The sequence below is a fragment of the Larkinella terrae genome, assembly GCF_009668025.1.
Lineage (GTDB): Bacteria > Bacteroidota > Bacteroidia > Cytophagales > Spirosomataceae > Larkinella > Larkinella terrae.
Genome location: NZ_WJXZ01000011.1, coordinates 173,014 through 230,684, shown reverse-complemented (window position 1 = coordinate 230,684; position 57,671 = coordinate 173,014). Strand labels below are relative to the sequence as shown.

51 protein-coding genes (2 of these 51 only partly in view) are annotated in these 57,671 nt (G+C 52.1%); 16 read left to right on the top strand and 35 right to left on the bottom strand.

The window, feature by feature from the left end:
* Together GJJ30_RS18460 and GJJ30_RS18455 are read left to right on the top strand one after the other, a co-directional pair.
* On the top strand, positions 1–596 hold the 3' portion of the coding sequence (locus GJJ30_RS18460) for a sensor histidine kinase (RefSeq protein WP_229313230.1). Its footprint begins 2,572 nt before the window's first position; only the last 596 of its 3,168 coding nucleotides appear in the window; its start codon lies off the left edge, out of view; it ends in the stop codon at positions 594–596.
* Positions 597–674: 78 nt separating this feature from the next.
* Positions 675–2,990 (top strand): glycoside hydrolase family 20 protein, encoded by a 2,316-nt coding sequence (locus GJJ30_RS18455; RefSeq protein ID WP_154176657.1) that lies wholly within the window; start codon positions 675–677, stop codon positions 2,988–2,990.
* Positions 2,991–2,995: 5 nt separating this feature from the next.
* Here GJJ30_RS18455 and GJJ30_RS18450 read toward each other — a convergent pair whose 3' ends face one another.
* Positions 2,996–3,406 carry a putative toxin-antitoxin system toxin component, PIN family gene (locus tag GJJ30_RS18450; RefSeq protein ID WP_154176656.1) on the bottom strand — a complete coding sequence of 137 codons (411 nt, stop codon included), beginning with the start codon at positions 3,404–3,406 and terminating at the stop codon, positions 2,996–2,998.
* The gene (locus GJJ30_RS18445; RefSeq protein ID WP_498071978.1) at positions 3,403–3,678 is read right to left on the bottom strand and encodes a DUF8507 family protein; all 276 of its coding nucleotides are present in this window, start codon (positions 3,676–3,678) and stop codon (positions 3,403–3,405) included. Before GJJ30_RS18445 ends, GJJ30_RS18450 begins: the two co-directional genes overlap by 4 nt.
* A gap of 132 nt (positions 3,679–3,810) precedes the next feature.
* On the opposite strand from GJJ30_RS18445, the gene GJJ30_RS18440 reads away from it, so the two are divergent.
* A complete protein-coding gene (locus GJJ30_RS18440) occupies positions 3,811–4,719 on the top strand; it encodes a DUF1338 domain-containing protein (RefSeq protein ID WP_154176654.1) in 909 nt (302 codons plus the stop codon).
* 42 nt (positions 4,720–4,761) lie between these two features.
* On the opposite strand, the gene GJJ30_RS18435 is transcribed toward GJJ30_RS18440, so the two are convergent.
* Complete coding sequence (locus GJJ30_RS18435) at positions 4,762–5,100, bottom strand: cupin domain-containing protein (RefSeq protein WP_154176653.1); 339 nt, start codon at positions 5,098–5,100, stop codon at positions 4,762–4,764.
* A 177-nt stretch (positions 5,101–5,277) separates the two neighbouring features.
* Here GJJ30_RS18435 and GJJ30_RS18430 point away from each other — a divergent pair, with 177 nt between their 5' ends.
* Positions 5,278–6,453 carry a PAS domain-containing sensor histidine kinase gene (locus GJJ30_RS18430; protein ID WP_154176652.1) on the top strand — a complete coding sequence of 392 codons (1,176 nt, stop codon included), beginning with the start codon at positions 5,278–5,280 and terminating at the stop codon, positions 6,451–6,453.
* Here the strand turns inward: GJJ30_RS18430 and GJJ30_RS18425 are convergent.
* From GJJ30_RS18425 to GJJ30_RS18410, 4 genes are all read right to left on the bottom strand, one after another.
* Positions 6,450–7,037: a biliverdin-producing heme oxygenase gene (locus GJJ30_RS18425; protein ID WP_154176651.1), complete on the bottom strand. Its 588-nt coding sequence runs from the start codon at positions 7,035–7,037 to the stop codon at positions 6,450–6,452. The two genes, GJJ30_RS18430 and GJJ30_RS18425, sit on opposite strands and share 4 nt — an antisense overlap.
* Positions 7,038–7,039: 2 nt before the next feature.
* On the bottom strand, positions 7,040–7,465 hold the full coding sequence (locus GJJ30_RS18420; RefSeq protein WP_154176650.1) for a response regulator: 426 nt from the start codon (positions 7,463–7,465) through the stop codon (positions 7,040–7,042).
* Positions 7,466–7,477: 12 nt separating this feature from the next.
* On the bottom strand, positions 7,478–9,745 hold the full coding sequence (locus GJJ30_RS18415) for an ATP-binding protein (protein WP_154176649.1): 2,268 nt from the start codon (positions 9,743–9,745) through the stop codon (positions 7,478–7,480).
* Between the two features lie 237 nt (positions 9,746–9,982).
* Positions 9,983–11,119, bottom strand: a complete 1,137-nt coding sequence (locus GJJ30_RS18410) for a DUF4421 family protein (protein WP_154176648.1) — start codon at positions 11,117–11,119, stop codon at positions 9,983–9,985.
* A gap of 169 nt (positions 11,120–11,288) precedes the next feature.
* Between GJJ30_RS18410 and GJJ30_RS18405 the strand changes: the two genes are divergently transcribed.
* A complete protein-coding gene (locus tag GJJ30_RS18405; protein ID WP_154176647.1) occupies positions 11,289–12,107 on the top strand; it encodes a glycoside hydrolase family 16 protein in 819 nt (272 codons plus the stop codon).
* Between the two features lie 108 nt (positions 12,108–12,215).
* Here the strand turns inward: GJJ30_RS18405 and GJJ30_RS18400 are convergent, their stop codons facing one another.
* From GJJ30_RS18400 to GJJ30_RS18385, 4 genes are read right to left on the bottom strand one after another with little or no spacing between them, the layout of a single operon-like run.
* Positions 12,216–12,899, bottom strand: coding sequence for a LytR/AlgR family response regulator transcription factor (locus GJJ30_RS18400; RefSeq protein WP_154176646.1), 684 nt, complete (start codon positions 12,897–12,899; stop codon positions 12,216–12,218).
* Positions 12,900–12,904: 5 nt separating this feature from the next.
* Entirely contained in the window at positions 12,905–13,921 is a 1,017-nt protein-coding gene (locus GJJ30_RS18395; protein WP_154176645.1) for a sensor histidine kinase, read from the bottom strand.
* Positions 13,922–13,950: 29 nt separating this feature from the next.
* Entirely contained in the window at positions 13,951–14,358 is a 408-nt protein-coding gene (locus tag GJJ30_RS18390) for a DUF2846 domain-containing protein (RefSeq protein ID WP_154176644.1), read from the bottom strand.
* Entirely contained in the window at positions 14,355–15,110 is a 756-nt protein-coding gene (locus GJJ30_RS18385) for a hypothetical protein (RefSeq protein WP_154176643.1), read from the bottom strand. Before GJJ30_RS18385 ends, GJJ30_RS18390 begins: the two co-directional genes overlap by 4 nt.
* Before the next feature lie 233 nt (positions 15,111–15,343).
* On the opposite strand from GJJ30_RS18385, the gene GJJ30_RS18380 reads away from it, so the two are divergent.
* On the top strand, positions 15,344–16,603 hold the full coding sequence (locus tag GJJ30_RS18380) for a ComEC/Rec2 family competence protein (protein WP_154176642.1): 1,260 nt from the start codon (positions 15,344–15,346) through the stop codon (positions 16,601–16,603).
* A 42-nt stretch (positions 16,604–16,645) separates the two neighbouring features.
* The gene (locus GJJ30_RS18375) at positions 16,646–17,371 is read left to right on the top strand and encodes a DUF72 domain-containing protein (RefSeq protein WP_154176641.1); all 726 of its coding nucleotides are present in this window, start codon (positions 16,646–16,648) and stop codon (positions 17,369–17,371) included.
* 88 nt (positions 17,372–17,459) lie between these two features.
* Here the strand turns inward: GJJ30_RS18375 and GJJ30_RS18370 are convergent, their stop codons facing one another.
* The 5 genes from GJJ30_RS18370 to GJJ30_RS18350 form a co-directional block, all read right to left on the bottom strand.
* Positions 17,460–17,894 carry an ester cyclase gene (locus GJJ30_RS18370; RefSeq protein WP_154176640.1) on the bottom strand — a complete coding sequence of 145 codons (435 nt, stop codon included), beginning with the start codon at positions 17,892–17,894 and terminating at the stop codon, positions 17,460–17,462.
* A 91-nt stretch (positions 17,895–17,985) separates the two neighbouring features.
* Positions 17,986–18,567, bottom strand: a complete 582-nt coding sequence (locus tag GJJ30_RS18365; protein ID WP_310588329.1) for a Crp/Fnr family transcriptional regulator — start codon at positions 18,565–18,567, stop codon at positions 17,986–17,988.
* 167 nt (positions 18,568–18,734) lie between these two features.
* On the bottom strand, positions 18,735–20,210 hold the full coding sequence (locus GJJ30_RS18360) for a RagB/SusD family nutrient uptake outer membrane protein (protein WP_154176639.1): 1,476 nt from the start codon (positions 20,208–20,210) through the stop codon (positions 18,735–18,737).
* 16 nt (positions 20,211–20,226) lie between these two features.
* On the bottom strand, positions 20,227–23,217 hold the full coding sequence (locus tag GJJ30_RS18355) for a SusC/RagA family TonB-linked outer membrane protein (protein ID WP_154176638.1): 2,991 nt from the start codon (positions 23,215–23,217) through the stop codon (positions 20,227–20,229).
* A gap of 574 nt (positions 23,218–23,791) precedes the next feature.
* Positions 23,792–24,289 (bottom strand): anthrone oxygenase family protein, encoded by a 498-nt coding sequence (locus tag GJJ30_RS18350; protein WP_154176637.1) that lies wholly within the window; start codon positions 24,287–24,289, stop codon positions 23,792–23,794.
* A 213-nt stretch (positions 24,290–24,502) separates the two neighbouring features.
* On the opposite strand from GJJ30_RS18350, the gene GJJ30_RS18345 reads away from it, so the two are divergent.
* A complete protein-coding gene (locus GJJ30_RS18345; protein WP_154176636.1) occupies positions 24,503–27,010 on the top strand; it encodes a bifunctional YncE family protein/alkaline phosphatase family protein in 2,508 nt (835 codons plus the stop codon).
* A 56-nt stretch (positions 27,011–27,066) separates the two neighbouring features.
* On the opposite strand, the gene GJJ30_RS18340 is transcribed toward GJJ30_RS18345, so the two are convergent.
* The 3 genes from GJJ30_RS18340 to GJJ30_RS18330 form a co-directional block, all read right to left on the bottom strand.
* Positions 27,067–27,402 carry a hypothetical protein gene (locus GJJ30_RS18340; protein ID WP_154176635.1) on the bottom strand — a complete coding sequence of 112 codons (336 nt, stop codon included), beginning with the start codon at positions 27,400–27,402 and terminating at the stop codon, positions 27,067–27,069.
* A 111-nt stretch (positions 27,403–27,513) separates the two neighbouring features.
* Positions 27,514–28,986, bottom strand: coding sequence for an IMP dehydrogenase (guaB, locus tag GJJ30_RS18335; RefSeq protein ID WP_154176634.1), 1,473 nt, complete (start codon positions 28,984–28,986; stop codon positions 27,514–27,516).
* 57 nt (positions 28,987–29,043) lie between these two features.
* On the bottom strand, positions 29,044–29,427 hold the full coding sequence (locus tag GJJ30_RS18330; protein ID WP_229313228.1) for a DUF2141 domain-containing protein: 384 nt from the start codon (positions 29,425–29,427) through the stop codon (positions 29,044–29,046).
* 264 nt (positions 29,428–29,691) lie between these two features.
* On the opposite strand from GJJ30_RS18330, the gene GJJ30_RS18325 reads away from it, so the two are divergent.
* Positions 29,692–30,291, top strand: coding sequence for a Crp/Fnr family transcriptional regulator (locus tag GJJ30_RS18325; protein ID WP_154176632.1), 600 nt, complete (start codon positions 29,692–29,694; stop codon positions 30,289–30,291).
* A 444-nt stretch (positions 30,292–30,735) separates the two neighbouring features.
* Here the strand turns inward: GJJ30_RS18325 and GJJ30_RS18320 are convergent, their stop codons facing one another.
* The 9 genes from GJJ30_RS18320 to GJJ30_RS18280 all read right to left on the bottom strand — a co-directional run bounded on the left by GJJ30_RS18320 (position 30,736) and on the right by GJJ30_RS18280 (position 41,255).
* The gene (locus GJJ30_RS18320) at positions 30,736–33,813 is read right to left on the bottom strand and encodes an efflux RND transporter permease subunit (RefSeq protein ID WP_154176631.1); all 3,078 of its coding nucleotides are present in this window, start codon (positions 33,811–33,813) and stop codon (positions 30,736–30,738) included.
* 52 nt (positions 33,814–33,865) lie between these two features.
* The gene (locus GJJ30_RS18315) at positions 33,866–34,273 is read right to left on the bottom strand and encodes a four helix bundle protein (RefSeq protein ID WP_229313226.1); all 408 of its coding nucleotides are present in this window, start codon (positions 34,271–34,273) and stop codon (positions 33,866–33,868) included.
* Between the two features lie 21 nt (positions 34,274–34,294).
* Positions 34,295–35,362, bottom strand: a complete 1,068-nt coding sequence (locus GJJ30_RS18310) for an efflux RND transporter periplasmic adaptor subunit (protein WP_154176629.1) — start codon at positions 35,360–35,362, stop codon at positions 34,295–34,297.
* Positions 35,363–35,413: 51 nt separating this feature from the next.
* The gene (locus GJJ30_RS18305; protein WP_154176628.1) at positions 35,414–36,799 is read right to left on the bottom strand and encodes a TolC family protein; all 1,386 of its coding nucleotides are present in this window, start codon (positions 36,797–36,799) and stop codon (positions 35,414–35,416) included.
* Positions 36,800–36,840: 41 nt separating this feature from the next.
* Positions 36,841–37,458 carry a TetR/AcrR family transcriptional regulator gene (locus GJJ30_RS18300; RefSeq protein ID WP_154176627.1) on the bottom strand — a complete coding sequence of 206 codons (618 nt, stop codon included), beginning with the start codon at positions 37,456–37,458 and terminating at the stop codon, positions 36,841–36,843.
* 152 nt (positions 37,459–37,610) lie between these two features.
* Positions 37,611–38,657: an adenylate/guanylate cyclase domain-containing protein gene (locus GJJ30_RS18295; RefSeq protein ID WP_154176626.1), complete on the bottom strand. Its 1,047-nt coding sequence runs from the start codon at positions 38,655–38,657 to the stop codon at positions 37,611–37,613.
* Entirely contained in the window at positions 38,654–39,028 is a 375-nt protein-coding gene (locus GJJ30_RS18290; RefSeq protein WP_154176625.1) for a response regulator, read from the bottom strand. Before GJJ30_RS18290 ends, GJJ30_RS18295 begins: the two co-directional genes overlap by 4 nt.
* 60 nt (positions 39,029–39,088) lie before the next feature.
* Positions 39,089–40,441 (bottom strand): ATP-binding protein, encoded by a 1,353-nt coding sequence (locus tag GJJ30_RS18285; RefSeq protein WP_154176624.1) that lies wholly within the window; start codon positions 40,439–40,441, stop codon positions 39,089–39,091.
* Positions 40,442–40,520: 79 nt separating this feature from the next.
* Complete coding sequence (locus GJJ30_RS18280; protein WP_154176623.1) at positions 40,521–41,255, bottom strand: DUF6683 family protein; 735 nt, start codon at positions 41,253–41,255, stop codon at positions 40,521–40,523.
* 233 nt (positions 41,256–41,488) lie between these two features.
* Here GJJ30_RS18280 and GJJ30_RS18275 point away from each other — a divergent pair, with 233 nt between their 5' ends.
* On the top strand, positions 41,489–42,514 hold the full coding sequence (locus tag GJJ30_RS18275; RefSeq protein ID WP_154176622.1) for an aldo/keto reductase: 1,026 nt from the start codon (positions 41,489–41,491) through the stop codon (positions 42,512–42,514).
* 126 nt (positions 42,515–42,640) lie between these two features.
* Here GJJ30_RS18275 and GJJ30_RS18270 read toward each other — a convergent pair whose 3' ends face one another.
* Positions 42,641–43,087 (bottom strand): PaaI family thioesterase, encoded by a 447-nt coding sequence (locus GJJ30_RS18270; protein ID WP_229313224.1) that lies wholly within the window; start codon positions 43,085–43,087, stop codon positions 42,641–42,643.
* A 140-nt stretch (positions 43,088–43,227) separates the two neighbouring features.
* On the opposite strand from GJJ30_RS18270, the gene GJJ30_RS18265 reads away from it, so the two are divergent.
* Both GJJ30_RS18265 and GJJ30_RS18260 read left to right on the top strand, forming a co-directional pair.
* Entirely contained in the window at positions 43,228–44,004 is a 777-nt protein-coding gene (locus GJJ30_RS18265; protein WP_154176621.1) for a phosphosulfolactate synthase, read from the top strand.
* Between the two features lie 21 nt (positions 44,005–44,025).
* Positions 44,026–44,676 (top strand): DedA family protein, encoded by a 651-nt coding sequence (locus tag GJJ30_RS18260; protein ID WP_154176620.1) that lies wholly within the window; start codon positions 44,026–44,028, stop codon positions 44,674–44,676.
* 241 nt (positions 44,677–44,917) lie between these two features.
* Here GJJ30_RS18260 and GJJ30_RS18255 read toward each other — a convergent pair whose 3' ends face one another.
* Positions 44,918–45,604: an outer membrane beta-barrel protein gene (locus tag GJJ30_RS18255; protein WP_154176619.1), complete on the bottom strand. Its 687-nt coding sequence runs from the start codon at positions 45,602–45,604 to the stop codon at positions 44,918–44,920.
* A 177-nt stretch (positions 45,605–45,781) separates the two neighbouring features.
* On the opposite strand from GJJ30_RS18255, the gene GJJ30_RS18250 reads away from it, so the two are divergent.
* On the top strand, positions 45,782–46,360 hold the full coding sequence (locus tag GJJ30_RS18250; RefSeq protein WP_154176618.1) for a peptidylprolyl isomerase: 579 nt from the start codon (positions 45,782–45,784) through the stop codon (positions 46,358–46,360).
* Positions 46,361–46,561: 201 nt separating this feature from the next.
* Here GJJ30_RS18250 and GJJ30_RS18245 read toward each other — a convergent pair whose 3' ends face one another.
* The 4 genes from GJJ30_RS18245 to GJJ30_RS18230 all read right to left on the bottom strand — a co-directional run bounded on the left by GJJ30_RS18245 (position 46,562) and on the right by GJJ30_RS18230 (position 51,273).
* Positions 46,562–46,756, bottom strand: coding sequence for a cold-shock protein (locus GJJ30_RS18245; RefSeq protein ID WP_124878847.1), 195 nt, complete (start codon positions 46,754–46,756; stop codon positions 46,562–46,564).
* Between the two features lie 160 nt (positions 46,757–46,916).
* Positions 46,917–48,185 (bottom strand): NAD-dependent dihydropyrimidine dehydrogenase subunit PreA, encoded by a 1,269-nt coding sequence (gene preA / locus GJJ30_RS18240; protein WP_154176617.1) that lies wholly within the window; start codon positions 48,183–48,185, stop codon positions 46,917–46,919.
* A 154-nt stretch (positions 48,186–48,339) separates the two neighbouring features.
* The gene (locus GJJ30_RS18235) at positions 48,340–49,689 is read right to left on the bottom strand and encodes an NAD(P)-dependent oxidoreductase (RefSeq protein WP_154176616.1); all 1,350 of its coding nucleotides are present in this window, start codon (positions 49,687–49,689) and stop codon (positions 48,340–48,342) included.
* A gap of 75 nt (positions 49,690–49,764) precedes the next feature.
* Positions 49,765–51,273: an NCS1 family nucleobase:cation symporter-1 gene (locus tag GJJ30_RS18230; protein ID WP_154176615.1), complete on the bottom strand. Its 1,509-nt coding sequence runs from the start codon at positions 51,271–51,273 to the stop codon at positions 49,765–49,767.
* A gap of 225 nt (positions 51,274–51,498) precedes the next feature.
* Between GJJ30_RS18230 and GJJ30_RS18225 the strand changes: the two genes are divergently transcribed.
* Positions 51,499–52,092, top strand: a complete 594-nt coding sequence (locus GJJ30_RS18225; RefSeq protein WP_170299225.1) for an RNA polymerase sigma factor — start codon at positions 51,499–51,501, stop codon at positions 52,090–52,092.
* Positions 52,093–52,126: 34 nt separating this feature from the next.
* Here the strand turns inward: GJJ30_RS18225 and GJJ30_RS18220 are convergent, their stop codons facing one another.
* A complete protein-coding gene (locus GJJ30_RS18220; protein WP_154176613.1) occupies positions 52,127–52,897 on the bottom strand; it encodes a metallophosphoesterase family protein in 771 nt (256 codons plus the stop codon).
* Positions 52,898–53,226: 329 nt separating this feature from the next.
* Between GJJ30_RS18220 and GJJ30_RS18215 the strand changes: the two genes are divergently transcribed.
* Positions 53,227–54,234 carry a FecR family protein gene (locus tag GJJ30_RS18215; RefSeq protein ID WP_154176612.1) on the top strand — a complete coding sequence of 336 codons (1,008 nt, stop codon included), beginning with the start codon at positions 53,227–53,229 and terminating at the stop codon, positions 54,232–54,234.
* Positions 54,235–54,284: 50 nt separating this feature from the next.
* A protein-coding gene (locus GJJ30_RS18210) for a SusC/RagA family TonB-linked outer membrane protein (protein WP_229313222.1) crosses the window boundary here: on the top strand, positions 54,285–57,671 show its 5' portion. 57 nt of this gene lie beyond the right edge of the window; 3,387 of the gene's 3,444 nt are visible here — the first part of the coding sequence; the start codon lies at positions 54,285–54,287; its stop codon lies off the right edge, out of view.

The window sequence follows — 57,671 nt, the reverse complement described above, 5'->3', positions numbered from 1 at the left end:
ATTCGCTGAACGCCGTGCGGCTTTTTGTGTTGCAGAACGACAGCGACAATGCGGATAAATACCTCGTCAAGTTTGCGCGGCTGATGCGGCTCATTCTCGGCAATTCGCGGCAGGAATGGGTGCCGCTGGGCAGCGAAACCGAGCAGCTTCAACTGTATCTGGAACTGGAGCAATTGCGGTTTAACCACAAATTCGACTTTTCGATTGAAGCCGATCCGTCGCTTGATCAGGAGCGGGTTTCCATTCCGCCGATGATCATTCAGCCCTATATCGAAAACGCGATTCTGCACGGAATTGCCCACAAAAAAAGCCGGGGCTTTATTCGGGTCTGCATCAAACCCGTCGGCGAACAGCTCGAATGCATGGTCGACGACGACGGTGTGGGTCGGCAAAAAGCCGCTGCGCTCAAACGGAGTTCGGCTACCTCGCACCAGAGCGTGGGGCTGAAAGTAACCGAAGAGCGGCTGTTACTGATTCAACAGCGAAGCGGAAAGGAAGCCGGCGTAACGATGATCGACAAAATGGACGATGACCACGAACCCGCCGGAACGCGGGTGGTCATTCGGGTTCCGTTGACGCTTCAGGAGCCGGTTTAAGCCGTTTGCTATGAATCTGGAAGCGTTCCGTGCATTTTTGCCTACCTTTGATTTTTGCCAACCACCGTACTTTTTTGCATGAAACGACTCGTTGCCTTCCTGTTGTGCCTGACTGTTTCTTTTTCCCTGAGTGCCCAATCCGATAACGCCTACAATTTGCTCCCCTTTCCCGCCCAGTTTGCGGGGAAAGACGGCCATTTTACCGTTTCGGCGGCAACGCGAATCGTTATTAACGCCAAAGATGCAGGGCAGCGGGCAACTGCCCAAACGCTGGCCAGTCAACTAAAAACCGCCAGCGGCTATCCGTTGGCCGTAGCTCCGGCATCGCCCGCGCTGGTGAAAGGCAAACATATTGTTTTTCAGGCGCATAAAGCCGGGAAATGCGGCCCGGAAGGCTATATCCTGAACGTTTCGCCCGACCGGGTTGTGGTGGAGGCCGAAACGCCGAAGGGTTATTTTTACGCCGTCCAGACCTTGCTCCAGCTCCTGCCGACGGCGGTTTTCAGTCCCACGAAGGTTGATATTGTGGTTTGGAAAATCCCGGCCTGCCAGATTCTCGACCGGCCGCGCTACGGCTATCGGGGTCTGATGCTCGATGTGGGACGGAATTTCATGCCGGTTTCGTTCGTCAAGCGGTTTATCGATCTGATGGCGATGCATAAATTCAACACCTTTCATTGGCATTTAACCGACGATCAGGGCTGGCGGATTGAGATCAGGAAATACCCCAAACTGACGCAAATTGGCTCGAAACGGAAGGAAACCGTCGTCGGTCACAACGCTGAAAATTATCCGTTCAAATACGACGGAAAAGAATACGGCGGTTTTTATACGCAGGCCCAGATCACGGAGGTGGTTCGGTATGCGGCCGCCCGGCACATCACTATTATTCCGGAAATTGAAATGCCGGGCCACGCGCTGGCGGCTCTGGCGTCCTATCCCGAATTTTCGTGCGACCCATCGAAAAAATACGAGGTGGCTACGCGTTGGGGTATTTTCAAGGATGTGTATTGTCCGAGTGAGCTGACGTTCACGTTTTTACAGAACGTTCTGACGGAAGTGATGGCGTTATTTCCCGGAAAATACATTCATATTGGCGGGGACGAATGCCCGAAAGACGCCTGGAAAGCCAGCGCGTTTTGTCAGGATCTGATCAAAAAACTGAAGCTCAAGGACGAGCACGAATTGCAGAGTTACTTTATTCAGCGCATCGAAAAGTTTGTCAATTCGAAAGGCCGGGCCATTATTGGCTGGGACGAAATTCTGGAAGGCGGTTTAGCACCCAACGCGACGGTGATGAGCTGGCGCGGCACCGAGGGCGGTATTGAAGCCGCCAAGCAAAAGCACAACGTCGTGATGACGCCCGGCGATTTCTGCTACCTGGATCAGTATCAGGGCAATCCGGCGCAGGAACCGCTGGCCGGGGGCGGTTTTCTGCCGATCGAAAAAGTATACAGCTACGAGCCTACGCCAACCGAACTATCGCCCGAACAGCAGAAATACATTCTGGGCGTGCAGGGAAACGTCTGGACGGAATACATTCCGACGACCCAGCATGTCGAATACATGGTGTATCCGCGGGCGTCGGCGCTGGCCGAAATCGGCTGGATTCCGCAGGGACCGCGCAACTTTGAGGATTTTGCGGTTCGGCTGAAAGAACACCTGAAGCGGCTTTCGTACCTGAACGTCAATTATTCCAAACGGCTGCTCGACATCCGGGCCGTTACGCAGTTTACCGACGCCGACCAGTTGCAGGTTCGGCTGGAAAAACTCGATTCCGACAGCAAGATTTATTACACCACCAACGGTAAGCAGCCCACCACATCCTCGACGGAATACTTCACGCCGATTGCGCTGAAAAAAACGACGACCGTCAAGGCCATCACCACTGCGGGGGCCAAATTTGAGGAAACGTTTTACATCCACCGGGCGAAAGGTAAATCGTATACCTACGCGAACGCAGCCGCCGAAAAGTCCGATCCGAACAGGAAAAAACTGACCGACGGGCAGGTGGCGCAAAGTCCGCGCAACAAATCGGAATGGGTGAGCGTTTCGGGCGAAGACCTGGAAGTAACGATCGATCTGGGCGAAGTCCGGCCCGTTACGAAGGTTTCTGCCAACTTCCTGAAGCGGATTTCCTACAACGATTTTCCGCCGACTTCCGTCGAAATCGGCCTGTCGCAGGACGGAAATACCTACAAAGATGCGGTGAGTCAGCCCGTCAACTATGCGCTGGAAGGCTCGTGGGGCATGTTGCCGGTGGTCGCCGATTTCAAAACCGCCCGGGCGCGGTACGTGCGGATCAAGGCCAAAAACGCCGGGCCAGCGCCAGCCGGTTCTCCCCGCGAAGGCCTGCCAACGTCGGTATCCGTGGATGAGGTAGTGGTGGAATAAGCCCTTTATTGTTGATAAAGGATAGCAAAGAACTCCTTTGGGGTAATCGGACTGATTCGGGGAAACGGGATCTTTTTCAGGATGTCAAAATGATGATCAAACGTTATGATGTAATCCGCCTGACAAGCTACTGCGCAATCCACAAACTTGTTGTCGTCCTGATCCGCTTCAATCAAATTCCAGAAATAAGTAGGGGTTACCAGAATTGCATTTTGGCTGTTTAATAACCCTTCCGTGACGTTATGAGCGAGATTTATGTTGAAGTACGACTGGAGATGTTCCTCATATTCAGCCAGAATATCGGTAGTGATGCCAAACTCAAATTCACGGTTTCGTAATGCATCGAAAAGCCAGCGATAGGGCGACTTTTTACTGATGGATGCCGACAAACAATTTGAGTCGATAATGACAATCATTTCTCCGTTTGCCGATAAGGAGTCCGGCGGTGTTTGTGGGCCATCTTCTCAAAATCGTCGGGGGTATATTTTTTTTGAGTTTCAATTTCGTCCGCTTCCTGATCAACGAGCCGGAAAAAATAATCAGCAATCAACTGCTTGATTTCCCGTTCCTGTTCCTCACTTAACTCCCGATCAAAGGTCCTCAGCATATGAAGCTGTAACGGACTTAGTTTCCCAGTCGATAAAGCGGACTGTTCCAAAGGAGCGTTTTTAGAATCGACAGTAGCCATAATCCTTTATTTATAGTTAAAGATACGATTATTGCCGGTTATCGACAAAACCTGTTATAATTGACAAATCCGAAACTTTACTGTCAAAAATGACAGATAATCGACAATAGTATAGTTTTTCGACAGACTGATATGGGAGCTTCATCCAAACTTCAAACCCTCGACGCCGTTCTGAACGGGTTAATGACGCGGTATAGTGAGCGCGTTCCCGATGTTTTGGGCATCATCGACGCGCTGATCGACGAAAAGGTCATTCAGAAACCGGACGACATTGAAAATGACCACATTGCATTCCGGACGATGGGACTGCCGAGTCTCGGGATTCAGTCGTTCGAGAAGATTTTTCTGCATTACGGTTACGAAAAACGGGAACCGTACGATTTCAGGGAGAAAAAACTGAACGCGTATTGGTACAGTCCGCCGAAACCGCATTATCCGCGCATCTTCGTCAGCGAGCTACGGGTTCGGGATTTGTCGGACGAAGCCCAGCACATCATTTACAAGTATACGGATAGCGTCGTTTTCGATCCGGTCGATACGCTGGATCTGGACGATGCCCAGGCCGTCGACCGGTTTTTGCACCAGCCGCTCTGGCAGATTCCCTCGCTCGATGATTACCTGACGCTGCTGAAAGAGAGCGAATATGCCGCCTGGGTGATCTATAACCGCTATTACCTGAACCATTTCACGATTAGCGTGCACAACCTGAAACCGGGTTACAACACCATTCAGGAGTTTGTCGCTTTTCTGGAACGACGCGGTTTTAAGCTCAACAGCGCGGGCGGTACCATCAAAATCAGCCCGGATAAGGGTTTGCTGCAGGCTTCGACGGTGGCGCAACTCATCGACGCCGAATTTGCCGACGGACAGACTCACCGCATTGCCGGTTCCTACGTCGAGTTTGCCGAACGGCGCGTGTTACCGGAATTCCAGCATCTCCCCGCCGATCAGATCCGGCGCGAACACCGACGCGACGGTTTTGAAGCCGGAAATGCCGACAAGATTTTCGAAAGCACATTTACCTCGCAGACGGGGAAATAGCTTAACATGCAGGTAAAGCGGTAAAAACAAGCCGTATCGTGCCTATAAAAAATCCTCCCGCATGGGCGTGAATACGTCCACCAGAACGCCCGCTTCCAGCGCTACGGCGCCGTGGGGCACATTCGGCGGCAGGTGGTAAACGTCACCGGTTTTCAGTTCCCGGGTTTCGTCGGCAATCGTGATGGCAAACCGCCCGCTCTCGACGTAGCTCATCTGAGTGTGGTAATGGTGGTGAATGGCCCCCACTCCGCCCGCTTCAAATGCCACTTTCACCAGCATCAGATTGGCGTCGTACGCCATGATTTTGCGCCGGACGCCGGGGCCGACTTCCTCCCAGGGAATCGTTGCGTCGTTGATAAAGAGGGAATGAGTTGTCGACATCCGGAAATGGGTTTAAAGAGGTTTCTGGCGCAAAAATACCAGAATGCCGCAGACGATACCTATAGCCCAATCATGCCGGACAATCATTTTTAGTTATTCGGACAGAAAATCAACAATTGACTGCTTATCTTAGTTGATTAAATAGCGACACTGTCCGCCTGATTTGATTGATTTGCAATGAATAATCCACCCCTGGATTCAACACCGGATTCGTTACTGACTGAAATCGCTCGATTACGGGCGCTGCTGGACAGCTCACAGTCAGCCTTGTACCTGTTGAAACCGGTGCGTAAGAAAGGGGAGATAACGGATTTTGTCATCACCGTTGCGAATCAGACGCTGGCATCTTTTGTCCATCAGGAACCCAACGCCATGATTGGGGAACTGCACAGCCGTTGGTTTCCGAAGTATAAAACCAACGGTATATTCGATCACTACTGCCGGGCTTTCGCCCAGAATGAACCGCTCGAACTCGAACATCATTACAACACCGACGGTGCGGATCGCTGGCTGACCGTGGTAGCCAGCCGGTTTGGTGACGAGTTGCGCGTGACGTTTCTGGATGTTACTGATAACAAGCGAACGCAGCATCAGCTCGAAGCCACGATTCACCAGATCCGGAATTCTAACGAAAACCTGGAGCAGTTTGCCTACATCGCGTCCCACGATTTGCAGGAACCGCTGCGAAAACTACAGGCGTTCGGCGACGTTTTGCAAAGCCAGTTTGCGGATAGTCTGGTGGACGGCGAAATTGACCTCGTTCGCCGGATTCAGAATTCGGCCAAACGGATGCAGGTACTGGTGCGCGATTTATTGACGTACTCGCGGTTGTCGACCCAGACCGAGCCGTTTGAAAATATTTCCCTGTCGAAACTGATCAAGGAGGTTCTGAGCGATCTGGAATTGTCCATTTCGGAGAAAAAAGCCACGGTTCGCGTGTCGGCCCTGCCCAATTTGCTCGGCAACCCGCTGCGTTTGCGGCAGTTGTTTCAGAACCTGGTTGCAAACGCCATCAAATTTCAGAAAGGCGATCAAAAACCGCTGATCCAGATCAACGCCAGTTATCCCGACCTCGGCGAACTTCCCGAAGAACTGCGGAATCAATCCCAGCGGCTGTTTCTGCTGATTGAGGTCGCCGACAACGGTATTGGATTTGACGAAAAATACAAGTCGCGGATTTTCCAGCCGTTTCAGCGGCTGGAAAGCCGGTCGGCCTACAGCGGCACCGGTATTGGGTTGGCGATCTGCAAGAAAGTGGCCGAAATTCACGGCGGAGCCATCGACGTTTCCAGCGAGGTGGGACAAGGCTCCACCTTTAAGATTTTCCTGCCCGTTTACGGACAGACCGGCTAAACCACAGCCGGTTTTTCAACTTTTGTCTGTCTGAAAATAGTGTGATACGTCCGGAATGCCTCGCGGGCCGCTTCGATGATTGTCGCGTGATCAGCTTCTTTTTGCGCGGCTAAAATAGCTCCGAAAGCTTTCCATTTTTCGAGTGCTTCTGCGCCGTATCCCCGGTAAAACCGGGCATTCTGAAGAAGTGGCTGTAAATCCGGGCTTTTCTGTAAATGGTGAAAAACCACTTTTCCGCCCAGCATCGAACCTTCACCTACATAAGCCGCGCCCAGCAGCTCGACGGGCGACCAATTCGCAAACAGGTCTGACTGTTTGTCTGGTAATGCGATTGCTAATTCGGCCAGATCCGCTTTCAGCCAGGGTGATTTCCGGCGGTCGGTCTGGTTGTACTCCTGAAAAAAAACCGAATTTCGCTCAATAGCCACTTCCAGGTCCCGGTGAAAAACCGCATGTACCTGCAACAGATGACGGTATTGATCGGACGTCAGCACTCCGGTTTTTAAGGGTTCCGTATAGAGCAGTTCTTCGGTTTCTTCGTGTAAGGCACGGGTTTCACTCCGCAATCGTTCCGCTAACGTCATGGTTAAAACACTACATTGTTATCAATCAGCCAGAAATCACAAAGTCGCCGTAATAACTGATTAATTGTTTGATAACCACCCGGTTTTACTACATAAGCGTTGGCCCCCAATTCAAACGACTGGCTGATGTCCTGCGGATTATCGGACGTGCTGAAAACCACAATCGGCAGCAGCTTTGTCCGAGCCAGCGAACGGGCTTTTTCAATAATTTCAAAACCGCTGTATTCCGACAAGTCCAGATCCAGCAGCAGCAGTTTGGGCAGCGGAGCGGGCTCCGACAGGTATTTGCCCTTCGCGCCGAGGTAATCGAGGGCTTCGGAGCCGATATTGATTACTTTAAAGGAGATTCCTTTCTCCATTTTCCGCATCACCCGACGAAAAACGTCGGCATCATCCGGATTGTCTTCAACATACAATACATCTAACATGGTCGTACAAGTTTACGAAGTTTGGTTTTCCTTCGGAAATGAAACGGAAAACGTGGTCTCGCGATTGGGGTCGCTGTGAAACCAGATTTTTCCTTTGTGGCGGCTCATAATCCGTTTAACGATGGCCAGACCAACGCCGGTCCCTTCAAAGCTGGCAGCATTTTCCAGGCGTTTGAAGAGGTCGAACATTTTCGTGGCATGCTTCATATCGAAGCCAATACCGTTGTCTTTAACGGTATAAATTACTTCCTCGGCGGTTTCCCGGCCAGCCACCCGCACAACGGACTCCGGAGCCAGCCGGGAATATTTGGTCGCATTGGAAATCAGATTTGTGAAAACCTGATTGACCATGGTCGGATCGCCAAAAATCGTTGGCAGTTTGCCATATTCAATGCGCAGGTGGCGGTTTTTCTTGTTTTCCGTCACCATAATCTCGTCGCGAATCACGTCCAGCATTTTCGCCATATTGAGCGGCTGGAAGTTCAGTTCCGTACGACCCATCCGGGAATAATACAAAATGTGCCGGATCAGTGACCGCATGCGCTCCGTCGAATCCAGAATTTTCTGGAACATCACGCGCGTATCGTCATCCATGATGCCGCCCTGTTCCTCCATGATGATTTCGGCATAACAGCGGATCGACGACAGGGGCGTCCGTAAATCATGCGAAACCGTGTAGCTGAACGCGTCAAGTTCTTCGTAGGCAACCCGCAACCGCTCGTTCAATTGCCGGACTTCGTTGGCCTTCCGCGACACCACCTGCAACACATCTTCCCGCAGTTTGATGGCAACCGAAATCTCGGCGTCCTTCCAGGGTTCCGACGTATTGCGGACGGTTTGCGACCAGGCTTCGAAGCTCTTGCGGGGGTGCAGAAACGGCTTTCCATCGTTCGAAATCGTAACGGGCTTAGCCGGATTTCCGGCCCAGGTTACCTGCCGAACCTGCTCCGGTTTGAACCAGAGCAAATATTCGTTCAATTCCTTCGACAACACAACGGCCAGCATGCCCGACGCCACATCCCGAAAGGCCTCCGCCATGGGGTAAAGCTCGGGAAGCCGATCGGTTTCAAAAACCGTATCGAACGATTCCGTACCCAGCCAGTTTGTAATGCCGGCCACGGCGGAATCACTCGGTACGCTGCCCATCGAATAAAACTTATTATCGAACACCAAAACCGCTCCGGTAGCGCTGGTAATGTTCAAGGCCGACACCGGATGCTGCGTCAATCCCACCACAATGTCCCAATCCTCCAGAATCTGGCTGTTGAGTTTCTGCTCGTTCTGCTGAACCTGAAACAGAAACGATTGGTCTTCCTCATTTTTCCGAAATTCGAGCGCCGACGACAGCAACTGGCTCACGAACTTGGCGGCTTGCCGCGCCGGAAAATCGACAAACCGGGGCGTCGAATGGTGGCAGGAAATCAGACCCCACAATTCACCGCGGTAGAGCAGCGAAATGCTCATGGAGGCCTGAACGCCCATATTTTTCAGGTATTCAATGTGAATCGGCGACACCGCCCGCAACACCGAATGGGTCAGGTCCAGCGGTCGGTTCTCCGATTGGCTATTGACCGAAAAAATAGGCGAAGGTGTGCTGCCCACGTCGGCGATAATCCGTACCAGATTGGTTTTATACAATTCGCGGGCCTGGCGCGGAATGTCCGAAGCCGGGTAATGAAGGCCCAGATACGGTTCCAGATGCGGTTCTTTTTCTTCGGCAATGACTTCGCCGTGCCAGTCGGAACCAAAACGATACACCATCACCCGGTCGTACCCAATGATTTGCTTGACGCGCCGGGCGGTATTCTGGATCAATTCCGTCAGCGTCCGGTTCGACTGCACTTCGGTTAAAGCCTCCGCCACCAGTTGCTGATCGAGGTTGCCTTGCGCCGAAACCACCGGCTCCCATTCCAGAATAATGAGGTGATCGTGCTGGTGCGCAATCAGGTTCCACTCCTGGCCATTCAGCCGAAAATGGTGCGGATTCATCCGGGACCAGGTATTTTCGCGTTTTCCAACGTTCAGAATAGCCACCAAGTCCACGGCTGGCAAATCGGTTTCGGAAACCAGGTCTTCCAGCGGTTTTCCCAGCAGGTCGGCGGCCGGTCGATTGACAAACGAAGCCGCATTTTCACTGGCATACCGAATGACAAAATCATCCGCAGAGATGGCCACTAAAAAACCGTGGGACTGAATATAACCGGGAATGTGAATAGGCTCCGATTCGCAATTGGTCAGATCGATTCCTGAATTCGTTGTATCGGTGTTTGAAACAATCATTATGTTAGATCAAAAGACCCGACGGTCTCTGTTCGAATTTGGCTAAAGGTTCAATATGACCAAACCTATAAGGTAAAACTTAAGCCGTATTCCAGCAAATAAAACCTGAAAAACTTAGTTTAAGTTTTGAAAAAGTTAGTTACAAATTTCTTAAAAAGCGTCCGAATATCGCCGTCTTGTCGGGATTTAATTCCGAATAGTTCACTAAAATCGCTCAAGCTGGCGGAAAAAGTCTTTCTAAAAACCGGGTAATCGGTGTAGCAGGCCCCGGGGTTTAAAGGGGAAGTGCATACCAGCGACTAGCCGGATATCGGTATTAAAGCTCCGCAAAACGTTGTTGCCTTCGAGATTGCCGGAGAGAAAAACCACCGCGTACGTCGCGCCCGCGAAATACCGGCCGTTGTTGTAGCCCACCGTAATGCGGGAATCGCCCTGCAAACCCGTCCGGACGGGCAGCGACCGGTTATTTTCGCCTGACAGTGAGCTGGTTGCCTTGTAAAGCGAGACGCCCGGCCGCACCAGCAGGGTCGTAAAAAAGTAGTTCTGAAACACAAATGTCTGGATGTATCCGGCGTTGAGGCTGTAACTGAACGACCGGTATTTGGTCAGTTCGGCGTCGGTCGGGAACAACGGTCGGACAACGTGCGGAAACAGCGACGAGTCGCCTTTGATCTGGGTCAGAATCATCGTCGCTCCCGCCAGAAAAGAGCCCGCGCTTTTCTTTTGCCGTTCGCGCTGCATCAGCGAGGCCGGGTTGGAAAACTGCCGGTGGTTGAAACAGTAATACAGCGAGCTGTACCAGGTATGACTCACCAGATCAGGGCGTTGCGGGTAGGCAATGTGCGTGCTAAACCAGTCTTTTTCGAGAATTTCGGGATTATTCAGATACAAACCCCGATACGACTGGTAGCTGGTACTGAACCAGACCCGGCGGCCGTTGTAACTTAGGCTGGTGCCAAACTGCTTCGTTCGGCCCCGCGAGTCCTGCAGATTCCGGTTGGCATACGGTATTCTCGTCGTCAATTCCGCGCTCAGCCACGAATAACTCACCCCCACGCCAAACGACGACGAGCCGTTGGGTCTGTATGTTAGATGGTCCTGTTTACCAATGAGTTGCAGGAAATAATCGTGGCCCTGGCCAATCAGACGAACGTGCAGATGGGCGTAGTAAGTGGCAATGTAATTGGTGTCTACTTTGGGCGGGTGAACCGTCAGAAGGGTGTCCAGCGAAATACCCAGTATTTTGACTTCTTTCCGGGTTGTATCGGGTTCAGACTGAGCGAACGCAGCGGCCGTCAGCCCGATCTGGGCGACCAGCCCGAGCCACATGCCAACCCACCGAAACCGGTTCAACCCGTTAAAATTACCGCTCATTACCAATGCAATAAAAACCAACGACGGTTATATAACCGCCAACGATGCGGTTCGGTTAAGTCTGCGGTTTATAATCTTTACGGTGTGCTGTAAACGAGCGCCAAACCGCATTTTTCAATTCTGCTCCGAACGAGTATTTTTACCGGGTTATTCCTGAAACCGTCCGTTTATGAAACCGCTTTTCTGCCTCCTGCTCTGGTTGTTCGCCAGCCAGACCGTGCCGCCCGCCGATGACTGGAAACTGGTCTGGGCCGATGAATTCGATACGCCCGGCCCGCCCGATCCAAAAAACTGGAAATTCGAAACCGGTTTTGTCCGCAACAACGAACACCAGTGGTACCAGCCCGACAACGCCCGCTGCGAGAACGGTTTTCTGGTGATTGAAAGTCGTCGGGAAAACCGCCCGAACCCAAACTGCCAGCCCGGCAGCACCAACTGGAAAACCAGCCGTGACTCCATTCATTATACGTCTTCCAGCCTAAATACCAGAGGGTTACACCAGTGGCAATACGGGCGATTCGAGATGCGGGGACGCATTGACATTCGGCCCGGTATGTGGCCCGCTTTCTGGACGCTGGGTGTTGCGGGTTCGTGGCCGTCCAATGGCGAAATCGACATCATGGAATATTACCGGGGCATGTTGCTCGCCAACGCGGCCTGGGGCACGGATAAAAAGAATGTCGGTGCCTGGAGCACGACCAAAAAGCCGGTCACCGAGTTCAACGATCCCTCCTGGTCGGAAAAATTTCACGTCTGGCGCATGGACTGGGATGAAAAATTCATCAAGCTATACGTTGACGATCAGTTGCTTAACTCGGTCGATCTTTCAAAAACCGTGAACGGCGACGGCAGCGGCAAAAACCCGTTCCACCAACCGCACTACGTTCTCCTGAACCTCGCGATCGGCGGCCAGAACGGCGGTGATCCGACGGCCACGAAATTCCCGGCGCGGTTTGAAGTCGATTACGTACGGATTTATCAGAAATAAAGGGTTATATCGCGGAGTTGAGCGGAGAAAAAGGGAGTTAAGCTGAGAAATTTATGCTAAACTCCGCTTAACTCTGCGCTTCTCCGCTCAACTCCGCGATACAACTCTTCATTTTCTCAGCAGTCGTTGTTCCAGCGCCGGGCGGTAACTGGCGGCCAGCGGGATGACCACGTTGCCCACCGTCACCTGATGGCGCTCCAGCTTGCGGATGGATTTCAGGGCTACGACGTACGATTTATGCACCCGGATAAACTGGTCGTCGGGCAGCATTTCCACCATTTCGGCCAGCGTCATGCGCGTGCTTACCTGCCGGTTCTGTTCGTGAATGAAGAGCAGGTTCGTGTCCGAATGGATGTACAGAACATCGCCCAGATTCACGCGCACCCAGTCGTAACCGTCTTTTACAAAAATGCTCGACGGCTCCCCGCGTTGCAGCAGATGCTGGGTATAGGCTCGGTTGCAGCTCTGCAAAAACCGGCTGAACTCAATGGGTTTCAGCAAATAATCGAGCGCGTTCAGGGCGAATCCTTCCAATGCATAGTCGGTGTGGGCCGTCGTAAAAACAACCGGTTTATGCAGCGGAGCAATCAACTGGGCAAAAGCGGTTCCGGTCAGGTCCGGCATTCGGATATCCAGAAAAATCAGATCGACCCGCTGCGCATGCAGATGAGCCAGCGCGTCGGTTGTGTTCAGGAAGGTCTGGGTCAGCTCCAGAAACGGAACCTTGTCGGCATACCGGCGCAAGACATCCAGGGCTGCGGGTTCATCATCGATGGCAATTGCGCGAAGCATACGGTTTATAGGTCGATTCGTAACGTTACGTCAAACACGGTATCGGTTTGGTCAATCCGTAAATCGTGGCGGTTGGGATACAGCAACGCGAGCCGCTGACGGGCGTTTTTGATCCCGGTCCCCGACCCGGTTTTCGCTCCGTTTACCACCCCGATGGTATTGGTAACCCGCATCCGGAGCTGCCGGTTTTCGACCAGCACATCCAGAGTCAGGCGCGCCGGATAAACCAGGCTGATGCCGTATTGAAACATGTTTTCCACAAACGGAATCAGCAGCAGGGGCGCCAGTTGCGCGGGGTGTCCATCCCAATCCAGCCGGGTTTCCAGTTGCAGGGTGGCGACCTGGGGCAGCCGGGCGCGTTGCAGGGCCAGGTATTTTCCCAGAAACTGAAACTCCTGCTCAATGGAAATCGACGGGCGCGTGGATTCCTGGAGGGTAAACCGCAAAATACCCGCCAGTTGCTCGATCAGGTCCGCAACGGGCTCATTATCCGATCGTTGAGCTTCGTTGTAGATAGTGTTCAGCGCATTGAACAGAAAATGCGGATTAATCTGCGCCTTCAGGGCCGTTAGCTCGGCTTCCGTTTTTTGCTGAATCAGTTGCTGTTGCTGTCGGCGGGTTTGCCAGGTATCCGCGATAAAACCGTACAGAATCATAAAGCCGATTAAAAGGCTGGCAACCAGGATGTTTTCGTCAATAAAACCGGGTTCCTGATCTGTCCGCAATTGCAGCATTTCAAACAGCAGCCAGGCGAAAAAACACAGCCAGCTCCAGTAATACGGCCTGGTTTTTTCCTGTGGCATCCACCGCCGAAAGGCCAGCCGGTAATTCAGATACGCCAGCATCCCGATGCAGAACAGCAGAAACAGCAGTCCCAGCAGGTAGCGAACCAGGCTTCCCAGATCGGGTAACTCCTGATCCAGCTGTGGGCCAACAACCTCATACAGCCGCCAGCCCCAATACATCAGCAGGGCGGTCAGGGCGACGGCCAATAAGAGTTTTGAGCGGGATTGTCTGTTCATGAACGAATTAAACGGAATCGGTTTTGGGCTTAATTTCCGGTTTCGGGCTTCATTCGGCGAAGTTCCTTCTGGGCCTGCTGCGGATCGACCGGCGCCATCAGCATCACCGAACTCAGAAAATCGACTTCGACCACCGCCTTGACGTAGTAGGTCTGACCCGCCTGCACCCGTAACCAAAGGGGGCGGCTGTCCGTAAAATAATCACTGTAAAACTCAATTTTTATTCGCCCCGGCGCCACCGGGAGCTGCACATACCGATTGGGCGACAGCGCTCCGGCTTTTTGACCATTGATTTTAAAGGTGTAAGCCGTACCCAGACCCGAAATAAACTCTTTTTCCCGGTATAAAATCAATTGTGCGGTTTCAGTTTGGGTGGGCGGCTGATCCGTATCTCTGCTAAAAAACAGCGCGAAGAGACTGAGCAGAAGCGTTTTCATGGCTTTTGACGACCCGAAAAATTGCGGGAAATGTACAACCCAACCTGGAGATAAAACTGGCTGACCCGTTCCTTCGGCGCATCGACCAGTTCATAGGCGTTGGAACGCCAGGGGCTGGCCTGAAAACTGCGCCGGTAACCAACCCGACTGACCCACTGAAATGTATTGGGACGTTTTTCTCGCTGCACAACCTCCACGTTTACATCCCAGAAACCGTTGGTTTGGATCAGAGACGGCACATTTCCCGGGGCGGCATACTGAAGCATGTTTTGAAACGAAACCACCTGCGTACTGGGTCGAAACAGTCCGTATTCGTAGCGGATACTGCCCAATCCGGCATTGATAAAAACCCGTTTGTTGCGCGTATTGGCCACATCGTAGCCCAGCAGAATGGTGATCCCACTGACACCCTGACGCTGGGCGAACAGCGAGGTGCCTTTTTTATCGGGCGGAAGTAAGCTCTTGTCAATGCCAAAAAATGCCTGCAGCGTTCCTTTAAACCGTTGCCGACGATAGGCAAAAGCCGCCAGGGCCAGCCGGTCGAAGGTTTTGTCGACTTTAACCTGATTGGCCCGAAAGTAACCATGAAGGGTAGGCAGATGGGTGTAGGCATACGAAAAACCGGGTTCCATGATCCAGCTCGACCGAAAACTGCTTTTGGGCGGAATCGTGGGTGTAGCCGTGGAATCGTCCGATTGCCCCCAGACCGGACACGCGGCCAGTAGTGTCATCATTACTAAAACAAGTTTCATATTGGAATGCGTTGGATTCATGACTCCAAAAAAAACGCTGCCCGCATCCGTTTCCAAACACCCGTGGGTAATGCCGTCAGGTTCGTGGGCAAACCGCTAAAGTTTGTGTTGAAGATTTCGTTGGCCTCCGCCGGGAAGCCTTAACTTAACATTACCTTTATCCCGGAATCCGTACCGTATCAATTCGATTGATTAAGTTTATCCGATCATTCGTCATCCCTCCGCAACCCTTTATGAAACGGCTCCTTGTACTTGCCTGTCTCTTCGTTTTAAATAGCGCCTTTATCACTCACGCTCAGCAGGTTGGTCAGACACTGCCCGTCTGGCAGGAAGGCAATCTCGACATTCACCAGATCAATACCGGTCGCGGAAATTCGGCCTTTTTGATCCTCCCCGACGGCACGACGGTTTTGATCGATGCCGGTGAACTGGACCCGACCGGCCCGCGCACGATGAGTCCGCGCAACACGCCCGCCAAACCCAACGGCGACCGGCACGCCGGGGAGTGGATTGCGCGGTACGCCCGCAAAGCCCTCAGTTTCCGCAGCGATCCGGCCATCGATTACGCCATCATGACGCACTTTCACGACGACCACATGGGCGCGCCTTCGAAGACGTCGAAAAAAGCTCCGGCGGGCAATTACGTGCTGACGGGCGTGACCGAAGTGGCCGAACACATTCCGGTTCGCAAGATCATCGACCGCGCCTGGCCCGATTACAATTACCCGATCTCGGGCGATCCTTTTCCGCTGGTGAAGAATTACCGCCAGTTTATCGATTGGCAAATCCAGAACAAGGGCCTGAAAGTAGAACGGCTGCAGGCCGGGCGAAACGACCAGATTCAGTTGCTGAACCAACCCGCCAAATACCGGGATAAATTCGAAATCCGAAACCTGGCCGTCAACGGTGAAATCTGGACGGGGGTTGGAACCGTCACCCGACAGCACTTTCCGGAACTGAAATCACTGCCGCAAAACCAGTATCCCAGCGAAAACATGTGCAGCATGGCGCTGCGGCTGAGCTACGGCAAATTCGATTACTTTTCGGGTGGTGACATTCCCGGGGTCCTGCAATTCGGTCAGCCGAGCTGGCACGATGTGGAGACGCCGGTGGCGCAGGTGGTGGGGCCGGTAGAGGTTCAGTTGCTCGACCACCACGGCAACCGCGATTCACAGAACGGTTTTCTGCTGGGCAGTCTGCGCCCCCGCGTGCTGGTTATTCCGGTCTGGTCGTCCGACCATCCGGGCCATGACGTGCTGGCGCGCATCTACTCGCAGCAGGTTTACCCCGGCGACCGCGATGTGTTTGCCACGGACATGCTGGAAGCGAACAAGTTGGTGATCGGCGAGTTGCTCAACCGCCTGAAAAGCGATTCCGGGCACGTGCTGGTGCGGGTCGATCCGGGCGGAGACCGTTACCGCGTGATCATTCTGGACGACAGCGACGAGTCGTTTCGGGTCAAAGCCGTTCACGGGCCGTATCAGGCGCGGTAAACAAAACGGTTTCAAACCGGTTTTGCTGATGTTTGAAATCGTATGCGTATCCACATTGGCACATCGGGCTGGAGTTACGACCATTGGCAGGGCGTTTTGTATCCGCATCCCACGGCGGTGCACGACCGGCTGGCGTATTATGTCCGGCAGTTTCAGACCGTCGAGCTCAACAGCAGTTTTTACCGCTGGCCCCAGCTCAGCACTTTTGCCGGCTGGCGCAGCCGCCTACCCGACGGTTTTTGCCTGACCGTTAAAGCGCCCCGGGGATTGACGCACGCCAAAAAGCTTTACGCCCCCGAAGCCTGGCTCGACCGGATCAAAACCTGCTGGCACGCCCTCCGTGAAAAACGGGCGGTTTTGCTGGTGCAGCTCTCTCCGCACCTGGCCTACGATTACGACCGGCTGGCTTATTTTCTGGAACAAATCCCCGACTGGTTACGGATTACCGTCGAATTCCGGCACCACAGTTGGCACAACGAAGAGACGTTTCGGTTGCTGGAGAAACACCGGGCGGCTTATTGCATCATGAGCGGGGCCAACCTGCCCTGCATTCTGCGGGCAACGGCCCCGTTCGTGTACGTTCGGATGCACGGCCCCGATCAGCAGCATTTATACGGCGGTTCCTATTCCGACGCCGACCTCCACTGGTGGGCCGACCGCATTCGGGAATGGGTGGCAATGGACAAGGATGTTTACGTGTATTTCAACAACGATGGTGGAGGAAACGCCGTGCGAAATGCGCTGACACTGAAGGCAATTGTTGGGTAGTACGGTTTTAGATGTCGTCCCGATGGGACGAGGTTCCAAGGTTGTTCTGTAAGCTAAACCCGCCATAAAACCGCATCAATTTGATCAATTACCCCTGAATCTTGCAGCCGTGTGCGCTGTTCCGCAATTGGTTTTCCAGCGAATTTCCGTCCAGCAACGCCCAGTGCTGGCTAATTTTTCCGTCGGTTAACCGGAAGCAGCGATAACCGACGACGGTCGCTTCCGCGCCAACCGGTTCGATGTCGCGCCAGATGCCAATCTGACGAACCTGCATCCGGAATTTGATGATGCAGGTATCGCCCTCGGTGACCTGCTCCTCAATCACGGTTTGATGCTCGAAAGCCTGACTCGTCGCCGTCACCCAGTGCTTCAAGCCCTCCTGATTGGCCGGAAAAACCGCCGGGAGCGAATGGTCGATAAAATCCGAAGTCAGGTACTGATCCAGCGTCTCCAGGCGGTTTTTGTTCCATATGTTTTCAACGAAATCGGCGACCACTGCGCCGGAAGTTGTCCGTGTGTTCATGTTGTCTTTCTGTTTACGGGTTGATAACGGCAGCAAAAGTCGCTGGTTTCCGGCAACTCAACCTGTGACAAAAATCACAAAATGAACCCGCTTACGGTTTTTTACGCAGGCGGCTCAGCGTTTCCCGTGCCATGCCCAGGTACGAGGAAAGTTGCGAAAGGGAAATGCGTTGCAGAAGATGGGGGGAATGCCGGACGATGTGCTGATACCGCTCGGCGGGCGAATAAATCCGGAACAGATTGCCGTGCTCCTCCTGATCGACCAGCATCTGCTCCAGCAGATTCCGACCAAACGATTCGATTTCGGCAGACTGGCGGTACAACTCCAACAACTTTTCTTTCGTGAATTCCCAGACAACGGTTTTTTCTCCGGCCTGAATCCAGTAGGCTGATGGTGCGGCCGAACGCAGGCTTTTTAGCTCCGTTACAAAGTCGTTTTCGAAGGCAAACCGGGTGTTTATTTCGTTTCCCTCTTTTGTAAAGTAAGTCCGCAAATAACCTTTTTCGACGTAATAAACCGTTTTGCAAACCTCACCTTCCCGCAACAAAATCCGGCCTTTTTCGAGCGGTTTTGGCCGCGTGGAAGCCATCAGTAAATCGAGCGCTTCCGGCGACAGATTGGCGATTGATTTGATTTTCGTTTCCAGAATACCGGTCATTCGGGTTTGTCTCACTCAATTGGAAGCATAAAGTAAGGCGTTTTCCGGTTTTTCAGAAACCGAATAACTCAAAAACCTCCGGCCTACGAACAGAAAACGTGGCGGACGAACGCATCCCAGCCAATGAGTTGCGTTCATCCACCACGTTTCGTAACAGGTGAACTTACTACAAAACCGCCCTATTAATTCAAATTCGGGTTGATCGACGTATCCGTGTACGGCAGCGTAAACCAGTAATTCGCCTTGGTAATGGGTTTGATCGGTTGCAGATCGTCCGGGCTCTTGGCGGCATTGGCGGCTTCCACGCGCTCGAGCCGGATCAGGTCGAACCAGCGGGTGCGTTCACACGCAAATTCCCAGGCGCGTTCCTGCACCACTTCGTCGGCAAACTGGCTGGCCGTCAGTCCGTCGGCGGGCGACAGCGCCTTTGTGCCGGTGGCCCAGCCGCGCAGCCGGACCTGATTCAACGCATCATACGCCAACTGGTCAGGACCGCCGGTTCCGCGCGCTTTGGCTTCGGCGTAAATCGTCAGGACGTGCGGATACCGCATCATTACCGACGGCAGCGAAATGCTGGACGTTACAACGTTGCCTTTGATGTACCATTTCTGGTAATACGGGTGCTTGGTCAGGCTCTGCTGCCAGGGAATTTTGGTAGCTCCCAGACCAAATTCCGTCCGGAACGTGGCCGTCTTGCGGGGACCGGCCGGAAAACTGTTGAAGAAGTTCAGCTCGGCAAACATATCATCCCAGCCGCCTTCTTCGCCCGGCATCGTCGTGTTGCCGTAGGTCGCGTTGGCCGTGCCGCTTCCACCCGTAAAACCGCTGATCTGGAAGACCGATTCCGGAATGGTTGCCACCGCCGGATCATTCGCGAAAACTTCCGCAAACGTCGGCATCAGCGCAAAACCGTAGGTCGCGCGGTTGTCGATCACCTCTTTTGCTTTGGCAGCCGCCAGGTCATACTTGTCGGTTTGCTTCAGCGGCCAGCCCGCCATCGTCAGGTAAACATCGGCCAGAAATGCTTTCGCCGAACCGGCGTTGGGCCGACCCGGATCGCGCCGGGTGTTGGGCAGCATGGTTTCCGCTTTTTTCAGGTCGTCCACAATCAGGGCATATACCTCCGCGGGCGTCGATTTCTTGATCGTCAGCAGATCGGTCGAATATTCGCCCGCCGTCACCAGCGGAATATTGCCGTAAAACCGGGTCAGCCAGTAGTACGAAAAACCGCGAATGAAATACGCTTCGCCCGCAATGATGTCGATCGTCGCTTTGGTCCCAACGGTTTTTGCGTAATTATTGATGACGTTGTTGGCACCCTGAATGGCTTTGTAACAGCCGGTATAAACAGCCCCGGAACGCTGGTTGGTCGTCGAAACGTTGAACTGGTCGAACTCGCGCCAGTCGGCCTTGTTACTGGCCGGGTGGGTCGTTACGTCGTCGCTGCCGATGGTGGCGGCATTGGCCGAAGGGTGGATAAAGCCGTAGCCCCACTGGTTAGCCAGCCCGCGATAAGCGCCGGTCAGGGCTGATTCCAGACCATCCTGCGTCGAGAGCACGTTCGGGCCGTACAGCAAACCGGTGGTGTCTTCTTCCAGGTAATTCTTGCAGCCTGCTCCCAGCACGGCTACGAAAGCAAATAAGAGTATCTTTTTCATGGATTTTCGGAGGAGATTAGAAGCCCAGGTTGATGCCGAAGGTGTACGTTTTCGCGTTCGGATACGAACCGTAGTCAATGCCGATGGCGGTGTCTGTACTGGAACCGACGCGCGCGGATTCCGGGTCCGGACCTTTGTATTTCGTGATCGTCAGCAGGTTGGTTGCGCTGGCGAAAACCCGAATCGTGCCTTTATTCCGCAGAAAACCGTTCGGGATGTTATACGAAAGACTGACGTTTTTCAGCCGTACGAAGCTGCCATCTTCCAGAAACCGGCTCGATTGCGTGAAGGGCTGGTACGTTTTCGTGAAGGCTGGTACATCGGAAGTTTCGTTGCCCGGCCGGTAGTAGTCGCGGATTTCCGACAGAATGAATTGCCGCGCATCACCCGACCCCGACAGCGCAGCCGCCCGGGTGTAGTTCAGCTTATCGACGCCGAATACGCCGTTGAAGAACAGGTTCAACGTCAGACCTTTGTACGTAAATGTGTTGTTCCAGCCGCCGGTTGCTTTCGGGAACGCCCGGCCAATGATCTGGAAGTCGTCGGTCGTGATCGTGTTATCGCCGTTCAGATCCTGGTAATGCGGATCACCCGGCACCCGGCCTTGTTTGGCCGCCTGATCGGCTTCGTTCGGTTTCCAGGTGCCCAGGTATTTCAGTCCCCAGTACGATCCCAGCGGCTCGCCCGGCATCAGCATAAATTCGTTCGTGGTCGACATCCCCGCGCCAACGCCGGTGCCGGTACCCAGCCGGGGCAAACCGCCCAGATTCAGTACCTGGTTTTTCAGCGTTGAGAAATTCAGGTTGGTTTCCCAGCGAAAACCGCCCTGGTCGATCGGCGTTCCCCCGATGGAAAACTCGAAACCTTTGTTCATGATTTCGCCCACGTTGCGGTATTGCGTACCACCTCCGGCGTAGCTCGGAATGGCCACGTTCAGCAGCAGATCGGTCGTGTTTTTCTTGAAATAATCGGCTTCGACCCGCAACCGGCCGTTCCAGAATTCCATTTCCAGACCCACATCGGTTTGTTTGGTCGTTTCCCACTTGAGGTCCGGATTGCCCGGATTGCCCAGAATCACCCCCGCTGAGGCTGCGCTGTTGTTGAAAGCTACGACCGTTGTTCCGTAAGTCGACAGGGTTGCGTAGGGGTTAATGGCCTGGCTACCCGTCATCCCCCAGCTACCCCGCAGTTTCAGGTTGCTGAAAACACCGAGATTTTTGATGAAATCTTCTTCCGACAACCGCCAGCCGAGTGCGACCGACGGGAAAACGCTGTACCGATTGGCGGCACTGAATTTGGACGAACCATCCCGGCGAACGGCCGCTGTCAGCAGGTATTTGTCTTTATAAGCATAATTCACCCGACCCAGGAGCGAAAGCAGCGTCCATTTCTGATAAGCGGATCCCACGGTCGCTGCGGTATTGCCGCCAATGTTGTCGTAGCCCAGTTGCGGAAACCGCAGGCCGGAAGCGCTCGCCGTGAAGTTCCGATCCGTAAACTGCTGCGTTTCCAGAACCGCTACGGCGTTCAGGGAGTGATTGCCGACTTTAAGGTCATAATTCAGCGTATTGGTGTTTTGCAGCGTCACCTGCTCCGACGAATACCGGCTGGCGTTCGGCACATTGTTGGACAGGCGTTTGCCCGTAAAGTTCAGGTTCTGGATGTCCAGGTAATTGACCGCATACTGCAAATCAACCGACAAGCCTTTGATGGGTAGTTTGTAGTTCAAACCGCCGTTGATGTTCAGGCTGGCGCGTTTGGCGTCGATCGACTGATCGTACAGGTAATCCAGCGGATTCCGGTAAACCGAACCGATCGGGTCCGTGAAAGTCGGCTGGCCGTCGGTGCCGTAAGCGGGCGTAGTCGGTGCCCAGGCCAGGGCCTGCACAATGGCACCACCGTCGAGCGTGTTGTGGTTTTTGGATTGCGTGCCCCACAGGTTGACGCGGAACGAAAGCTTCTCGTTGACCTTCGTGTTCAGGTTGGTACGCAGAATATACCGCTTAAAACCGCTGTTGTTAACGATCCCGTTCTGATCCAGGAAATTACCCGAGATCAGGTAAGTAGTTTTGTCACCACCGCCCGAAACCGTCACCTGGTGCTGCTGACCACCACCATTCCGGAAGACTAGACTCTGCCAGTCGGTTCCGCCGTTCTGTTTAAAATCAGCAATCTGGGCAGCCGTAAACGGCAGGTTCGAGCCGGTGGCCGTGGCCCGGGCGTTCACAATTTCGGCAAATTCGCCCGCTGGTAAAACGTCGTAGCGCTTGATGTTCTGCGCCACGCTGAACTGGCCTTCGTAGCTAACTTTCAGGCCGCGCGCGCCTTTTTTGGTCGTGATGATGACAACGCCATTCGCGCCCCGGCTACCGTAGATCGAAGTCGAAGCCGCATCTTTCAACACCTGAATGGTTTCGATATCGCTGGGATTCACGAAGTTAAAGTCGGCACCCACGTAGCCATCGACGATGTACAGCGGGTTGTTACTCCCCAAAACCGAGTTGGCACCGCGAATCCGGATGCGGGCGTCGCCACCGGGTGCGCCGTTGGTTTGCGTGACCTGCACACCGGCAGCCCGTCCCTGCAGCACCTGATCCAGACGCGTAACGGGTTGCTGCGCAAATTCTTTCGTAGAGATGGCCGTGAGGGCGCCGGTTACGTCGGTTTTGCGTTGGGAACCGTACCCAACCACCACGACTTCATTCAGGGTCTTTAAATCTTCCACCAGCTGAACGTTGATGACCGAGCGTCCATTGACCGGAATGGTCTGGCTGGCGTAACCTATATTGGAAAAAACCAGCGAAGCATTGCTCGCTGCGTTCAGCGAAAAATTGCCGGACGCATCGGTTGCCGTTCCCAGCGTTGTGCCGCTGATCTGGACGTTGACACCGGGAAGTCCCTGGTTATCGACGCCGGTAACTTTACCGGTTACCCGACTACTCTGGGCAAAGGCGTAAACCGGCCCCAGTAGTAGCAGCAAAATGAAAAGTTTTAGAGATTTTCTCATGGTTGGAAATGGATTATTGGTACGAAAAAAGGAAACTCGACCTGAGCGTTGGGCTCAGTAGGGTACGCGTGCGTAGCAGGGGCGCTTCTCCGCCGGGCGGAATCGTGTGGGCTTTCCCATTGTGTTTCATAGGATAACGGTTTTGTTGAAAACTGTTCATGAATTCGCTTAATCGTTTAAGCAATTGGTTAAAACTAAAAGTCAACCTGTTTTTTACTGTTCTGTAGGAGTTTAGAACCAATTTCACTTTCACAAAGACCCGGAATGATCAAGTCGGAAGCTTTCGATCTTCCGTAAATTCCGGTGGTGTTTACCTAAAGTTCGGATTGGTAGCTTAGGATAGGATTTTCAAAAGATTCTTTTCGCTCAACGTTTGGTTGACGGTTTTCAATATTCTTTAACGGAGTTTTTTTGGTACTCAATCGTTAGAGTTACGGCCTTCAAAACTATGCTTAATCCTTTAAACAAAAAAGTTTTTATCATTTTTTTTGTTTTTTTAATCACTAATTCAATTTAAGAAAAAGGAGCTTTACCGGTTTGCCGAAGCGATTGTGTTGGCTTTTTGAAGGGTAACTTATTGTTCGTCAGGATTGAGGTAGGCGATGGTCAGCAGGGCAACGGCCAGCGCCGACGAAAGCGTACGGATGGTATTCAGCCGGTTCCAGGGACCTTCAAACTGCGCGCGTTGCCGGGTCATTTCTTCGGCCGAAGCCGACAGCAGGGGAAACGAATCGAGTTGGTTATTGAGCGGGATGTTGCCAAAAATTGTTACGCCGAATGCGCCCACAACGTACACCAGCGTGGCCGCCAGCAAAAACCAGAATCGCACCGACAGCGGCTGGTGGTACTGGAGCCAGACGCTGAGCGGCAGCAAAACCGGTGCGCCCAGGAAGCACAGAAGAAACACCGGATTCTGAATGGCGCGGTTAATGGATTGAAAAGCCGCGAGGTAGACAGCGTCGGACAGTCGGCCCAGCCCTAAATTAACGGAACAGGAGAACGCGAAGAAAATACCGGCCATCAAAGCCGTGGTGGTTCCGGCCAATATCAAAATTAGGTTCGCAAGTTTCATGGGAGTGTAACGGTTTGATTCTGGCACAAATATCCATTACCACATCTCCTGAAAATAGAACGAAACCGACAGAGACCTGGGCAACAGGTATCGCTTTATCATTCTGTTAAGGCGCGGCTTGTGGTTCGCAGGATGGGTAAATTTTACCGAACTTGCCTTTTACTAATTCAAATCGCTCTGGAATTTTTCGTCGCTACGTAAACGCTCTCCGGTATGTTAAACGCGTCCCTCTTTTCCCGTCTCGTTTGCCTGATTCTTCTCATTTTTCTAATTCCCGGTTGCCAGCGGAAAAACGCTTCGGGGCAGCAGGCGGAAGAAATTGCTTTTTATAAGCAGTTGAACAGCAAACGCATCGGTTTGCCCAATGGCTGGTCGCTTACACCCGCCGGAAACAGCCTCGATCTGGACGATCTGCCGTTGAATCTGGTGGTTTCGCCATCCCAAAAATACCTGGCGGTCACCAACAACGGGCAAAGCACCCAGAGCATTACGCTGATCGACGTGAAAGCGGAGAAAGTGGTCGATACCGCGCGCGTCGGTAAAGCCTATCTGGGACTGGCATTCAGCGACGATGAGAAACAATTGTACGCTTCGGGAGGCAACGACAATAAAATTCTGGTTTACAAAATCGAGGATAATCAGTTGGTGCCGGACGCGCCCATTGTGCTGGGAAAACCGTGGCCGGTGAAAATTTCGCCGACGGGTCTGTGCGTGGACAATGCCAAAAACCGCCTGTACGTGGTTACCAAAGAGGATAGTTCCTTGTACATCTGCGATACCAAAAACCGGCAAACCGTTACCCGGATGAATCTGGGAGCGGCCGCCTATACCTGCCTGCTTTCCGCCGATAAAAACGAACTGTACGTATCGCTCTGGGGCGGTTCCTCGGTATTGATGGTTGATCTGAATACCCGGAAAATAACCGCCAAAATTCCCACGAATAAAAATCCCAACGACCTGCTGCTGACCCGCGACGGCAAATTCCTGTTTGTCGCCAATGGCAACGATAACACCGTGGCGTTGATCGACGTGACGAAACGGGCAGTGATCGAAACCCTGACGGCCTCGCTCTTTCCGGATGCGCCCGTAGGCACTACCCCGAACGGACTGGCGTTGAGCGACGATGAAAATACGCTCTACATTGCCAACGCCGACAACAACTGCCTGGCGGTTTTCGATGTAACCACCAAAGGCCACGCCCGTTCGAGCGGTTTTATTCCTACCGGCTGGTATCCGACGGCAGTAAAAGTGATTGGCTCAAAAGTGTTTGTTACCAACGGAAAAGGATTTTCGCCCAAAGCCAACCCCAAGGGACCCAACCCGGTTTTGTCTAAAATGCCGCAGCAGGTCGGCCCAAACCCCCAGGCTAATACCGGTCGGCAACAGTACATCGGCGGTTTGTTCAAAGGAACGCTTTCGATCATCGACCAGCCAAAACCGGAAGAACTGGCGGCTTATTCCCGGCTGGTGTACGCCAACACGCCTTACACCAAAACCAAGGAAACCCAGGCAGAAGGAGAAGCGGGCAACCCGATTCCCCGGCGGGTGGGCGACAAATCGCCCATTAAATACGTGTTTTACATCATCAAGGAAAACCGTACTTACGACCAGATTCTGGGTGACATGAAAGAAGGCAACGGCGATCCGGCGCTGTGTCTTTTTCCCGAAAAATTTACGCCCAACCAGCACGCGCTGGCCAGGGAATTTGTGCTGTTGGATAACTTTTACGTCGATGCCGAGGTCAGCGCCGACGGACATAACTGGTCGTCGGCGGCTTACGCCAATGATTACGTAGAGAAAAACTGGGTGACGAGCTACGGCGGCCGGGGCGGTACATACGATTACGAAGGCCAGAAGGAAATTGCCCACCCACGGGACGGTTTTATCTGGGATCACTGCCTGCGGGCCGGGGTGAGTTTCCGGAGTTACGGTTGGTTTGCCGATGACGAAAAAGCCAACATCAAAACGTTGCAGGGCAAATTCTGCCCCGAATTCAAAGGGTTCGATCTGGGCTATATGGACAGCAGGCGCGAAGAAGCATGGGAAAAGGAGTTCGACCAGCTGGTTGCCGCTAAAAAAGTACCACAGCTGAATACGATCCGCTTCGGAAACGATCATACGTCCGGAGCCGCCGTCGGGAAACCGACGCCCTATGCCGCCATTGGCGACAATGACCTTGCCGTTGGCCGATTTGTGGAACACCTTTCGCAAAGCCCCATCTGGAACGAGTCCGTCGTGTTTATTCTGGAAGACGATGCTCAGAATGGGCCTGATCACGTCGATGCCCATCGCTCCATTGCTTTTGTGGCCGGTGGGTTTGTAAAACGCGGTTTTGTGGATCACACCATGTACTCGACCTCGGGCATGCTGCGCACGATTGAGCTGATTCTGGGCCTGAAACCGATGAGCCAGTACGATGCCGCTGCGACTCCGATGTGGCGGTGTTTCGACCGAAAACCCAATGCAACGCCTTTTCAGTCGAAAGAGCCGGGAACGGATATTAATCAGAAAAACATTGCGGTCAATAAGAATTCACAGCGTTCCCTTCAGTTTGATCTCACCAAACCGGACGCCATTGACGACCTGATTTTCAGCGAGATTGTGTGGCAAACCGTCCGGGGTGAAAAGAGCATCATGCCCGCTCCGCGCCGGGGTGCTTTCGTTCGACTGGGCCAGGGAGATGATGATGACGAGGAGGAGGAAGAAGGGGACGATGATTAAGGCTTATAACAACCAGCGATTTTAACCGCTGACAGGGCTTGCAGCCGCTGTCAGGGTTACTTCTTTCGCGTCGGTTCGGCGGGTTTTTCGTCGATTCCCATTGTCGTTAAAACCGGGTTCAACACCTGAGCAACAATGCGGATGCGGAAGACTTTGGCACCGGCCACGTCGAAATCGCACTGGTAACTGCCGCGCTGCTTCAGGCTCCGGTAAACCGCCGTGTAATTGACTTTGAGCGGCCAGCCGTTCAGCGCCAATTGCCCAATGATGGTTTCTACGGCTTTTTTGAGATTGGAAAAGAAAACAATGAAAGGTTCGCGTTGACGGAGCGTACTGAGGGAGCCAATGTACTGGATGTTGACTTCGTAGATCGTCTGTGACTGTTTTCTCATAACGGGCAAACCCGGTTTTTATTGTCTGCCTTGAAAAACTGCGGGATTATATTTCACAAAAATTCTCGTGTCTGGGGACCAACTGGCGGTCCCCAGATACGATTATAGTTTTTACCGCGACGAATAATTCGGGGCTTCTTTCTGAATCTGGATATCGTGCGGGTGGCTTTCGCGAACACCTGCGGAGGTGATTTTTACGAACTTAGCGTCCTGCAGCGTTTCAATATCTTTGGCACCGCAATAGCCCATTCCGGCTTTCAAACCACCGACCAGTTGATAAATAATCTCGGCCACACGGCCTTTGATGGGCACCCGGCCGACGATGCCTTCCGGAACCAGCTTTTTGATGTCGTCTTCCGCATCCTGGAAATACCGATCTTTGGAACCTTCTTCCATCGCTTCCACCGAGCCCATACCCCGGTACGTTTTAAACCGGCGACCTTCGTAGAGCACCACTTCGCCCGGCGCTTCTTCGGTTCCGGCCAGCAGCGAACCTACCATCACCGTATACGCGCCACCGGCAATCGCCTTCGTAATATCACCCGAAAAGCGAATACCGCCGTCGGCAATGACCGGAACGCCCGTGCCTTTCAGCGCCTTCGCCGATTCATAAACCGCCGTTAGCTGCGGCATCCCGATCCCGGCAATAATCCGGGTGGTACAGATACTGCCCGGCCCAACGCCCACTTTTACGGCATCAGCACCGGCGTCGGCTAAGGCTTTGGCACCTGCGCCCGTGGCCACGTTTCCGGCAATGACTTCCAGTTTCGGAAATTGCTTTTTAATATTCCGGACGGCGTCGATCACGCCCTGCGAATGACCGTGCGCCGTATCGACGCTGATCACGTCGACACCGGCTTTTACCAGGGCTTCGATGCGCCGGGTCAAGTCGGGCGTCACGCCCACGGCCGCGCCCACGCGCAACCGCCCCAGTTCATCTTTACAGGCGTTGGGGTGGTTTTTCTTCTTCAGGATATCCTTGTAGGTAATCAGACCGACCAGGCGGTTTTGATCGTCGACAATCGGCAGTTTTTCAATTTTATACTGTTGCAGGATACTTTCAGCTTCTTCGAGCGTGATGCGTTCCCGGGCCGTAATCAGGTTCGTCCGGGTCATGATGTCCGTGACGGGCTTCGAGAGTTCGGTCTGGAAGCGCAGGTCGCGGTTGGTCAGAATCCCGATGAGTTTATTAGACGCATCGACGACTGGAATACCGCCGATTTTCGATTCCCGCATGATCTGGTGGGCGTCGGCCAGAGTGGCGCCCTCCGTTAGCGTAATCGGGTCGATAATCATCCCGCTTTCCGAGCGTTTCACTTTCCGAACCTGTTCCGCCTGCAGTTCGATGCTCATGTTTTTGTGAATAATCCCGATCCCACCTTCCTGCGCCATCGCGATCGCAAGTTCAGACTCCGTGACGGTGTCCATTGCCGCCGAAATAAGCGGAATGTTCAGCCGGATGTTGCGGGTCAATTGGGTGGTTGTCTGGGTATCGCGGGGGAGAACCTCCGAAAAAGCAGGCAAAAGAAGAACGTCGTCGTAAGTAAGCGCTTCGTAGAGGAATTTTGAGGAGTCTAAGCTCATGGCAAATAAGCAGGATATGTTATTTGCCGGGTAAAGTTACTAAAAAACTTCTGAACGTCAGATTAATTTTATTGAAATCGTTTTTTCTGACGCACCAAGGCGCACCCGGCAGTCGGCAAAAACCGGTCCCGATACACGCGGGCGGTAATTATTACTGAATCCATAAGGTTCTTTCGGAATGCCAAATAAATTCTTGTCCAGTTTTCCGTTCCCGTTCACATCGTGGAAAAGGGCAACCGCGTAGTCACCCGGTTTTACATCAAACGCCAGGTGGACGTTATTGCCGCTGGCATCAATGACCTGACTGGCAATGGGTTTGCACCCCATCGGAAAATTCTCGCAGGCCGCATACAGGCCAACCCGAATTTGACCGGTAGAATGTCTGATATTTTCAATCGTCACGTTCAACTTCGCTTCCGAATTAAAACAAGAAAGTGTCATTAACTGTATTGCAAAAAATAGTAACATACTTTGGAAAGTGTTTAGGATTTATTAAACATCATTTTATGGATATTGTTTTTCTTAAGGAGCAAATAAAGAGCTATTTGTTACCAATAAATAGTAAGGTTATCCTTAATGGGTTGAATAATCGATAAAAATAGGCCTGATTTTTTATTTCTTATAAAATGTGTGACTTATATCAAGATGCTACGTCTATTTCTTCAACAAGGAAATAAAAATTAAGAAAATAGACTCCCTAGCCCGATGAAAGAACAATTTTATGCCAAATTTCTGGAATCACTGCTGGAAAGTTGTCCGATAAATGAAGAGATTGTCTGTATTATTCGACAACATTTAATTGTTCAGAAATTGCCGAAAGGAACGCACCTGGTATCAATAGGAGAAGTAGCTGATAAATTATTTTATATCGGTCAGGGCTTAGTAAGGAGTTATTATTATGTGGAAGGAAAAGAAGTGACTTCCTGGATTGCGGCTGAAGGGGATATTGCCTTGTCGACCTATAGCTTTTTCAAGCAGGTACCATCGTCGGAAAGTCTGGAATTACTCGAAGATTCGCAATTATTGTTTATTTCTTACCCGGATTTACAACGACTTTATTATAAACATCCAATTACCAACATGATTGGCCGGGTTCTCTGCGAAAAATACCTGGTCATCTTCGACGAACGCATTCGATCGCTCAGAATGCTCAACGCCGAGGAAAGATATTACCGCTTCTGTCAGCAATACCCCGATATCTGCGCAAGAACGCCCTTAAAACACATTGCTTCGTATTTAGGGCTCTCTCGTTTTACGTTAAGCAGGCTGAGAGGGCAGAAAATAAAAGTAGGGCTACTTAGTTAAAAACGAATTAAAAGTTGCTGTATAGTAAGTGTAAAATTGCTTTATAGCAACTATGTTTCGAATAGAACGTGTTAAATTTGTTCTACTTAAATTAAACAAACAAATATAGCCTCTTTGTTTTTTAATTAAAGTGTCATAATGTTATAACTACAAGAACCGTAAAGACTATTGCCATTGGTGATAGTCTTTATTTTTTTCATAATTGCGTTGATTATTTCATTGGGACAAAGATTAATAATTGTTTAGATAACTGCAATATAAATGCAAATATATTTTCATATTTTTTTTGCCGATATGGAATAAAGTTCAATTTTTGATCACTTAATATTTACTATTAGAATCAATTTAATATAAAAAGACTCGTAATTATTATGCATAAAGTTACTAATTACGAGTCTGTTATTCAATATAAAATAAACCGATTGTTCTCTTGTGTTTTGTCGATTAAGCTATTAATTCGGGCTCGCTCTCAGTTTCCGGTATTTTTACGTCGACGCGGGGCGGCAGTAATTTATACAAAACCGGGGTGACGATTCGGGAGAGCAAGGTCGAACTGATTAAACCGCCAATCAAGACCAGGGCCAGGGGCGAGTAGAGCGGGTTTCCTTCAATCGCCAGCGGGATCAGACCGCCAATGGCCGTTAAGGAAGTCAGCACGATGGGAACAAACCGGATTTCACCCGCCTGTTCAATGGCTTCGATCAGCGGCATGCCGCCCGCCCGGAGCTGGTTGGTAAAATCGACCAGCAGAATCGAGTTCTTGACTTCAATACCGATCAGGGCAATCAAACCGATCACGGCAACGAACGAGAACGGGTTTCCGGACAGCAGGAGCGCTGCAATGGCCCCAATGATTCCCAACGGAATGACCGACAGCACAATCAGTGTACTTTTGAACGTGCCGAATTCCAGAATCAACACGGCCAGAAAACCGAAAACCGTGATCAGGATGATGGTGCCTAAACCGCCGAACGATTTTTCCCGGCTTTCCAGCTCACCGGCAGCCTTGTAATGAAAACCGTCCGGAAATTTCAACGCGTCAAGTTTCTGAATCACTTCATTATAGACATTATCAACAAGATAACCGCTCTTTACAAAACCGGTAACCGTCACGTACCGGTCCTTGTCGTAGTGCCGGATCTGGTTGGTCGACGTTTCGAATTGCAGATCGGCAATCTGGCGAAGCGGCACCGAACTGCCCGTTTGGGTATTGACATACAGGTTGTTAAGCACCCGTAGGTCGGCAACTTTACCTTTGGGAAGTGTTACGTTGATCTGGTAATCGTCGCCGTCGAGGTCTTTATAGACGCCCACATTCAAACCGGCAATTGCCAGGCGGATCGTGCGGTTGATGTCGGCAACCGACATGCCCAGCATCCCGGCTTTTTCCTTGTTGATTTTAACGCGCAGATCGGTTTTGCGGGTCGCCAGCGGGTTGTTGATGTAAATCAAACCCGGAGTGGTTTTCAGGATTTTTTCCACATTGGCGGCCACCGTCCGAAGGCTGTCCAGATTTTCGCCGAACAATCGGATCGCGACCGGCGCTTCCTGATCGGGTCCCTGTTCAAAATCCTTGACCTCAATCTTGGCGTTGGGATAATATTTGAATTTATCCCGCATCTGGTCAATGAGTTGGCGTTTCTGGGCGGGCGGCATATCGTGGAGCTGCACAAAGAACTGCGAGAAGTTCGTAGCTTCATTCCGCTGGATAATGTTGTAGTAAATCCGGGGATTTCCCTTGCCGACATTGGTCGTGAAATACTTCACATCCGGTTCCTGACCCAATTGGCTCTCTACGTAGCGGGCCACGCGGTTGGTTTCCTGTAAACTGGTTCCTTCCGGCGTTTCGATGTTGATCAGAAACTGCGGTTTTTCGGACGCCGGAAACAACGCAAACCCCACTTTTGGCACCAGCGCCAGCGCTCCTCCGAAGATTGCCAACGCGCCCAGCAGCGTAATAACCGGATGGCGTAAGGCACTGTGTAACAGTTTGCTGTACGAACCGCTGATCAATTTCTTCAGCGCCCGCATGAAAATGTTTCCTTCCGGGTTGTGTTCTTCCTTCAAAATCCGGCTGGAAAGGAAAGGAACGATGGTCAGCGAAACCAGCAACGACGCCAGGATGGTTGTCACCACCGCCGTTGGCAGCGACCGGATGAAATCACCGGAGGCTTCGGGCAGGAACATCAGCGGCAAAAAGGCCAGAATCAACGTAACCGTACAGCCAATAACGGCCAGCGTAATCTGTTTGGTCGCCCGGATGGCCGCGTCCCGTTTCGAAAAGCCGTCCCGCAAATACCGTTCAATGTTTTCGACGACCACAATCGAGTCATCGACCAGAATACCCAGCGCCACAATCAAGCCTACGATACTTAACTGATTGATACTGAAACCGAACATGTTCAGCAACGACAGGCCAATCGACAGCGACAGCGGTATGGAAATCATGACGACAATGGCCGCCCGGATGCCGAGCGGTAAAAGCGTCAGCGCCACCAGCAAAATGGCGATGCCGAAATCTTTGGCAAACCGGCTCAGCCGGGCGTTGACGCTGGCGGCCTGATCGAAGTTTTTAACGAGCTTGATGTGGGGCGGCAGCGTTTTGGCAAAATTCTCGATCACCGGATTCAACTGTTCACCGACCTTGGCGATGTTTTCGCCCATTTTCTGCCCCGCCGTTACCAAAACCGCCCGGTGGCCGTTCAGGCGGGTAATGTGGGTTTCTTCTTCGTAATTGAAATCGACCTCGGCAATGTCGCGTAAGTAAATGATTTTCTGACCATTGGTCGACACCACGGTATTCCGGATTTCGTCCAGCGACTGATAATCACCACTGGTTTTGACGTTGAATTTGCGCGTCCCGGCCTGCAGGCTACCCCCCGGAATGTTCAGGTTTTCGGCCTGCAGAGCGCCCACCAGCCGGTTGACCGGAATGCCTTCCTGCGCCATTTTTTCGATGTTCAGCGAAATGCGAACCGTGCTGGCCGGATAGCCCCAGTCTTCCACGCCTTTCAGGCTTTTGACTTTCTCCAGGCGCTCCTTCAACTCGTCCGCGTAGTCGCCCAGCTCCTTGTTCGAAGCCACTTCCGACTGCAACGCAATCTGGACAATGCTGACATCCGTTGGCGAGAACTTTTTGATTTCAATGTTGAAAATATCCGGCGGCAATTGTGCCCGGAGTGCGTTGACTTCCCGCACCATTTCCTGGTATTTTTCGTCGGCGTCGGAACCGTAATCGTATTCCACGCGCAAAACCGCCAGGCCGTCGTCGATGGTGGTGATGACGTGACTGATATCGTCCAGGGCATTGAACCGGGCCTCGGCCGGGTCGACGACCAGTTCTTCCATGTCCTGCGCGTCGGTACCCGGATACACGATCACGACGGCGAAGGAAGGCGCCGTAAACTCGGGATCTTCCCCCCGCGGCATATTGAACAGCGAATTGACGCCCAGCGCCACCACGGCGATGAACACGACCAGCATAAACTGCCAGTTCTTGACGGAAAATTCGGATAAGTTCATAATTTGAATGAACAATTAATAATGAACAATGAACAAAATGGAGGTGGTAGTTTTATTCCTGTTTTGTTGTTTTTAGGATTGTTGTAAGCATTCGGATCAATTCTTTGTTATCATCTTTCAACGAATTGAACATTGCATTATCGAGATAACCGGTCGTGTGTAATAGACGGAGCCAGTAATCCGTTTCGCGGGATTCTTTCAATGAGATTTGCAATTTGGCAGCAAATTCTTTTTTTGAATAGGCGCTAACGGCCTCTTCAGCGTTAGCGCCTATTGAAGTTCCACTACGCAAAATTTGTCGCGCAATTGGCAAAATATCTTTATGGTTTTTGAAAAGCCATTTATAAAGATTCACAATTCGAACCGAAAACGAGAACGACTTTTCCAATACGGCATTAGGCTTTGGCACATACGGATTTCCCGGTTCAGTTACCTCAAAATCACCCAAAAAGTCTTCCATATCCCCGTTCATTATTCATTGTTAATTGTTCATTAATTTCACCGAAGACGTTTCAGTCAGGTAGGCAGAACCGGCGGTGACGACATTCAGAATGCCAGCTAAACCGTTCGTTAACAGTACTTTGTCGTTGTCGATAAATCCGATCTGGACCGGGGTTTTGCGGACGTGCTTCTGGTCGTCGGTCAGGACGAACACAAAACCGTCTTTGCCGTTTCCTTCCACAATGGCTTCAATCGGCACCAGGGCGTAGCTGCGGCTTTGGGCGGGTTGCAGGCTCACTTTGGCAAATAAACCGGGTGCGAATTTGACCGCGCCGGGATTGATCCGAATCTCTACTTCGTATAACTTGTTCGTTGGGTCGGCGGCTTGCGCCATTTCGCTAACCGTACCCGTAAACGTTTTGTCGGGATAAGCATCCAGCGTGACGGTAGCCCGGTTTCCCACCTTCAGCCGCGCCCAGTCTTTATCGGCCACACCGACCCGAACAACCCAGTCGTTTTTCCGGGTCGATGAAATCATGAAAGCCGGTGCGCCCGCCGATGTAAATTCGCCTTCGTTCAGAAACTTGCGCGTCACGGTTCCGTCGACCGTCGATCGGATTTGGGCGTAATTCTGGTTGAACTGGGCAATCGTCAGGTTTTGCTGCGCAACGTTATGGCCCGTCGTGGCATTCTGCAACTGTTCGAGCGTGGCCGCCGTATCGGCATACAGGGCTTTGACCCGGCTGAGATCGCGCTCGGCTTTTTCGTTGGCCAGTTGAGCCTGGCTCACCTGGGCGTTGATTTCCGTCAGATTCAGCGTTGCGAGCAACTGCCCTTTCCGAACAGGCTGCCCTTCATCGACGTAGATTTTCTGAATAATGCCACCGATCTTGAACGACAGTTTCGCTTCTTCCGCCGACGACACCAGCCCCGACGCCACCACGGGTTCCGAGCGGACCACCGACTCTACTTTGGTCAGTTTCACCGGAATCGACGCGTCGTCCGTTTGCTCCACCGGTTTTTTCTCGCGGCTTTCTTCGGCCTTGGTTCCGCAGGCCCAGAGGCCGCCGGTCAGCAGGAAAATCAGTATAAATTGAATCGCTTTCATTGAAGTAGTGGATTAGATACCAATGCGTTAGAGGATAAATGGAAGTGTATTTTACTGAATAGCCGTCGCCCGGTCGAGCGCGGCCCGTTTCGTGAGCACATCGTAGCGCGTCAGCACCTGCTGAATCTGCGCCGTTAGCCGGTCGTTCTGGAAGCGGAGGTATTCGACCAGCAGCGCCTGACCGTTGCGGTATTTGCTGTCGATGAGCCGGAACGTCTGTTCGGCATTGGCCAGACCGCTTTGCGTAGCCGTCAGACTTTCCGTGGCCGCATCCAGTTCGTAATACGCCTGCAACACCTGCAACTGAATCTGTTTTTCTACTTCCGTCAGCCGGGTTTGCACGATCTCGGTCTGAATTTTGGCCTGCTGCACTTTCGAGCGTTTTTCGTAGCCTTTGAACAAATCCCAGGACAAACCGACCTGCCCGACCACATATGCCTGATTACTAAAGGTATAGCCAAATCCCTGAAAACCAGCATTCCCGCCAACATAGACATTCGGCAACCTGATGGACGCTTCGTTCAGCTTGATGGCGTTTTGCGAGGCCCGGAGCGAACCGCCGAGCTGCTTGAGTTCCTGACGTCCCTGCAGGGCGGTTTGCTGCAAATCGGCGAGGGCAGGCGGAGCGGCTGGCAGCGTCCGGGTCAGCAGCGAATCCGCAAGAATGTCGGCGGAAAGGTCGCGGTTGAGCAGAAAGTTAAAATAGGCTTTGGCGCTCTGGCGGTTTTTGTCGGCCACCGCCAGTTGCTGATCGATTTTGCTGATTTCGTAACGGGTCGAGGTAACCACGTCTTTCGTTGCCACGTTGTTACTAACCAGTTTGTCGTTCAGTTTGGCCAGCTCGCGCAAAACCGCACGGTTATTTTCGTAGATCCGAACCGCATCGAGGGTTTGTAAATACTGGTAATAGGCTGTGGCAATGTTGTAGCGAAGCTCATTTTCGACCACGCGTTTGCGGGCTTCCTGGGCAGAGAGTAAATCTTTTTGAATCAAATAGTTGTACTGGATATCAGTATTGAAAACCGCGTATTGAACGCTCACTTTGGTGTCGTGAAAATTGTTGGGAGCCAGCAGTTCGTTGACGTTCGGGATGTTGGTCGGAAACCGTTCGGAACCGACATATTGATTCAGGGTAGCGTAAACCGGGTTGAGCAAATCGCCGACCGGAAACTGCAATCGCCGACCGCCAGCCGCCAGCGAATAGGTCGGATTGAACGTCAACCGCGGATAAAACAAGGCTTTCGCCTGATTGATCGACTCCGTGACGCGGCTGATTTCGAGCGATTCCTGTTTGAGTGCGAGGTTACTTTGTAAGCCTTCCTGAATATAAGCATCCAGAATGGCCGAAGGAGCTTGTGCGGTCTGCGCAGAAACCGCCAGTGGAATGAGTGCGGATAAAAGAATCAGCAAGTAGCTGACCGGTACCTTTTTGACCATACATTATATAATTAACACTGTTCAGTAAAAGCAAAAATTTTTTACAGTCCTTTGCGAATGGTTTCAACAAAAAGGTTGAACGCTTCTTCCATCACTTCTTTCCGGCGGTTTTCCTCGAACATTTCCAGCCGCTTCCGCAAAAAAAGCGCCGTATTGCCATGTACCATACTCCAGATCATCATCGAGGCCACCTCGGCATCTCGGGTCTTGAATACGCCCGTATCGATGCAGTCCTGAACACATTTGACGAGTATTCCAAAAGCGGCTTTTCCCTCATCCCAAATGTCATCCCGGCAGGCCATTGCGTCGATCGGGGCCGTCATGATAAACATCAGATCGAAAAATTCCGGGTTTTCGAATGCAAACCGGAAATACCGGCGACCGAGCTCAACCAGCCGATCAAAGGGAGCATCCAGGCTCAGCGCGGGCTGAAACTCTGCGATCATTTTCTGAAAACCGATGTTGTGAATGGCGTACAGTAAATCGTTTTTATCCTTGTAATAGAGATAAATCGTGGCAGGACTGTATTCAATCGCGTCGGCAATGTTGCGAATGCTCACCTTTTCAAAACCGTTCTCCAAAAATAGCTTTTGGGCTCCCTGCAGAATCAGTTTCCGCATTTCCTCTTTCTCGCGCTCTTTTCGCTCTGTGATTCCCATAGTTATTAATTAACAATGCAAATCTACTAAACACTGTTTAGTAAACAAGTAGTGTTTATGTTTATTCATAAAAAACTGTGTGAACGGTCGGAAGCGGGGTGCCAAACGTAGAATTACCGGAGTGAACAAAAACCGGTCAGCGGGCGGTTTTCTTATTCAATAACGGCATAAACCGCCACCGGTTTGGCTTTGTTTTTCAGTAAAACTTCCCCCAGCGGTTCGCAGCGGAACGAGTCTTTGACCAATTGATAGGCGGCATCGCTGATGATAATCTGGCCTTCCTGAGCGAACGATTGCAGGCGCTGGGCGGTATTGACCACGTCGCCGATAACCGTGTAATCCAGCCGCCGGAGCGTGGCCGAGCCGATGTTTCCCGAAATCACTTCGCCCGTGTTGATGCCAATGGCGACTTTCGGCGTGTAAATAGCCTCTTCGGGAGTCGTTTTTTCCATCGACTCGATGTGGTTCCGGACGGCCAGGGCGGCTTCGATGGCACGGTCGAGGTGGTATTCGCCCCGGAAAACCGCCATGATGGCATCGCCCATAAACTTGTCGACAAAACCGCCCTGCGCGATGATTTCCTTCACCATCACGTCGAAATAGAGGTTGATCAGTTTCACGACCGTGTCGGCGCTTTCCCGTTCGGTGATGGCCGTAAAACCGCAGATGTCGATAAAAACCGCCGTGGCCTCAATGGTTTCGTTCTGCATCAGCGACGATTCGAACTCCCGGCGATCCATGAAATTCAGCACCGATTCATCGACGTACATCCGCAGAATGTTGTTTTCCTTGATGGCTTTCAGCGTGTCGCGAAGCTGCAAAACGTGCCGGATGGTTTTCTGCATCGTCACGTCCAGGTCCTCGAAATTGACGGGTTTGGTAATGAAGTCGAAAGCGCCCCGGTTCATGGCCGTCCGGATGTTGGCCATGTCGCCGTAGGCCGAAACAATGACGGTTTTGGTCAGCGGACTTACTTCGCTGAGTTTTTCCAGCAGCGTCAGACCGTCCATTTCGGGCATATTAATATCACTCAGCACCACATCGATGTCGGGATGCTGTTGAATTTTGACCAGCGCATCGACGCCGTTCAACGCAAAAACAAACTCATATTGCAGTTCGCGGATTTGACGACGAAACTTCTGACGGATCAGCAGTTCCAGATCGGATTCGTCATCCACGACCAGAATTTTAGACTTCATAATACGGTTTTGAGTTTTTCTTTCAGGTTGGTAAAGTCGAGCGGTTTCGTCAGAAACGCGTCGGCTCCCAACTGCATGGCCTGATCATAGCTGTCGGCATCGCCATAGGCCGTAATCATCATCACGACGGGCGGAGGAACCGGATAAGTGGTTTTAATCAGTCGCAACAATTCCAGACCACTCATGCCGGGCATGTTAATATCCGACAGAATCAGTACACATTCAGACGCGTGTTCGTTCAGGTAGGCCAGCGCTTTCTCGCCCGAATGAGCGAAGGCGAAATTGATTTCTCCCCCCCGGATTTCGCGCCGGAAGCGCTGTTCAAAGAGTACTTGTACGTCGGTTTCGTCGTCAACAACCAATACTTTCATTTCAGGCGAATTTGTAAAAAGAAAAGTGCGTCTCTATTCAAAGGTAATCAAAGTCGGTCTTTATGTAGGTAACCGAATGATGAACTCGGTAAATTTCCCTTCCTCCGTATCGACCGTCAACTCGCCCTGGTGGCCCTTGGTAACAATATCATAGCTCAGCGACAGCCCCAGTCCGGTGCCCTGCCCGGTGGGTTTGGTCGTGAAAAAAGGCTGGTAAATTTTGTTCAGGACGGACTGGGGAATCCCGCAGCCGTTGTCGCGCACCCGGATTTCGATGTGGTGATCTTCCGTCCGCTTCGTGCTGACCTGCACCCTGGGCTGGTAGCCTTCCAGACCGGTTTTTCGCTTTTCTTCCGTCGCGTAAAAGGCGTTGGTAAACAGGTTGAGCAGCACCCGGCCCATGTCCTGCGGCACCACCGATACCAGTCCCAGTTTGTCGTCAAAATCCATCACCAGCGTGGCATTGAACGACTTATCGTTGGCGCGTAACCCGTGGTAAGCCAGCCGCAGGTATTCATCGGCGAGGTTGTTGAGGTCGGTCGGTTCCTGCTGGGGCGTGCTGGCGCGCGAATGTTGCAGCATTCCCTTCACAATCGAGTCGGCGCGTTTGCCGTGGTGGGTAATTTTTTGCAGGTTTTGCGCAATGTCGCCCAGAATTTCGTCTTCCAGTTCCAGGTCGCGGTCTTCGCGTTTCCGTTCCTCCTTCAATTCCTCGATGAGTTCGACCGATACTTCCGAGAAATTATTGACGAAATTGAGCGGATTCTGGATTTCGTGGGCAATTCCGGCGGTCAGTTCCCCGAGCGAGGCCATTTTTTCGCGCTGAATCAACTGATCCTGCGTGGTTTTGAGTTCTGTCAGCGTTTGCTCCAGTTCTTCTTTCTGGCGGGTCAGTTCGGCGGTCCGTTCGGCCACCAGCTGTTCCAGCATCACGTTCTGGCCGGCAATGATGCGGCTTTGTTCTTCTTCCTGCAAGCGTTTCAGCCGTTCTTTTTCGAGTGCTTTCTGCTGTTTCTGGCTGCTGACCCAGGTTGCAATCAGCCACACCAGCGCAAAAATCTGGGCGATGTCGATGATATCCTTGATGGATTTGTAAGTTTCCTTATCGATCAGGGCCACGATATCGCTAAACAGCGATATCAGGATGTACGGGCCAACGGCCAGCCAGAGGTTTCGAACCGGCCGGAAGTCTTTCAGCAGGTAAGCGGCCCCAACCATACCCAGCAAAATCAGGTGCCAGATCCATTTGGTGAAATCCGTATCGAGGAAAATTTCGGCTGCCAGCAAACCGGAAGCCGCGTATTGAACGATCACCAGAATTCTGTCCCATTCCGGAAACTGCTGAGCGGTTTGCAGCGAGTTCCGGATGTACCGAACCATAAAAAAGACAATCAGAAAAGAAGCTATTTCCATAGAAAATCGGGCGGCAGTGGGGCAACAGACGGTTTGGCTCCTCAAATTAAGTTTTCCGGGTTAGACTTCCAACAATTCATCACCGGACCTTTTTAACAAAACCGGCGCTCGTCAGGCGGACGGCTTTCAGGTCAAAACCGAGGTCTTTCACGCTCTTATGCACGATTTTCTGCAAATTGGCGAGCCCGGCGCGGTTGTTGGCTTTCTTCAGATCCTGGTAGGCCGTCCTCATGATCAGGGATTGGTACGCCATCGTTTCGGCAATTGTCTGCTTATCCCGGTCCTGTAAATCGGCCAGTTCTTCCGACGACAACAGCGCTACCTGCATGACCCGGCGAACGTTGTTGAAGCCGTTCGGATCATTGAATTCCTGGTTGTTGGCAATCTGCCAGTTGATCACCAGATAAGCGGTCAGGGCGTCGGCCAGATTCCGGCCGGAAAAACCGTAGCCCGCCAGCAAATTGTCAAATTCCGTTACCAGCCGGTTGTTCGCGAAAAGCTGCTCCAGTTGCGGTTCTGCCGACGGATTAGCCTGCGTGATCTGGTTGATAAACAGCTTCTTGATTTTTTCGCTGATGGAAGACGACCGGCTGAAATCCAGCGCCTTGAGCTTCGAGGGAGTCAGGGCAAGCGGTTTTTCCGAAGTCGATTTCTTTTTGCTGTATGAATTCAGCAGCGTGCTGTTAATGGCGGAAAAATTGGATTGAAACAAAGCTTCCCCGTTGGCTACCGATGAGGCCATTTCGTACTGGGCAAAAACCGTTGTCGACAGGAAAAGAAAAACCGCCAGGGCTAGTTTACATCTGTTTTTCATATGCGTGGAGTTGTTAAAAACCGTTGTCCGTAGGAGCGAATTAACGACGGAATTTGGAAAAAATAGCCTGGCGTGCAGTGATATTTCCTAAATTGACGCCGGAGAAAAGATTGTTTCGCGGAGGTGAGCGGAGAAAAAGGGAGTTTGGCAGAGATTTTTTTATGAACTCCGCTTACCTCCTTTTTTCTCCGCTCACCTCCGCGAAACAATCGCTGGTTTTTAGATGTAATGATATGGAATACAGACAATTAGGAGCATCAGGGCTGAAGGTTCCGGTGTTGAGTTTTGGAACCGGCACGTTCGGAGGTGGAACCGAATTTTTTAAAGCCTGGGGCAGTACGCAGGTCGACGAGGCAACCCGGCTGGTGAATCGATGCCTGGACGCGGGCCTGACACTCTTCGATACAGCCAACGTCTATTCACGCGGGCTTTCGGAAGAAATTCTCGGCAAAGCCCTGAGCGGATTGCGCGATAAAGCCCTGATTTCGACGAAGGCGACGTTTAAAATGGGCGACGGCCCGAACGATTTCGGCTCCTCGCGTTTCCATCTCGTGAAGGCCTGCGAAGACAGCCTGCGTCGGCTCAATACCGATTACATCGACATCTATTACATGCACGGTTTTGACGGCAACACGCCGGTGGAAGAAACCCTGAGCGCATTGAACGACCTGGTGCAGAGCGGAAAAGTGCGCTACATCGGCTGCTCCAATTTTTCGGGTTGGCATCTGATGAAATCGCTGTCGGTTTCCGAACGCTACGGCTGGGCGAAATACGTGACGCATCAGGCGTATTATTCGCTGCTGAGTCGCGAATTTGAATGGGAACTGATGCCGCTGGCGCTCGATCAAAACATCGGGACGGTGGTCTGGAGTCCGTTGGCCGCCGGACGATTGGGTGGTAAATACCGCCGGAACAACCCGGCACCCGCCGACAGCCGGATTGCGCAGGGTGGGGGCGAAGGACCGGTTTTGTCGGAAAACTACTGGTTTGGGATCATGGATACGCTGGACGAACTGGCGGCTGAAACCGGCAAAACCGTGGCGCAGGTAGCCCTAAACTGGCTCTTGCAGCGACCCACGGTTTCCAGCATCGTCATTGGCGCGCGAACCGAAGACCAACTGACCCAGAACTTGGGCGCCATTGGCTGGAATTTAACGAAAGAGCAGGTAGCCAGACTGGATGCCGCGAGCGACAAGGAACCGATTTATCCGTACTGGCACCAACGCAAAAACCCGGGTCTGAATCCGTTGCCTGTCTGATAAAACCGTCAGTATTTCAGCCAGTTACCCAACTTCAATATTCGTTATTCAGTATTCAATATTCGCTATTTAACTGATTATGAATTAAATAGCGAATATTGAATATTGAATAACGAATAATGAAGTTTAATGCTTGATCGAGGTTTGAATCAGATTTGAAGCGGCTTTGGCAATGATTTTGCCATCGGCGGCTGTAATGACGCATTCGGCGTGAACGATATTTTTGCCGGCCCGCACCACCTGCGTCCGCGCCGTGACGGTTTCGCCCAGTTTGGCGCTGTGCAGAAAATCGACGTTCAGATTCACTGAGGTGTAAATATGTTCCCGACCCAGGGCGTAAACCGTCGTTCCAATCAGTTCGTCGGCAATGGCGGCTGCGGCTCCGCCGTGCAGAATCCGCATGGGATTGGTCATGTCTTCCTTTACCTCATAAGCCACAGTCAGCGAGCCCTCTTCGGCCGCCAGGATAGTGCCATTGAGCCATCGGCCGAGGGGCGAAGGACTTTGGCGCATATCCTGGCCAATCATGGAACGGAAAAAAAGCAGCCGGGGGTTGGTTTCAGGGATTGACATACACTAAATTTTTCGACAAAAATAGCATTTAACCAAGTGAAAAACGGTTTAATCAAGTATAATCCGTGGATTTTCTTGGGAGGTAGCACGACTTGTGTTACTTTTAGGCGTTTTTTGCGCTAATCCGCTATCCTCTCAAAATGAATTATACGCTTTCCCACATTCCGGAACGGACCGTAAAACCCCGGCAGCACGGCCTGACGATGGTTATGGACAAGGGACTTAGTATCAGACAGGTCGAAGATTTTCTGTCTACCTCGGCTGAGTATACTGATATTGTGAAACTAGGCTGGGCAACGTCATTCGTTACGCCCCACCTGAAAGAAAAACTCAAAATTTATAAGGATGCCGGCATTCCGGCCTATTTCGGTGGTACGCTGTTTGAAGCTTTTGTGGTTCGGGGGCAATTCGATGACTACCGGCGGGTGCTTGATACCTTCGACTTGCAGTATGCCGAAGTGTCGGACGGTTCCATTGAGATGAATCTCGACGACAAGTGTCATTATATCACTGAGTTAGCTAAGCAGGTGACGGTTTTGTCGGAAGTGGGTTCGAAAGACGAAGCCAAAATTATTCCGCCCTACAAATGGATTCAACTGATGAAAGCCGAGCTGGAAGCGGGTGCCTGGAAAGTCATTGGCGAAGCACGCGAAGGCGGAACCGTTGGCCTGTTCCGGGCCAGTGGCGAAGTTCGGCAGGGGCTGGTCGAAGAAATCCTGACGCAAATTCCATCCGAAAAAATCATTTGGGAGGCCCCCCAGAAAGAACAGCAAGTCTGGTTTGTTAAATTGCTCGGCGCGAATGTCAACCTGGGCAATATTTCGCCGAATGAAGCGATCCCGCTGGAAACCATCCGGTTAGGGCTGCGCGGTGACACGTTTTCTCATTTTCTGAGCGGCCTCGGGCTGACTCACTAATCAACCTATCGATTCACACGTATGGAAGTTATTCAGTCGATTCTCGACTTCTTTTTGCACCTGGACAAGCATTTGGCCGATATCATCAATGAATATGGTACGCTGACCTACGCGATTCTGTTTCTGATTATTTTCGTAGAAACCGGTCTGATCGTCATGCCGTTGCTGCCGGGCGATTCGCTGCTGTTTGCCGCCGGAGCACTCGCGGCATCGACCGGCGCGCTGGACATGAAAATCATGATTCCGCTGTTGATCATTGCGGCTTTGCTGGGCGATAACGTCAATTATTTTGTCGGTAAATTTCTCGGTGGGCAGATCAAAATGCGGGAACGAATCCTGTTTTTTAAGCGGGAATACATCACCGAAACGGAGAATTTCTATCAGAAACACGGCGGCAAAACGGTAATTATGGCCCGGTTTATTCCCATTGTTCGCACGATTGCGCCGTTCGTTGCCGGTGCGGGCAGTATGAATTATTCCAAGTACATCGGCTACTGCGTGGCCGGGGCCATTCTGTGGGTGGTTGGAGTAAGCATGTTAGGCTATCTGTTTGGTAATCTGCCGATTATCAAAAATAATTTTGAACTGGTAATTTTCGGAATCATCGGTTTGTCAGTGGCACCGATTATTTTTCAATTCATCAAATCGAAACTGACCCGGGCTACCGCCTGATTCATTTCGACTTGATTCCAAGCAATCGGTCGGCTGATCGGGAAGATTTCCTGTTCAGCCGACCGGTTTTGTTTTGGTCCAATCGGAGTTGTAATCAGGTTTACGATTATCTTGTATTCCGGTTTTTGTTAAGCCGCTGACAGGGTTTTCAACCGCTGTCAGGTATCCGCGCCCTGACAGCGGTTGAAAACCCTGTCAGCGGTATGTTTATGTTTTATTCAATTTTAGCAATGAAGCACAATTAGCGCGACGAAATAGGATAATAAACGTTCAGGCTATATGCGCTGGTTTTGTAAGTAAATCCGGGATTTTTGCTCCGAGAATGTACAATATCTGCAATTCCAGGTTCATAGGATAAAGCCACCCAAACCGGTTTCTTTAACTTACCCAAATGAATTTTTAATCCCAAGTCCAGATTTACGCCATAGTTGAGCCGATAAAAACCTCGCGTTTGGACAGTTGTGCTGATTAATAGACCATCTCCGGTATAAGAAAAACCTTTTGACTTTATTAAATACCCTGCAAATAAACCGAATCCAATAAAAGGCTTAATTTTTCCGAATTTTAACGGATAATACCTCAGTTGAGGATAGAAAGTGAGGTATGTAAAATATTCTTCATACATATTATAAAAAGTTGTATCCAAATTTGGTGGGGAAATAAATCGTGTTGTTAAATAAGTTCTTTGGCCATAGCGTGATGCATTGACCGCAAAGGTTAGTTCATAATTGGTATTGAGTTCTTTCAGTCCATAAACCCCAACTTTAAAACCGGTTATGGAATAGCGGGAAAATGGTTTTATATAGCCGACATTGGTATTGGAAATCCCCGTAGTTATCCCCCAAGTGCTATTTTTGAAAATCTGAGCTTTTGAAGATATTGAATAAAAACCTAGGGCGGCCAGCAAAAAATAGTGAAACGTTTTCATGTTCGGTTAATGATTATATTTTGATCACTAAAACCGGGTTGTTCAATACAATTTGCACAATAAATAGACTTATTTGTGTTTTTTATAAAAATTTAACAATTGGCGGTTTTCATAGCATTGTTGTTTTTTAATCTATTAAACTAAACGATAAACTTCCTGCGATCGCTCCCCACAACAATGAAGCACTTCCTACTTTTCATATTCGCCTTCATCGCCTGGAACGCCAGCGCCCAGCGCGTCCGGCTCGACACTGAAGCGGGTCCAATTACGCTTGAGCTATACGCGGATAAAGCGCCTGGTACTGTGGCTAATTTCCTCCGGTATGTCGATGAAAAACGCTTCGACGGAAGCCGGTTTTACCGCGTGGTCCGGCTGGACAACCAGAGCAATAGTCCGGTGAAAATTGAAGTAATTCAGGGTGGCTTGCAAAATGATTCGACCCGTCGACTGCCGCCCATTTTGCAGGAAACGACGCAAAAAACCGGTCTGAAACATTTGAACGGCACGCTTTCTATGGCGCGGAGCAAGCCCAACAGTGAGACCTCGGAATTTTTTATCTGCATCAACGATCAACCCGAGCTGGATTTTGGTGGAAAACGAAACCCGGATGGCCAGGGATTTGCGGCTTTTGGACGCGTGGTAGAGGGCATGGACGTTGTCCGCCAGATTCAAAAAGGCGAAACCGGATCGGAAGCCAGCCTGGCGCAGACATTGAAAAAACCGGTTCTTATTCGAACGGCCCGGCGAGCGCCGTAGCTTTGCTCAACCCAATTTCAGGGGTGTACTTCTTTTGCCATTACCGGGGAGGCAACGGTTTTTACTTGGTAAAACCCAAAAAGGTTCGGCAGGTAAGGTCACAAAAATTCGCCAGGCAACCGGCGTTTGTGACGTTAAAAAGAAGAAGGAAAGCCGGTTAGCTTTGCAAGAACTCATCTCCGAAAACTAACCGGCCGATGGTTACCGGGCCCGCTTTACGTTCGTTGCATTCAACCCTTTCGGGCCGCGCTCTACTTCGAAAGTGACTTTGTCATGCTCCCGTAATTGATCCTGGCAAGCAGACACGTGGACGAAAATGTCTCCACTTGCATCATCGGGTACGATAAACCCGAATCCTTTGTTTTCATTAAAAAACTTAACTGTACCCGTTGGCATGATTTTCGAGAATAAAATGGAGATGTAAAGTAACGGTTTCTTCCCGGTAGTTCTTCATATAAGGGCAAAAAATTATGCTAAGAGCGAAAAAAAGCCTCAAATCACCCAACAATCACCTGTCTGTCAGACGATTTTTACGCCGGAGATGTCTTTTTATTCGTCAATGGTCGTTCAATGGCAGCCCCCGGCGCTGAAATTCTTTCCAGTTCAGGTAATCATCACCCCTGCGCTGCTCGACCATCGTGATGCAGTTATCCACCGGGCAAACCAGCTTACAGAGGTTGCAGCCGACGCATTCGTCCTCGATAACGGAATAGGTATTGTACGGTTTTCCGTAAGAAAGGTTGATCGACTGGTGCGACGCATCTTCGCAGGCAATGTAGCAAAGGCCGCAGCGGATGCACTTGTCGGGGTTGATGTGGGCGACGATGTGGTAATTGATGTCCAGATCTTCCCAGTACGTAATGGTCGGTACGGATTTTCCGATAAAGTCGTCGGTGGTTTTAAAGCCTTTTTCGTCCATCCAGTTGCTGAGTCCTTCGCATAAGTCTTCAATGATCCGAAAACCGTGTTTCATCACCGCCGTGCAAACCTGTACGGTCGTGGCACCCAGCAACATAAACTCTGCCGCATCTTTCCAGGTGCTGATCCCGCCGATGCCGGAAATCGGAACTTGCGACGTAACCGGGTCCTGGCTCAATGTGGTCAGCATTTTCAACGCGACCGGTTTGACCGCCGGACCGCAATAGCCCCCAAAAACGGATTTCCCGGCCACGTAGGGATTGGGCACCAGCGTATCGAGATCGACACCCGTAATGGACTGAATGGTATTGATCAGTGACAAACCGTTGGTTCCGCCCTCCACCGACGCCCGGCCCGACGGCACCACCGAATGCACGTTGGGCGTCAGCTTCGTAATGACCGGAATTGTGGCTTTTTCCATCACCCACTCCACCACCATTCGCGCAATGTCGGGGTCCTGCCCAACGGCCGCGCCCATGCCGCGCTCGGTCATGCCGTGCGGACAGCCGAAATTAAGCTCCAGGCCGTGCGCACCCGTATCTTCGACCTGCGCAATCAGTTCGTGCCATTTCTCGCGGCTGTTGTCGGCCATGAGCGAAACCACCATCGCACGGTCGGGAAACAGCCGAACGCATTCCGCAATTTCGCGGAGGTTGATGTCCAGCGGCCGGTCCGAAATCAACTCGATGTTGTTGAAGCCCATCATTCGGTTTCCGTTGTAGTTCACTGACGAATAGCGCGATGACACGTTCTTGATCTGACTCCCCAGCGTTTTCCAGACCACGCCCCCCCAGCCCGCTTCGAAGGCCCGCAGGACGTTGTACTGCTTGTCCGTCGGTGGAGCGCTCGCCAGCCAGTACGGATTGGGCGATTTGATACCCAGAAAATTTGCCGATAAATCCGCCATAGGGTTGGTTGGTTAAATGGTTTTTATGGGTTGGATGGTTAAAAATGGTTTTTATGGTTGAAATGGTTGAATGGTTGAATGGTTAAAAATGGTTGGCTGACGCGTGCTTGCTGACGCATTTTTTTGAATGCGCCCGCTAACCATTTTTAACCATTCAGCCATCCCAACCATTTAAAAAATCCAGAATCGCTTTCGCGCCGTCTTTCCCGGCCTGGACCGCATCGACGACTTCCTTGCCGCCGTTGACGCAGTCGCCACCGGCAAAAACACCGGATAGGTTCGTTGCACACGCCCCGTCGATCGCGATTTTTCCCTTCCGGTTTTCCAGCTGATTGGCGTTGACCAGCTCTTCAAACGGCATTTGCCCGGCAGCTTTGATCACCATATCGACGTCCAGCGTGAAGGTTTCTCCGGTTTCGACTGGCGACCGGCGGCCACTGGCGTCGGGTTCACCCAGGCGCATCCGACTGCAAATCAGCTGCGTAACCTGCCCGTTTTCGCCGACAATTTCCTGCGGGGCCGCCAGCCAGACAATCCGGCAGCCGTCGAGTTTGGCCAGATCCAGCTCGACTTCAGTGCAGGGCATTTCATCCTGCGTTCGGCGGTAAACGATGGTTACTTCGCTGGCTCCCAGCCGCTTAGCCTGCGTGGCCGCGTCGATGGCCGTCATGCCCAGACCAATCACGGCGACTTTATCACCGACGGGTGTGGACGGAAAACCGTTGGTCCGGATATCGTAAATAAACCGGATCGCATCTTCAACGCCCCGAAGGTCTTCGCCGGGAATATCCAGTTGCCGCGCCAATCCGACGCCAACGCCCAGATAAACCGCATCGTAATTTTGCTGTAAGTCGCTCAAGAATACGGTTTTTCCCAATTCCTGATTGTACTGAATCGCAATGCCACCCAGCGACGTGATGAAATTGACCTCGTCTTCGCAAAACTGGGGCGTCACTTTGTAAGCCGCAATGCCGTACGTCATCAAACCCCCGCCCTTGCTTTCTTTCTCGAAAACCGTCACATCGATGCCTTCACGACTCAGCGTGTGGGCGCAGCTCAGCCCCGCCGGACCGGCCCCAACCACCGCCACTTTCTTATGGGTTGACGGTTTTCGCTGGAAGAGCGGCCATTTTTCGGCAATCGCTTTTTCGGTCGAAAACCGCTGTAGTTTCGCAATCGGAATCGGCGGTTCGTCCATCAGATTATAGACGCAGGAGCCCTCGCATAATTTCTCCACCGGACAAACTTTAGAGCAACCCCCGCCCATGATGTTGGCGCTCAGAATCGTATGCGCCGAACCCTTCAGATTATCGGTGGTAATCTGCCGGATAAATTTCGGAACATCAATACTGGTCGGACAACTTTTCATGCACGGCGCATCGTAACAAAACAGGCAGCGGTTGGCTTCCACCAAAGCCGCATCCCGCGTTTCAAACGGCGGATGAATGTCGCTGAAATTCGCTTCGTATTGCGCAGCCGTTAACCGGTTATTGACGATTGACATGATGGATTCAATTGATGGATGAGGATGAATGCGGAGTCGGTAATCGATGCCGTCGCCGTGCTGATCCGTCCGGTTTTAATCAAAAGCGACATGCGGCAGTTCATTGGAAGGAATGGGTTGGTACGACCGCATCAGCACCAGATACACCAGCCCGCTGACCAGAAACCCGACGAACCACGCATAATTATAGAGGTGGGTAATCCAGGCCGGAACGCTGTCCGACGGAATCAGTTGAATGGTCGTCAGAAAACCAGGTACGTTGGGCAGAATGCCGACCAGTAATGCCACAATAGCCGCCGGATTAAAACCGGTTTTAAAACTGTATATACCGCTAGAACTGTACAATTCGCTGGTGATTAATTGCTGTTTCCGAACGAAGAAATAATCCGCAATCATAATGCCACCAACCGGCCCGAGCAGGCTCGAATAACCCACTAACCACGTAAAAATATAGCCGCTCGGATCGGCAATGAGTTTCCAGGGAAAAATCAGAATTCCGATGATTCCCGTCAGGTAACCGCCTTTTCGGAAGTCGATTCTGGAAGGGGCCAGGTTGGCAAAATCGTTGGCCGGGCTCACCATATTAGCCGCAATGTTGGTCGCCAGCGTCGAAATGGCCACGGCAATCATGGCGATGCTGACGATGAGTTTGTTCTCGAATTTTCCGGCCAGCACCAGCGGGTCCCAGATCGTGGTGCCGTAAATAATCGTCGTTGCGGAAGTGACCACCACACCGATAAAAGAGAATAAAGTCATCGACGGCGGCAGTCCGATAATCTGGCCTCTAACCTGTGCTTGCTGGCTCTTGGCGTAGCGCGTAAAGTCGGGAATATTCAGCGATAACGTGGCCCAGAAACCGACCATTCCGGTTAAAGCCGGGAAGAAAAACGCGAAAAAATCGGCTGTTGTGGCAAATTTAGACGGTTGTTTGAGAATAGGCCCTAAACCGTTTCCCGCCGAAAGCGCCCAGAATAACAAGGCCAGCGCGGCTACCGGTAAAAAGAACGCTTTGAAAACGAGTAGCTTTTTGATGCTTTCGACACCCAGGTAAATAACGTACATATTCAGTAACCAGAAGAAAAAGAAGCAGATAGCCGGTCCGGTTTGTAACCTGAACGAAGCCGGAAAAACCGTAGGCAGGCCTTCCAGGACCGGAAACCAGAGCCGGAACATCTGGTACAGTGCAAAACCGCCAATCCAGGTCTGGATGCCGAACCAGCCGCAGGCCACGATTGCCCGCAGGATGGCCGGAATATTGGCTCCACGGGTGCCGAAACTGGCACGCGCCAGCACCGGAAACGGAATGCCGTATTTCGCCCCCGCGTGTCCGTTTAATACCATCGGAATCAGCACCACCGTGTTGCCGATGAAGATGGTCAGGATGGCCTGCCACCAGTTCATGCCGCCTTCAATGAGCGAACTGGCCAGCATATAGGTTGGAATGCACAAACTCATGCTGATCCACAGGGCCGCGTAATTCCAGGTGGTCCAGGTGCGTCGGGCAACCGGAATCGGTGCCAGATCTTCGCTGTAGAGGGTAGAAGAAGGAATTGGACTTTGAATTTCTCCGGTATAATCGGGCATATGGAACGGGCGGTTTAGGATTGGGATTTTCGGAAAATCGGAATGGGTAAATTAACGATAAAGCCCCGAATTATCAACTACCGTTTAATCACCTGAAATGGGGGAGACGGTTTTTTATTTCGGTCTGATTACCGCCATTTTCTTATTTTAGTGGTAGCGGGATTACTGAAAAAATTGATACTTTGGGACCAGTTTTACGCCATGCCAATCTCTATTAAAAACGTGATGATGAAACGACATTACCAGCATGAAGAAGACATCGGGTTGTTTCAGCGAATGCAGCAGGATGATCCATTGGCCTTTGAAGAAATCTACAACCGGTATTTTCTGAAATTGTCCAATACGGCTTTTAAACGGCTTCAGGACCGGGAAATGACGGAGGAAATCGTGCAGGAATTATTCGTGAATCTCTGGCTGAAACGCCACCGGCTTCCGGAGCTGAAGCATCCCGAAAGTTACCTGCAAACGCTGCTTCGGAATTCGGTCATCGACTGGTTTCGGGCACAGGCCCGCCAGGACGGTTTTGCCGCCGAACTGCTGGCCCAGCCGGATCGCCAGACCGTCAACGCTACCGAGCAGCACATTTTATACGCTGATTTACAGCGGGCTTACGAATCGACCATCGGGCAATTGCCGGAAAAATGCCGTCAGGTGTACGCTCTTCATCAGCAGGGTCGGTCGGTGACCGACATTGCCGATCAGCTTCAGATTGCCCCTAAAACCGTTGAAAGTCATTTACTGAAAGCGCATCAAACGCTACGTCACGTGCTGAAAGACTACTCGGCGGTGGCCGTCGCGTTGTTCAACCTCGTTTTTTAATCCGTCGGAACTCCATTTGGGGGATATTCCGGCCTCACTTCACCATTTCTCCGGCTGACAAAAAATCCGCGTAGAAGTCCGGAATCGGGCTTTGGCGAATGGCTTCAATCGTTTCTTCGATTTCGTAATCGACTTTGATCAACTCGAATTGCAGGGAATCGGGGCCGAAGGCGGTTGTCGGATCGGAAACCGTGATGAGCAGATACGTCGCCCGTCGATCGGCCTCTTTGGACCGGCCCACTGACCCGCAATTGATGGCGGTTTTCAGCGTTGCGCCCGGAATCTCGCGGATGTACGACTGGTGCGTATGGCCCATCACCAGCACATCGGCGTTTTTTTCGGCCATCATCGCGGCCACGTCTTCCCACGCGTGGTCCGCATAAATGTATTCGTCGATGGAACGCGGGCTGGCGTGCACCAGCAGCAAACGAATGTCGCGGTCCGAAAAACCGAAGGTCAGCTGAATATGACGCGGCAGCGTTGCCAGAAACGCCTTGTTTTCTGTGGTAATGGCATTCCGGGTGTAGTCGATGGCAGCTATCCGGCACTGCGTTTCGAGCGGCCCGTGTTTGGGCAGCGGAACCACCGGCAGATCGAACGCGATGCGCTCGTCGTGGTTGCCCATCAACGTCGGAATGCGGTTTCGGCGGATCAGATCGATCACTTCGTTGGGCCAGGGCGCAAAATCAACCAGATCACCCAGGCAATACAACTGATCGGCCCGCCGGTTTTGGAGATCGTTTAAAACGGCTTTCAAGGCCGGTAGATTCGCATGAATGTCACTGATAACCGCAATTTTTAACATGCAGACGGAAGGAACGGTGTCGACAAAGATACCAGCCGATTGGGTTTGCAAAAAAGATAAAGCCGGTCTTGTGTGGTACAAATCAACGATGAATTACCCCTAAGTCCCCTAAAGGACGGTCGGCCGCTGCCGGACTTTTTAAACACCGGATTTTGTTCGCCAACGCCCGTCCGCGCCCGACCGTCCTTTAGGGGATTTAGGGGCAGATGACTACTCATTCTAATTTTTTTTCAAAAATTCTCCAAAACCGACTAAGGTTTTTGCTCGGCTTGTTCGTCTTAAGGGAGATAGATTGGATTTTACCATCTTAATCTATAAGTCTGACGAGAATGGACGACAACTACCCTTCCCCTGAATTACTGGAAAAGTACCTCTCCGGCCGTTGTTCACCCGACGAAGCCCGGCTGGTCGAACGTTGGTATGATTCGTTTGAAAACCGCCCGGATTTAGCGCAGGAACATCCCCAAACGCAGGATTCGGCCTATTCCCGGAAAATTCTACAGCAAATCCGCCAGCGAATTGAGGATGCTGAATCCCGACCGGTGCGACCGCTGGGGTTGGGTCGAAACTGGTTTTGGGCGCTCGGTGGCGTTGCGGCCGCCCTACTGCTTCTGACCCTGGGCATCTGGCAGTTTCAGCGCGTCGAAACGGCGGGAAAACCGGCGTTGGGCAACCCGAAAATCACGGAACGAACGCTGGAGAACACAACCAAAACGATTCTTCGGCGTGAACTGACGGACGGCAGCGTGGTCTGGCTGAGCCCCGCAACGAAACTGCGCTTCCCGGAGCGTTTTGCGCCCGCGCAGCGCATTGTGCAACTGGAAGGAGAAGCTTTTTTCGAAGTTCGCCGGGATACGAGCCGCCCGTTCGTGATTCAGGCCGGGAAGCTCAAAACCGAAGTGCTGGGAACGACTTTTAACGTCCGCGCCTACCGCAACAGCGTCCGGTTTGAGGTGTCGGTCGTGACCGGAAAAGTGGCTGTGAGTGTCGCCAACCGGCAACCGGTTTTGCTGACGGCGCGCCAGCAGGCGGTTTTTAACCCGAAAGCCGAGTCGCTCGCCAAAATGAAACTGCCGCGTTTTACCAAACCAAAACCCTGGGAACCGGCCACGATTGCCTTCGAATGGGCGTCGCTCCGGCAGGTGGCCGATGCGCTGGAGGAGACATTTGGTGTCCGGATTCAGTTCCGCAATCCGGCGCTGCAAAATTGCAAGCTGCGGGCCGATTTCACGAACATGCGACTGCCCGTTATCCTGAATTTACTCTGTAAAACAACCGATTCGTCTTATACGCTCGATGGCCAGGAAATCGAACTCGATGGCCTGGGTTGCCCCTGATTACGCGCTTTTTAATCTATCCACTTTTAAACCTGTTTCACTATACTGCTATGAGGAATCAATTTTACGCTCCACCGGGCGGCCTTGCGACACCATTGCGACTGACGCTGGTTCACCTGTTGCTGGTGGTTGTTTTATCATCCGCGTCGTTTGCCGGAAACCGACTAGGCCTATCCAGTCGGGGCCAGGATGAACTCAGCCGGAAAATAGTTTTGAAAGTTGAAAACGTGACGTTGCGGGATGCCCTGCTGCAGATCGAACGGAAAACGCACATTAAGTTTGTGTACAGCAGCCGGGTTATTCAGGAACAGCGGGTCAGTTTCCACACCCAGGGCGGTCGGCTGGCCGACGTGCTGGATAAACTGCTGATGCCGCTCGGTATTTCGTATGAACTGGTTGATAATCAAATTGTATTGTCTAAAAAAGAAACCTCGGCAACCGAAGCCGTTCCAACTGCACCAGCCGAAAAAACCGCTGAGGTGAAACAAGCCCAGGCCGTGGTTTTTACGGTTCGGGGAGTGGTGAAAGAAGCTGCCGGAAACCCGCTGCCGGGCGTTAACGTCGTGGAGAAAGGCACCAGCCGGGGAACCAACACCGACGCGAACGGCGCCTTTCAACTGGATGTGGCCGACGGGAACGCCACGCTGGTGTTCAGCTCGATTGGATATCTGAAACAGGAAGTGGCCGTCGGCAACCAAACCAACCTGACCGTCAGCATGGCCGTTGATAACCGCAACCTCGACGAGGTGGTGGTGATTGGGTACGGAACGGTTCGGAAAAGTGACCTCACCGGTTCGGTCGCGGCCATCAAGGGCGAAAAACTGCTGGATCGTCAGGCGAATAACGTAGCGCAGTCGTTGCAGGGCCGGATTCCGGGCGTCGATGTCATGGTCAATTCCTCCGCGCCGGGTTACCAGCCCCGCGTTCGGATTCGGGGCGTTGGCTCCATCAACTCCAGCCTGGAACCGCTGTATGTGGTCGACGGAATTATCGGGGTGACGAATGCCAACCTGTTGAATCCCAACGATATTGAATCGCTGGAAGTATTGAAAGATGCTTCGGCCACGGCGATTTACGGCGCGCGCGGTGCCAACGGTGTGATCATTATTTCGACTAAGCGCGGTAAATCGGGCGCTACGCAGGTATCCTACGATGTCTGGGGTTCGCTCATCACGCCCGCCCGCTACCTCGGAACGTTGAGCGCAACGGAATTTATGTCGGTTTACAACAAAGCGTTCGATAACGCGGCCAAATACGATCCGGCCGGTTTTGCCAGCGGAAAATTCGTACGGAATGATCCGAAAAACTTCCCGAACCTGTTTGATGCCAACGGAAATCCGAAGTACAACACCGACTGGGAACGCGAAGTGTACAAACCCACCGGTTCGCAAAACCACGAACTCGGCATTCGGGGCGGTACGGATAAAACCTCTTACAGCGTTTCGCTGGGCTACACCGATCAGGGCGGTTTGATGATCAATTCGTGGTACAAACGCTATTCGGCTAAGTTTACGCTCGACAATCAGGTGAACAAATGGCTGAAGTTTGGCGGCAGTATTTTCCTGAACAAATCCAGTCAGAAAGAGGCCGACGACGCGTCCGGCGGTTTGAACGTGCCGCGGATGGTGATGGAAGCCATCCCCATTTTGCCGATCAATTATCCCGACGGTAGCTGGGGCCGCAATAAAGACTGGCCCGGCATGGAAGGGGGCGAAAACCCGGTTCGGATTACACTTCAACGCCAGCGGTTTAACTACAATACGCAGGTGCTGGGACAGGTGTATTCGTTGATCAACTTCACGCCCAACCTGACGCTGCGGACCAATTTTGGCTACGACCTGCTGTTTTACAAACGGAATTTCTACTCCGGCCGCGACCTGAACGCGCTCTCGGCCGACCAGAAAGGGGTGGCCGAAATCAGCACGAACCAGGAAGCCTACTGGCAGTTTGAAAACTACCTGAACTGGAATAAGACCTACGGCGATCACACGTTTTCGGCCCTGGCCGGTTTGTCGTGGCAGGAGCGGCACTACGAAAACTACACGGCTTCGGCGCAGAACTTTATCGACGATTTCTGGGGCTATCACAACCTCGGCGTCGGAACGAGTTTGCAAACGCCCTCGTCCGGCGATGGCGAATGGTCGCTCAACTCGTATTTTGGTCGGTTGAACTACAACTTTAAGGACAAGTACCTGTTTACGGTTACGGGCCGGTACGACGGTTCGTCCAAGTTCGGGGTGAACAACAAATACGCGTTCTTCCCGTCGGCGGCCATTGCCTGGAACGTTTCGCAGGAAGAATTCCTGAAATCGGCGACCTGGCTGTCGAACCTGAAACTGCGGGCCAGTTACGGCAAAACCGGTAACCAGGAAATCGGTCAGTATGCCTCACAGCAGTTTCTCGGAACCGGAACCATTCTGCTGGGCGGGGTACGCTCGACCGGTATCTGGCGGAGCTCGTTCGGGAACCCGGATTTGCGCTGGGAATTTACGAACCAACTGGACATTGGTGCGGACATCGGGTTGCTCAATAACCGGATCGATCTGACGCTCGACTACTACCACAAGATCACGAAGGACCTGCTGCTGAACGCGCCCATTCCGTGGTCGACGGGTTTGAGCACGGTGACGCAGAACATCGGTTCGGTCGAGAACAAAGGGTTTGAACTGGGCATCAACACGCGCAACATCAGCACCAGCAAGTTCAACTGGTCGACGAACATCGCGTTTTCGACCAACAAGAATAAAATCCTGAAGCTGGGCGTCAACGGCGACGACATCTTCCCCGGCCCCAACTTCCTGGGTAACACGAACATCCTGCGGATTGGCTACCCAATCGGTACGATCTGGGGCTACAAACGGCTGGGGGTTTTCGGGACGAACGAAGCGGATCTGGCGGCCAAATACAACAAACGGCCGGGTGACCTGAAATGGGCCGATCTGAACAACGACGGCAAAATCGACGCGCAGGACGAAGGCATCATCGGCCGTTCGTACCCGAAATGGACCATGAACGTGGGCAACACCTTCCAGTTTGGCAAGTTCGACTTGTCGTTCGACATCCGGTTTGTGATTGGCGTCAATACCGTCAATGCCACGAAACACTCCGTGGAAGACCGGCAGGCCATCGCCAGCAGCTCGCGGACGGTTTTAGGAGCCTGGACGCCTGAAAATCAGAACAGTAAGATTGCTGAAATCCGACATTACAATGCCGGTTATTCGACGCACATGGATGACTGGTGGATGGAAGACGGCTCGTTCATTCGCGGACAGAATGCGGTTTTGGGCTATTCGCTGCCGACCAAGTTTGGCAAGGTGAACTTCCAGCGGCTGCGGGTTTACGCCAGCGCGCAGAACTTCTTCCTGATCGACAAGTACTCGGGCTACGACCCCGAAGCACTGACCGGTTTTGGCGGCCAGCTGGTGGCCAACATGGAG

Bases quoted from the DNA above. Each gene is read 5' to 3' on its own strand.
- GJJ30_RS18315 (WP_229313226.1), bottom strand. From the start codon at position 34,273: ATGGAAGACTTTTTGGGTGATTTTGAGGTAACTGAACCGGGAAATCCG.
- GJJ30_RS18260 (WP_154176620.1), top strand. From the start codon at position 44,026: ATGGAAGTTATTCAGTCGATTCTCGACTTCTTTTTGCACCTGGACAAG.
- GJJ30_RS18450 (WP_154176656.1), bottom strand. From the start codon at position 3,406: ATGATTGTCATTATCGACTCAAATTGTTTGTCGGCATCCATCAGTAAA.
- GJJ30_RS18215 (WP_154176612.1), top strand. From the start codon at position 53,227: ATGGACGACAACTACCCTTCCCCTGAATTACTGGAAAAGTACCTCTCC.
- GJJ30_RS18425 (WP_154176651.1), bottom strand. From the start codon at position 7,037: ATGACGTTAGCGGAACGATTGCGGAGTGAAACCCGTGCCTTACACGAA.
- GJJ30_RS18420 (WP_154176650.1), bottom strand. From the start codon at position 7,465: ATGTTAGATGTATTGTATGTTGAAGACAATCCGGATGATGCCGACGTT.
- GJJ30_RS18400 (WP_154176646.1), bottom strand. From the start codon at position 12,899: ATGCTTCGCGCAATTGCCATCGATGATGAACCCGCAGCCCTGGATGTC.
- GJJ30_RS18375 (WP_154176641.1), top strand. From the start codon at position 16,646: ATGCGTATCCACATTGGCACATCGGGCTGGAGTTACGACCATTGGCAG.
- GJJ30_RS18310 (WP_154176629.1), bottom strand. From the start codon at position 35,362: ATGAAAGCGATTCAATTTATACTGATTTTCCTGCTGACCGGCGGCCTC.
- GJJ30_RS18225 (WP_170299225.1), top strand. From the start codon at position 51,499: ATGATGAAACGACATTACCAGCATGAAGAAGACATCGGGTTGTTTCAG.
- GJJ30_RS18395 (WP_154176645.1), bottom strand. From the start codon at position 13,921: ATGAACAGACAATCCCGCTCAAAACTCTTATTGGCCGTCGCCCTGACC.
- GJJ30_RS18285 (WP_154176624.1), bottom strand. From the start codon at position 40,441: ATGGAAATAGCTTCTTTTCTGATTGTCTTTTTTATGGTTCGGTACATC.
- GJJ30_RS18220 (WP_154176613.1), bottom strand. From the start codon at position 52,897: ATGTTAAAAATTGCGGTTATCAGTGACATTCATGCGAATCTACCGGCC.
- GJJ30_RS18245 (WP_124878847.1), bottom strand. From the start codon at position 46,756: ATGCCAACGGGTACAGTTAAGTTTTTTAATGAAAACAAAGGATTCGGG.
- GJJ30_RS18390 (WP_154176644.1), bottom strand. From the start codon at position 14,358: ATGAAAACGCTTCTGCTCAGTCTCTTCGCGCTGTTTTTTAGCAGAGAT.
- GJJ30_RS18340 (WP_154176635.1), bottom strand. From the start codon at position 27,402: ATGAGAAAACAGTCACAGACGATCTACGAAGTCAACATCCAGTACATT.
- GJJ30_RS18320 (WP_154176631.1), bottom strand. From the start codon at position 33,813: ATGAACTTATCCGAATTTTCCGTCAAGAACTGGCAGTTTATGCTGGTC.
- GJJ30_RS18360 (WP_154176639.1), bottom strand. From the start codon at position 20,210: ATGAAAAAGATACTCTTATTTGCTTTCGTAGCCGTGCTGGGAGCAGGC.
- preA (WP_154176617.1), bottom strand. From the start codon at position 48,185: ATGGCGGATTTATCGGCAAATTTTCTGGGTATCAAATCGCCCAATCCG.
- GJJ30_RS18345 (WP_154176636.1), top strand. From the start codon at position 24,503: ATGTTAAACGCGTCCCTCTTTTCCCGTCTCGTTTGCCTGATTCTTCTC.
- GJJ30_RS18290 (WP_154176625.1), bottom strand. From the start codon at position 39,028: ATGAAAGTATTGGTTGTTGACGACGAAACCGACGTACAAGTACTCTTT.
- GJJ30_RS18280 (WP_154176623.1), bottom strand. From the start codon at position 41,255: ATGAAAAACAGATGTAAACTAGCCCTGGCGGTTTTTCTTTTCCTGTCG.
- GJJ30_RS18355 (WP_154176638.1), bottom strand. From the start codon at position 23,217: ATGAGAAAATCTCTAAAACTTTTCATTTTGCTGCTACTACTGGGGCCG.
- GJJ30_RS18415 (WP_154176649.1), bottom strand. From the start codon at position 9,745: ATGATTGTTTCAAACACCGATACAACGAATTCAGGAATCGATCTGACC.
- GJJ30_RS18405 (WP_154176647.1), top strand. From the start codon at position 11,289: ATGAAACCGCTTTTCTGCCTCCTGCTCTGGTTGTTCGCCAGCCAGACC.
- GJJ30_RS18330 (WP_229313228.1), bottom strand. From the start codon at position 29,427: ATGACACTTTCTTGTTTTAATTCGGAAGCGAAGTTGAACGTGACGATT.
- GJJ30_RS18430 (WP_154176652.1), top strand. From the start codon at position 5,278: ATGAATAATCCACCCCTGGATTCAACACCGGATTCGTTACTGACTGAA.
- GJJ30_RS18370 (WP_154176640.1), bottom strand. From the start codon at position 17,894: ATGAACACACGGACAACTTCCGGCGCAGTGGTCGCCGATTTCGTTGAA.
- GJJ30_RS18380 (WP_154176642.1), top strand. From the start codon at position 15,344: ATGAAACGGCTCCTTGTACTTGCCTGTCTCTTCGTTTTAAATAGCGCC.
- GJJ30_RS18385 (WP_154176643.1), bottom strand. From the start codon at position 15,110: ATGAAACTTGTTTTAGTAATGATGACACTACTGGCCGCGTGTCCGGTC.
- GJJ30_RS18270 (WP_229313224.1), bottom strand. From the start codon at position 43,087: ATGTCAATCCCTGAAACCAACCCCCGGCTGCTTTTTTTCCGTTCCATG.
- GJJ30_RS18435 (WP_154176653.1), bottom strand. From the start codon at position 5,100: ATGTCGACAACTCATTCCCTCTTTATCAACGACGCAACGATTCCCTGG.
- guaB (WP_154176634.1), bottom strand. From the start codon at position 28,986: ATGAGCTTAGACTCCTCAAAATTCCTCTACGAAGCGCTTACTTACGAC.
- GJJ30_RS18445 (WP_498071978.1), bottom strand. From the start codon at position 3,678: ATGGCTACTGTCGATTCTAAAAACGCTCCTTTGGAACAGTCCGCTTTA.
- GJJ30_RS18265 (WP_154176621.1), top strand. From the start codon at position 43,228: ATGAATTATACGCTTTCCCACATTCCGGAACGGACCGTAAAACCCCGG.
- GJJ30_RS18235 (WP_154176616.1), bottom strand. From the start codon at position 49,689: ATGTCAATCGTCAATAACCGGTTAACGGCTGCGCAATACGAAGCGAAT.
- GJJ30_RS18230 (WP_154176615.1), bottom strand. From the start codon at position 51,273: ATGCCCGATTATACCGGAGAAATTCAAAGTCCAATTCCTTCTTCTACC.
- GJJ30_RS18295 (WP_154176626.1), bottom strand. From the start codon at position 38,657: ATGAAGTCTAAAATTCTGGTCGTGGATGACGAATCCGATCTGGAACTG.
- GJJ30_RS18250 (WP_154176618.1), top strand. From the start codon at position 45,782: ATGAAGCACTTCCTACTTTTCATATTCGCCTTCATCGCCTGGAACGCC.
- GJJ30_RS18440 (WP_154176654.1), top strand. From the start codon at position 3,811: ATGGGAGCTTCATCCAAACTTCAAACCCTCGACGCCGTTCTGAACGGG.
- GJJ30_RS18255 (WP_154176619.1), bottom strand. From the start codon at position 45,604: ATGAAAACGTTTCACTATTTTTTGCTGGCCGCCCTAGGTTTTTATTCA.
- GJJ30_RS18275 (WP_154176622.1), top strand. From the start codon at position 41,489: ATGGAATACAGACAATTAGGAGCATCAGGGCTGAAGGTTCCGGTGTTG.
- GJJ30_RS18350 (WP_154176637.1), bottom strand. From the start codon at position 24,289: ATGAAACTTGCGAACCTAATTTTGATATTGGCCGGAACCACCACGGCT.
- GJJ30_RS18300 (WP_154176627.1), bottom strand. From the start codon at position 37,458: ATGGGAATCACAGAGCGAAAAGAGCGCGAGAAAGAGGAAATGCGGAAA.
- GJJ30_RS18410 (WP_154176648.1), bottom strand. From the start codon at position 11,119: ATGAGCGGTAATTTTAACGGGTTGAACCGGTTTCGGTGGGTTGGCATG.
- GJJ30_RS18455 (WP_154176657.1), top strand. From the start codon at position 675: ATGAAACGACTCGTTGCCTTCCTGTTGTGCCTGACTGTTTCTTTTTCC.
- GJJ30_RS18305 (WP_154176628.1), bottom strand. From the start codon at position 36,799: ATGGTCAAAAAGGTACCGGTCAGCTACTTGCTGATTCTTTTATCCGCA.
- GJJ30_RS18325 (WP_154176632.1), top strand. From the start codon at position 29,692: ATGAAAGAACAATTTTATGCCAAATTTCTGGAATCACTGCTGGAAAGT.